Source organism: Halomonas sp. E14, from assembly GCF_052568415.1.
On the sequence record NZ_CP199423.1, the window covers coordinates 3595324 to 3649285 of the forward strand.

58 protein-coding genes (2 of these 58 running past the window's edge) are annotated in these 53962 nt (G+C 67.1%); 29 read left to right on the top strand and 29 right to left on the bottom strand.

Annotation, left to right across the window (positions count from 1 at the left end; genetic code table 11):
* The 3 genes in view from ACT7B3_RS16915 to ACT7B3_RS16925 are tightly spaced (each overlapping or abutting the next) and all read left to right on the top strand, a layout consistent with a single transcriptional unit that may run on beyond the window.
* Window positions 1-224: the end of a DUF484 family protein gene (locus ACT7B3_RS16915; protein WP_445158737.1), read on the top strand. The gene continues 496 nt to the left of window position 1, outside the view; only the last 224 of its 720 coding nucleotides appear in the window; the start codon falls outside the window, past its left edge; it ends in the stop codon at window positions 222-224.
* Entirely contained in the window at window positions 217-1137 is a 921-nt protein-coding gene (locus tag ACT7B3_RS16920; protein ID WP_445158738.1) for a tyrosine recombinase XerC, read from the top strand. The genes ACT7B3_RS16915 and ACT7B3_RS16920 overlap by 8 nt, the downstream gene beginning before the upstream one ends.
* On the top strand, window positions 1134-1907 hold the full coding sequence (locus ACT7B3_RS16925) for an HAD family hydrolase (RefSeq protein WP_445158739.1): 774 nt from the start codon (window positions 1134-1136) through the stop codon (window positions 1905-1907). The genes ACT7B3_RS16920 and ACT7B3_RS16925 overlap by 4 nt, the downstream gene beginning before the upstream one ends.
* A 52-nt stretch (window positions 1908-1959) precedes the next feature.
* Here ACT7B3_RS16925 and yihA read toward each other — a convergent pair whose 3' ends face one another.
* Window positions 1960-2580, bottom strand: coding sequence for a ribosome biogenesis GTP-binding protein YihA/YsxC (yihA, locus tag ACT7B3_RS16930; RefSeq protein WP_444678983.1), 621 nt, complete (start codon window positions 2578-2580; stop codon window positions 1960-1962).
* 258 nt (window positions 2581-2838) lie between these two features.
* Here yihA and ACT7B3_RS16935 point away from each other — a divergent pair, with 258 nt between their 5' ends.
* From ACT7B3_RS16935 to ACT7B3_RS16955, 5 genes are all read left to right on the top strand, one after another.
* Window positions 2839-3459 (top strand): c-type cytochrome, encoded by a 621-nt coding sequence (locus ACT7B3_RS16935; protein ID WP_444678982.1) that lies wholly within the window; start codon window positions 2839-2841, stop codon window positions 3457-3459.
* 171 nt (window positions 3460-3630) lie between these two features.
* Complete coding sequence (locus ACT7B3_RS16940; RefSeq protein ID WP_444678981.1) at window positions 3631-4278, top strand: thiol:disulfide interchange protein DsbA/DsbL; 648 nt, start codon at window positions 3631-3633, stop codon at window positions 4276-4278.
* Window positions 4279-4360: 82 nt separating this feature from the next.
* Window positions 4361-5116, top strand: a complete 756-nt coding sequence (locus tag ACT7B3_RS16945) for an endonuclease/exonuclease/phosphatase family protein (protein WP_445158897.1) — start codon at window positions 4361-4363, stop codon at window positions 5114-5116.
* Window positions 5117-5202: 86 nt separating this feature from the next.
* On the top strand, window positions 5203-5751 hold the full coding sequence (locus ACT7B3_RS16950; protein WP_445158740.1) for a TRAP transporter small permease subunit: 549 nt from the start codon (window positions 5203-5205) through the stop codon (window positions 5749-5751).
* A gap of 10 nt (window positions 5752-5761) precedes the next feature.
* On the top strand, window positions 5762-7165 hold the full coding sequence (locus ACT7B3_RS16955; protein WP_445158898.1) for a TRAP transporter large permease: 1404 nt from the start codon (window positions 5762-5764) through the stop codon (window positions 7163-7165).
* Between the two features lie 4 nt (window positions 7166-7169).
* Here the strand turns inward: ACT7B3_RS16955 and ACT7B3_RS16960 are convergent, their stop codons facing one another.
* Window positions 7170-7601 (bottom strand): YqaA family protein, encoded by a 432-nt coding sequence (locus tag ACT7B3_RS16960; RefSeq protein ID WP_445158741.1) that lies wholly within the window; start codon window positions 7599-7601, stop codon window positions 7170-7172.
* Window positions 7602-7639: 38 nt separating this feature from the next.
* Between ACT7B3_RS16960 and thiD the strand changes: the two genes are divergently transcribed.
* The 3 genes from thiD to dtd all read left to right on the top strand — a co-directional run bounded on the left by thiD (window position 7640) and on the right by dtd (window position 9915).
* Complete coding sequence (thiD, locus tag ACT7B3_RS16965) at window positions 7640-8452, top strand: bifunctional hydroxymethylpyrimidine kinase/phosphomethylpyrimidine kinase (protein WP_445158742.1); 813 nt, start codon at window positions 7640-7642, stop codon at window positions 8450-8452.
* 83 nt (window positions 8453-8535) lie between these two features.
* Window positions 8536-9381: a universal stress protein gene (locus ACT7B3_RS16970; RefSeq protein ID WP_445158743.1), complete on the top strand. Its 846-nt coding sequence runs from the start codon at window positions 8536-8538 to the stop codon at window positions 9379-9381.
* A 96-nt stretch (window positions 9382-9477) separates the two neighbouring features.
* Window positions 9478-9915 carry a D-aminoacyl-tRNA deacylase gene (dtd, locus tag ACT7B3_RS16975; RefSeq protein WP_444678978.1) on the top strand — a complete coding sequence of 146 codons (438 nt, stop codon included), beginning with the start codon at window positions 9478-9480 and terminating at the stop codon, window positions 9913-9915.
* Window positions 9916-9956: 41 nt separating this feature from the next.
* On the opposite strand, the gene ACT7B3_RS16980 is transcribed toward dtd, so the two are convergent.
* On the bottom strand, window positions 9957-11909 hold the full coding sequence (locus ACT7B3_RS16980) for an ATP-binding cassette domain-containing protein (RefSeq protein ID WP_445158744.1): 1953 nt from the start codon (window positions 11907-11909) through the stop codon (window positions 9957-9959).
* Between the two features lie 79 nt (window positions 11910-11988).
* Here ACT7B3_RS16980 and ACT7B3_RS16985 point away from each other — a divergent pair, with 79 nt between their 5' ends.
* The 7 genes from ACT7B3_RS16985 to ACT7B3_RS17015 all read left to right on the top strand — a co-directional run bounded on the left by ACT7B3_RS16985 (window position 11989) and on the right by ACT7B3_RS17015 (window position 18035).
* The gene (locus ACT7B3_RS16985; protein ID WP_444678977.1) at window positions 11989-12522 is read left to right on the top strand and encodes a TIGR02444 family protein; all 534 of its coding nucleotides are present in this window, start codon (window positions 11989-11991) and stop codon (window positions 12520-12522) included.
* Between the two features lie 89 nt (window positions 12523-12611).
* Window positions 12612-13631 (top strand): TRAP transporter substrate-binding protein, encoded by a 1020-nt coding sequence (locus ACT7B3_RS16990; protein ID WP_444678976.1) that lies wholly within the window; start codon window positions 12612-12614, stop codon window positions 13629-13631.
* A 197-nt stretch (window positions 13632-13828) separates the two neighbouring features.
* Window positions 13829-14407 (top strand): TRAP transporter small permease, encoded by a 579-nt coding sequence (locus tag ACT7B3_RS16995; RefSeq protein WP_444678975.1) that lies wholly within the window; start codon window positions 13829-13831, stop codon window positions 14405-14407.
* A gap of 22 nt (window positions 14408-14429) precedes the next feature.
* The gene (locus tag ACT7B3_RS17000) at window positions 14430-15713 is read left to right on the top strand and encodes a TRAP transporter large permease (protein ID WP_444678974.1); all 1284 of its coding nucleotides are present in this window, start codon (window positions 14430-14432) and stop codon (window positions 15711-15713) included.
* 33 nt (window positions 15714-15746) lie between these two features.
* Window positions 15747-16190, top strand: a complete 444-nt coding sequence (locus tag ACT7B3_RS17005) for a universal stress protein (RefSeq protein WP_444678973.1) — start codon at window positions 15747-15749, stop codon at window positions 16188-16190.
* Between the two features lie 108 nt (window positions 16191-16298).
* Entirely contained in the window at window positions 16299-16982 is a 684-nt protein-coding gene (locus ACT7B3_RS17010; protein WP_445158745.1) for an FKBP-type peptidyl-prolyl cis-trans isomerase, read from the top strand.
* A gap of 9 nt (window positions 16983-16991) precedes the next feature.
* Complete coding sequence (locus tag ACT7B3_RS17015; protein ID WP_445158746.1) at window positions 16992-18035, top strand: poly(3-hydroxybutyrate) depolymerase; 1044 nt, start codon at window positions 16992-16994, stop codon at window positions 18033-18035.
* 34 nt (window positions 18036-18069) lie between these two features.
* Here ACT7B3_RS17015 and ACT7B3_RS17020 read toward each other — a convergent pair whose 3' ends face one another.
* Together ACT7B3_RS17020 and ACT7B3_RS17025 are read right to left on the bottom strand one after the other, a co-directional pair.
* Window positions 18070-18663, bottom strand: coding sequence for an SCO family protein (locus ACT7B3_RS17020; protein ID WP_445158747.1), 594 nt, complete (start codon window positions 18661-18663; stop codon window positions 18070-18072).
* Window positions 18660-19172: a hypothetical protein gene (locus tag ACT7B3_RS17025; RefSeq protein WP_445158748.1), complete on the bottom strand. Its 513-nt coding sequence runs from the start codon at window positions 19170-19172 to the stop codon at window positions 18660-18662. The genes ACT7B3_RS17020 and ACT7B3_RS17025 overlap by 4 nt, the downstream gene beginning before the upstream one ends.
* A 130-nt stretch (window positions 19173-19302) precedes the next feature.
* Between ACT7B3_RS17025 and ACT7B3_RS17030 the strand changes: the two genes are divergently transcribed.
* Entirely contained in the window at window positions 19303-20220 is a 918-nt protein-coding gene (locus tag ACT7B3_RS17030) for an AEC family transporter (RefSeq protein ID WP_445158749.1), read from the top strand.
* A gap of 488 nt (window positions 20221-20708) precedes the next feature.
* On the opposite strand, the gene trmB is transcribed toward ACT7B3_RS17030, so the two are convergent.
* The 3 genes from trmB to thiS are packed head-to-tail and all read right to left on the bottom strand — an operon-like array spanning window position 20709 to window position 22532.
* Window positions 20709-21458, bottom strand: a complete 750-nt coding sequence (gene trmB / locus ACT7B3_RS17035) for a tRNA (guanosine(46)-N7)-methyltransferase TrmB (RefSeq protein WP_445158750.1) — start codon at window positions 21456-21458, stop codon at window positions 20709-20711.
* Between the two features lie 23 nt (window positions 21459-21481).
* Entirely contained in the window at window positions 21482-22276 is a 795-nt protein-coding gene (locus ACT7B3_RS17040) for a thiazole synthase (RefSeq protein ID WP_445158751.1), read from the bottom strand.
* A 55-nt stretch (window positions 22277-22331) separates the two neighbouring features.
* Window positions 22332-22532: a sulfur carrier protein ThiS gene (thiS, locus tag ACT7B3_RS17045; RefSeq protein ID WP_445158752.1), complete on the bottom strand. Its 201-nt coding sequence runs from the start codon at window positions 22530-22532 to the stop codon at window positions 22332-22334.
* A 104-nt stretch (window positions 22533-22636) separates the two neighbouring features.
* On the opposite strand from thiS, the gene ACT7B3_RS17050 reads away from it, so the two are divergent.
* Window positions 22637-23023 (top strand): DUF423 domain-containing protein, encoded by a 387-nt coding sequence (locus ACT7B3_RS17050; RefSeq protein WP_445158753.1) that lies wholly within the window; start codon window positions 22637-22639, stop codon window positions 23021-23023.
* Between the two features lie 14 nt (window positions 23024-23037).
* Here the strand turns inward: ACT7B3_RS17050 and ACT7B3_RS17055 are convergent, their stop codons facing one another.
* Together ACT7B3_RS17055 and ACT7B3_RS17060 are read right to left on the bottom strand one after the other, a co-directional pair.
* Complete coding sequence (locus ACT7B3_RS17055) at window positions 23038-23451, bottom strand: PaaI family thioesterase (protein WP_444678966.1); 414 nt, start codon at window positions 23449-23451, stop codon at window positions 23038-23040.
* Between the two features lie 141 nt (window positions 23452-23592).
* Window positions 23593-25779 (bottom strand): malate synthase G, encoded by a 2187-nt coding sequence (locus ACT7B3_RS17060; protein WP_445158754.1) that lies wholly within the window; start codon window positions 25777-25779, stop codon window positions 23593-23595.
* 285 nt (window positions 25780-26064) lie between these two features.
* On the opposite strand from ACT7B3_RS17060, the gene ACT7B3_RS17065 reads away from it, so the two are divergent.
* Window positions 26065-27042 (top strand): alpha/beta hydrolase, encoded by a 978-nt coding sequence (locus tag ACT7B3_RS17065; RefSeq protein WP_445158755.1) that lies wholly within the window; start codon window positions 26065-26067, stop codon window positions 27040-27042.
* A complete protein-coding gene (locus tag ACT7B3_RS17070) occupies window positions 27039-27515 on the top strand; it encodes a hypothetical protein (RefSeq protein ID WP_445158756.1) in 477 nt (158 codons plus the stop codon). Before ACT7B3_RS17065 ends, ACT7B3_RS17070 begins: the two co-directional genes overlap by 4 nt.
* Before the next feature lie 7 nt (window positions 27516-27522).
* Here ACT7B3_RS17070 and ACT7B3_RS17075 read toward each other — a convergent pair whose 3' ends face one another.
* The gene (locus ACT7B3_RS17075; RefSeq protein WP_445158757.1) at window positions 27523-29031 is read right to left on the bottom strand and encodes a YifB family Mg chelatase-like AAA ATPase; all 1509 of its coding nucleotides are present in this window, start codon (window positions 29029-29031) and stop codon (window positions 27523-27525) included.
* A gap of 71 nt (window positions 29032-29102) precedes the next feature.
* Window positions 29103-29489 carry an accessory factor UbiK family protein gene (locus tag ACT7B3_RS17080; protein ID WP_445158758.1) on the bottom strand — a complete coding sequence of 129 codons (387 nt, stop codon included), beginning with the start codon at window positions 29487-29489 and terminating at the stop codon, window positions 29103-29105.
* A 276-nt stretch (window positions 29490-29765) separates the two neighbouring features.
* Between ACT7B3_RS17080 and ACT7B3_RS17085 the strand changes: the two genes are divergently transcribed.
* The 3 genes from ACT7B3_RS17085 to glnK all read left to right on the top strand — a co-directional run bounded on the left by ACT7B3_RS17085 (window position 29766) and on the right by glnK (window position 31946).
* Window positions 29766-30104: a P-II family nitrogen regulator gene (locus ACT7B3_RS17085; protein ID WP_444678962.1), complete on the top strand. Its 339-nt coding sequence runs from the start codon at window positions 29766-29768 to the stop codon at window positions 30102-30104.
* A gap of 41 nt (window positions 30105-30145) precedes the next feature.
* Entirely contained in the window at window positions 30146-31471 is a 1326-nt protein-coding gene (locus ACT7B3_RS17090) for an ammonium transporter (RefSeq protein WP_445158759.1), read from the top strand.
* A 136-nt stretch (window positions 31472-31607) separates the two neighbouring features.
* Entirely contained in the window at window positions 31608-31946 is a 339-nt protein-coding gene (glnK, locus tag ACT7B3_RS17095; RefSeq protein ID WP_444678960.1) for a P-II family nitrogen regulator, read from the top strand.
* Between the two features lie 93 nt (window positions 31947-32039).
* On the opposite strand, the gene ACT7B3_RS17100 is transcribed toward glnK, so the two are convergent.
* Window positions 32040-32816: a ferredoxin--NADP reductase gene (locus ACT7B3_RS17100; RefSeq protein ID WP_444678959.1), complete on the bottom strand. Its 777-nt coding sequence runs from the start codon at window positions 32814-32816 to the stop codon at window positions 32040-32042.
* 146 nt (window positions 32817-32962) lie between these two features.
* On the opposite strand from ACT7B3_RS17100, the gene ACT7B3_RS17105 reads away from it, so the two are divergent.
* Window positions 32963-33889 (top strand): LysR family transcriptional regulator, encoded by a 927-nt coding sequence (locus ACT7B3_RS17105; protein ID WP_445158760.1) that lies wholly within the window; start codon window positions 32963-32965, stop codon window positions 33887-33889.
* A gap of 27 nt (window positions 33890-33916) precedes the next feature.
* On the opposite strand, the gene ACT7B3_RS17110 is transcribed toward ACT7B3_RS17105, so the two are convergent.
* From ACT7B3_RS17110 to phnD, 6 genes are all read right to left on the bottom strand, one after another.
* Window positions 33917-35980, bottom strand: coding sequence for a methyl-accepting chemotaxis protein (locus tag ACT7B3_RS17110; RefSeq protein ID WP_445158761.1), 2064 nt, complete (start codon window positions 35978-35980; stop codon window positions 33917-33919).
* Window positions 35981-36074: 94 nt separating this feature from the next.
* Window positions 36075-36503, bottom strand: coding sequence for a host attachment protein (locus tag ACT7B3_RS17115; RefSeq protein WP_444678956.1), 429 nt, complete (start codon window positions 36501-36503; stop codon window positions 36075-36077).
* Between the two features lie 108 nt (window positions 36504-36611).
* On the bottom strand, window positions 36612-37421 hold the full coding sequence (gene phnE / locus ACT7B3_RS17120; protein ID WP_445158762.1) for a phosphonate ABC transporter, permease protein PhnE: 810 nt from the start codon (window positions 37419-37421) through the stop codon (window positions 36612-36614).
* Window positions 37415-38233 carry a phosphonate ABC transporter, permease protein PhnE gene (gene phnE, locus ACT7B3_RS17125; protein WP_445158763.1) on the bottom strand — a complete coding sequence of 273 codons (819 nt, stop codon included), beginning with the start codon at window positions 38231-38233 and terminating at the stop codon, window positions 37415-37417. The genes phnE (ACT7B3_RS17120) and phnE (ACT7B3_RS17125) overlap by 7 nt, the downstream gene beginning before the upstream one ends.
* Window positions 38220-39026 carry a phosphonate ABC transporter ATP-binding protein gene (gene phnC / locus ACT7B3_RS17130; RefSeq protein ID WP_445158764.1) on the bottom strand — a complete coding sequence of 269 codons (807 nt, stop codon included), beginning with the start codon at window positions 39024-39026 and terminating at the stop codon, window positions 38220-38222. The genes phnE (ACT7B3_RS17125) and phnC overlap by 14 nt, the downstream gene beginning before the upstream one ends.
* A 70-nt stretch (window positions 39027-39096) precedes the next feature.
* Window positions 39097-40116 (bottom strand): phosphate/phosphite/phosphonate ABC transporter substrate-binding protein, encoded by a 1020-nt coding sequence (gene phnD / locus ACT7B3_RS17135; protein WP_445158765.1) that lies wholly within the window; start codon window positions 40114-40116, stop codon window positions 39097-39099.
* A gap of 159 nt (window positions 40117-40275) precedes the next feature.
* Here phnD and ACT7B3_RS17140 point away from each other — a divergent pair, with 159 nt between their 5' ends.
* Window positions 40276-40860 carry a histidine phosphatase family protein gene (locus tag ACT7B3_RS17140; protein ID WP_445158766.1) on the top strand — a complete coding sequence of 195 codons (585 nt, stop codon included), beginning with the start codon at window positions 40276-40278 and terminating at the stop codon, window positions 40858-40860.
* 154 nt (window positions 40861-41014) lie between these two features.
* Window positions 41015-41443 (top strand): hypothetical protein, encoded by a 429-nt coding sequence (locus tag ACT7B3_RS17145; protein ID WP_444678953.1) that lies wholly within the window; start codon window positions 41015-41017, stop codon window positions 41441-41443.
* An 86-nt stretch (window positions 41444-41529) separates the two neighbouring features.
* Here the strand turns inward: ACT7B3_RS17145 and ACT7B3_RS17150 are convergent, their stop codons facing one another.
* The 10 genes from ACT7B3_RS17150 to ACT7B3_RS17195 form a co-directional block, all read right to left on the bottom strand.
* Complete coding sequence (locus ACT7B3_RS17150; protein WP_444679421.1) at window positions 41530-42258, bottom strand: amino acid ABC transporter ATP-binding protein; 729 nt, start codon at window positions 42256-42258, stop codon at window positions 41530-41532.
* A gap of 79 nt (window positions 42259-42337) precedes the next feature.
* Complete coding sequence (locus ACT7B3_RS17155) at window positions 42338-43438, bottom strand: amino acid ABC transporter permease (protein ID WP_445158767.1); 1101 nt, start codon at window positions 43436-43438, stop codon at window positions 42338-42340.
* A 10-nt stretch (window positions 43439-43448) separates the two neighbouring features.
* On the bottom strand, window positions 43449-44639 hold the full coding sequence (locus ACT7B3_RS17160) for an amino acid ABC transporter permease (RefSeq protein WP_444678952.1): 1191 nt from the start codon (window positions 44637-44639) through the stop codon (window positions 43449-43451).
* A gap of 112 nt (window positions 44640-44751) precedes the next feature.
* Window positions 44752-45777 carry an amino acid ABC transporter substrate-binding protein gene (locus ACT7B3_RS17165; protein ID WP_445158768.1) on the bottom strand — a complete coding sequence of 342 codons (1026 nt, stop codon included), beginning with the start codon at window positions 45775-45777 and terminating at the stop codon, window positions 44752-44754.
* 343 nt (window positions 45778-46120) lie between these two features.
* Entirely contained in the window at window positions 46121-47677 is a 1557-nt protein-coding gene (ahpF, locus tag ACT7B3_RS17170; protein ID WP_444678950.1) for an alkyl hydroperoxide reductase subunit F, read from the bottom strand.
* A gap of 166 nt (window positions 47678-47843) precedes the next feature.
* Window positions 47844-48407, bottom strand: a complete 564-nt coding sequence (gene ahpC, locus ACT7B3_RS17175) for an alkyl hydroperoxide reductase subunit C (RefSeq protein ID WP_444678949.1) — start codon at window positions 48405-48407, stop codon at window positions 47844-47846.
* A gap of 127 nt (window positions 48408-48534) precedes the next feature.
* Window positions 48535-48939 (bottom strand): ribonucleotide reductase subunit alpha, encoded by a 405-nt coding sequence (locus tag ACT7B3_RS17180; RefSeq protein ID WP_444678948.1) that lies wholly within the window; start codon window positions 48937-48939, stop codon window positions 48535-48537.
* Between the two features lie 108 nt (window positions 48940-49047).
* Window positions 49048-51021 carry a M1 family metallopeptidase gene (locus tag ACT7B3_RS17185; protein ID WP_445158769.1) on the bottom strand — a complete coding sequence of 658 codons (1974 nt, stop codon included), beginning with the start codon at window positions 51019-51021 and terminating at the stop codon, window positions 49048-49050.
* 1 nt (window position 51022) lies between these two features.
* Window positions 51023-52180, bottom strand: coding sequence for a ChaN family lipoprotein (locus ACT7B3_RS17190; protein ID WP_445158770.1), 1158 nt, complete (start codon window positions 52178-52180; stop codon window positions 51023-51025).
* 47 nt (window positions 52181-52227) lie between these two features.
* On the bottom strand, window positions 52228-53529 hold the full coding sequence (locus tag ACT7B3_RS17195; RefSeq protein ID WP_444678944.1) for an MFS transporter: 1302 nt from the start codon (window positions 53527-53529) through the stop codon (window positions 52228-52230).
* Between the two features lie 191 nt (window positions 53530-53720).
* Between ACT7B3_RS17195 and ACT7B3_RS17200 the strand changes: the two genes are divergently transcribed.
* A protein-coding gene (locus ACT7B3_RS17200) for a hypothetical protein (RefSeq protein ID WP_444678943.1) crosses the window boundary here: on the top strand, window positions 53721-53962 show its 5' portion. The gene runs 184 nt beyond the window's last position; only the first 242 of its 426 coding nucleotides appear in the window; its start codon is at window positions 53721-53723; the stop codon falls past the right edge of the window.

Consider the following 53962-nt stretch of genomic DNA (forward strand, 5'->3'; position numbering starts at 1 on the left):
CCCCCACCGATTGGGCGCGCCTGCTGCCCCACGCCACCCCGCCGCGTCAGGCCGGCTCCTGCGCCTTGGCACGCCTGAGCATGGGCGAGCCCATGGGCTACCTGCTGCTGGCCAGCCCCGACCCCGATCACTTCCGCGCCAGCATGGACACCCTGTTCACCGAGTACCTCGGCGACGTGCTGGCCCGGCTGCTGTTGCGCCACCTTGCCGCGCGCCATGGCTGACACGCCGCTGCGCCGCCAGCTCGACGCCTGCCTCGACGCGCTGGCGCGCAGCGCCAGCCCGGCCACCGTAGCGGCGTATCGGCACGATCTTGAGGCCCTGGCGGCCTTTCTCGAGGCGCTCGACGTCACGGACGCCACCGCGCTGGACGCCACCCTGCTGCGCCGTTTCCTCGGCGCCGAGCGCAGCCGCGGACTGGCGCCACGCAGCCTGGCCCGGCGTCGTGCTGCGGTAGCGCACCTGGGCGATCACCTGGTCACGCAGGGGCAGCTGGCGCACAATCCCGCGCGACTGGTGCCAACGCCGCGCCAGCCCTCGCACCTGCCCAAGCCGCTGGACGTCGACCAGCTGGCCCGGCTGCTTGACACGCCCCATGACGATACGCCGCTGGCACTGCGCGACCAGGCCATGCTTGAGCTGTTCTACTCCAGCGGGCTGCGCCTGGCGGAGCTGGCCGGGCTTGATCTCGGCGACCTGGACAACCGCCGCGTGCGGGTGCTGGGCAAGGGCGGCAAGCCGCGCCAGGTGCCGGTGGGGCATCGCGCCCGGCAGGCGCTGGACGCCTGGCTCGCAAGCCGGCCGGCGCTGGCCGCTCCCGGCGAAACTGCGCTGTTCGTCGGCCAGCGCGGCGGGCGCCTGGGCCACCGCGCCATCCAGAAGCGGCTTGGCGAGGTGGCCCGCCGCCGCGGTCTGCCCGAGCACCTGCACCCCCATCGCCTGCGCCACTCCTTCGCCAGCCACCTGCTGGAATCGAGCCAGGACCTGCGTGCAGTACAGGAGCTGCTGGGGCACGCCAACCTGTCCACCACCCAGGTCTATACCCAGCTCGACTGGCAGCACCTGGCAGCGAGCTACGACGCCGCCCATCCCCGCGCACGCCGGCGCCAGGATTCATCGACACCGGGTGACGCATGAACACACCGCTGCTGGCGATCACCTTCGACCTCGACGACACCCTGTGGGACAACCACGGTGTCATGGTGGCTACCGAAACCGGCCACTACGCCTGGCTCGACCGCGAGCTGGCCGCCTGGCTGACGATGCGCGGCCAGCCCGCCACGCCGAGCTTCCGGCAGCGCTTTCCGCTGGAGGCCTTCGAGCTGCGCCGGCGGGCGCTGGCGCGCGCCTACCCCCTGCGCCGCGGCGACTTCACCTGGCTGCGCGAAAGGGCACTGCGGGAGATGCTCGGCGAGTACGGGCTCGACCCGGCCGCGGCCGAGACCTGGGCGGCCGCGGCCATGGCGCGCTTCATGACGCTGCGCCATCGGGTCGCGCCGCACCCGGAGGTGGAGCCGCTGCTGGCGGCGCTGGCCGAGCGCTATCGGCTGGCGAGCATCACCAACGGCAATGTCGACGTGCACCGCCTGGCGCTGGGGCGCTTCTTCCCGGTGGCCATTGCCGCCGGCGAGATGCTCGCCCCCAAGCCCGACCCGCGACCATTCCTGGCAGCCCTGGGGCGCCTGGGCGCCAGCCCTGCCCAGGCGCTGCACGTGGGAGATTCCTGGCGCGAGGACGTGGAGCCGGCCCTGCGACTGGGCATGCAGGTGGCGTGGATCTCGCCCCACCGCGACGATGAGCCGCCCTTGCCGCAGCGGGTGCACCATCTGGCCCACGTACGCGAGCTGCCCACGCTGCTTACCCACCTCACCGGCCGGCCGCACCCGCCCGCCGAAGCCGGCGCATAGCCGGCTCCGGCCAGGGCGCTTAGCCAGTCTTGCCAGGAGGGCTTGGTCAGCCTCAGGGGGCTTGGTCAGCCTCGCCCAGCCAGCCGTCGAGCCGTGCGCAGGCCTCGTCGACGCCCTCGCGCTTGAGCGACGAGAACAGCTGCACCGTCACCAAGTCCTCCCACTCGCGCAGGCGGCTGCGCACCTGCTGCAGGGCGTTCTTGGCCGCGCCGGATTTCAGCTTGTCGGACTTGGTCAGCAGGATATGCACCGGCATCTCCTGGTCGTCGGCCCAGCCCAGCAGGGTCTGGTCGAACTCGGTGAGCGGGTGGCGCACGTCCATCACCAGCACCAGGCCGCGCAGCGAGCGACGGCCGCGCAGGTAGTCGGCGAGATGCTGCTGCCATTCGCGCTTCACCGCCTCGGGCACCTTGGCGTAACCGTAGCCAGGCAGGTCGACCAGGCGCCGCTGGGTGTCGTCACCCAGCGTAAAGAAGTTGATCAACTGGGTACGCCCCGGGGTGCGCGAGGTACGCGCCAGCGCCTTCTGCCGGGTCAAGGTGTTGATGGCGCTGGACTTGCCGGCGTTGGAACGCCCGGCAAACGCCACCTCGGCGCCCTCGTCCGGCGGGCACTTGGCCAGCGTCGGCGCACTGGTGAGGAAGCGTGCGATCTGATAGTTGAGTGATGCCATGGCATCCTTTCCCTCGCAATAGACGAAAGGCCCTGGTCGCCAACCTATTGACCTGCATTCCCGAGGCGGGCTTGTTTCGTTATAATGCCGTGTCTTTTGTCTGCGACCTGGGCGCGCTAGTGTACCACCGTGCTCCTGCCGGCAGCGACCGACCCTCGGCGCTACGGGCAGCAGGGCGACCCGGCCTGGAACCTGCGAGGCCTGGGCGGCACCCAGGATGCGTACCGGTAAACAACATAACGGCATAGTGAAACAGCGATGAGAAAGTTACTGGCAAGCCTGGCATTTACCATGGGCGCCGTCGGCGCCGCCCACGCTGACCTGCAAGCGGACGCAGACGCTGCCGCTGGTCGGGAGAGAGCCCAGAGCTGTGCGGCCTGCCATGGCCAGAACGGCATCAGCTCCATGGCCGCCTTCCCGCACCTGGCCGGGCAGCAGATGTCCTACACGGCCAAGCAGATCATGGATATTCGCGATGGCCGCCGGCTGGTGCCGGAGATGGCCGGCCAGGTCGACGACTTCTCCGACCAGGACGCCTGGGACGTGGCTGCCTACTATGCCCAGCAGGACGCCAACATCGGCCAGGCCAACCCCGACGAGGAGCTGCTGGCCCGCGGCGAGGAACTCTACCGTGCCGGCGACATGGCCAAGGGCATTCCCGCCTGCGCGGCCTGCCACACGCCCACCGGCCAGGGTATCGACACCGCCATCTATCCGGCGCTTTCCGGCCAGTTCGCCGAATACACCATCGCTACGCTGCAGGACTTCGCCTCCGGCGAGCGCAGCAACGATCCGAACAACATGATGGGCGATATCGCCTCCAAGATGAGCGATGCCGACATGACCGCCGTGGCCAACTACATTCACGGCCTGCACTGACCCACCGCCATCGCAGCGCGCGGCCGCGGCCGCCGACAAGGGCGGCCCTAGGGCCGCCCTTGCCATATCGGTCCGGCGCGTCGGGAACCAGACCCCCGCCGCGCACTCCAATGGCTCGATGTCGATCTTGTCGCGCCCGCCAAGCGCCGTTTCTCAAGGAGTCCAGCCGCAATGCTCAACCCCTCCCGCCTGCTTCAATCCGCCCTGCTCGCCGTGGTGGGCCTAGGCCTGTCGACCCTGGCCAGCGCCAACCTGGTCGAGGGCCAGCACTACGAAGTACTGCCGCAGCCCGTCGAGACCCGCGTCGAGGAGGGCCAGATCGAGGTCACCGAAGCGTTCTGGTACGGCTGCCCGCATTGCTACAACCTGCAGGAGAGCGTGACCGCCTGGTACGAGACCCTTGACGATGACGTCAGCGTGGTGCACCTGCCCGCCACCATGGGCGGCGACTGGAACACCCATGCGGTGATGTTCTATGCAGCCGAGTCGCTGGGCATTCTCGAGGAGGCCCATGCCGATATCTTTGCTGCCATCCACGAAGAGGGCCAGCGCCTCAACAGCACCGACGGCATCGCCCGCTTCCTCAGCCAGTACGGCGTGAGCGAGGAGGAGGCCCGCCAGGCACTCGACGCCTTCGCAGTGAAGGCCCAGGTCAACCAGGCCCATGCCCGCATGCGCGCCATGCGCCTGATGGGCGTGCCGGCGCTGATCATCGACGGCCGCTACCTGGTGACGCCGAGCAGCGCCGGCAGCCTGGCCAACATGCCGCAGATCGCCGATGCCCTCATCGAACGCGTACGGCAAGAGCGTGAAGACTGATCCCCAGCTCGAGCTTTCGCACCTGGCCGATGCCAAGACGCCGCCCCTCGAGGGCGGCCATCTCAAGCTGCTCACCTTCAACATGCAGGTGGGCATCCAGACGTCGGCCTACCATCACTACCTGACCCGCAGCTGGCAGCACCTGCTGCCGCACCCGCACCGCCAGCGCCGCCTGGACATGGTCAGCGACGTGCTCAAGCGCTTCGACATCGTCGGGCTGCAGGAGGTGGACGGCGGCAGCTTTCGCTCCAACCACATCAACCAGGTGGAATACCTGGCGATGCGCGGGGGCTTTCCGCACCATTTCCAGCAGCTCAACCGCAACTTGGGCCGCTTTGCCCAGCATAGCAACGGCCTGCTCTCGCGCCTGGCTCCGAGCGGCATCGAGGAGCACCGCCTGCCCGGCACCCTGCCCGGGCGGGGCGCCATCCACGCCCGCTACGGCGAAGGCCCCGATGCCCTGCATCTGTTCGTCGCCCACCTGGCCCTGAGCCACCGCGGGCGGGTTCGCCAGCTCGACTACCTCAGCGAGATCATCCAGCCGCTGCGCCACGTGGTGGTGATGGGCGACCTCAACTGCACGCCGGATCAGCTGCACACGCATTCACGCTTCTGCGCCTCGCTGCCGCTGCACCCGGTGCGCCCGCTGCTCAGCTACCCTTCATGGCAGCCGCGCCGCGCGCTGGACCACATCCTGCTCTCCGACTCGCTGGAGGCGCAGGACGTACGCGTGCTCGATCACCTGTTCTCCGATCACCTGCCGATTGCCGTGGACGTGGCGCTGCCGCCCGCCTGCCTCGAGGTGCTCGCCGAGCTGCGCAGGCAGCAGACTCGCTGAGGGCACTCCCTCCGGCCCGGGGATGACGCCTGGCATGGAATCGGCGATGATGCGTTCCCTAATTGTGTCGACACGGGACAGTACCCATGCAAACCGCGAACCGAGACCCGGTCCTGCTGGCATGGCTTGACGGCTTTACCGAGGTCGTGGGCCGCTCCATCGCCTGGCTGGTGGTCATCATGATGGTAGTGCAGTTCGCCATCGTGGTGATGCGCTACGTCTTCAGCATCCACAGCATCGTGATGCAGGAGTCGGTGATGTACATGCACGCCATGGTCTTCATGCTGGGTGCCGCCTGGACGCTGCGTCACGATGGCCACGTTCGCGTCGACATCTTCTATCGCCGCCTCTCCGCCAAGGGCCGGGCCTGGGTCGACCTGCTGGGCACCCTGTTCCTGCTGTTCCCGGTGGTACTGTTCATCGCCTGGTCGAGCTACGGCTACGTGCGCAGCAGTTGGGCGATCCTCGAACGCTCGCCCGACGGCGGCATCCCCGGGGTCTACCTGCTCAAGACACTGATCCTAGTGATGATGGCGCTGCTCCTGCTGCAGGGCGTGGCTCAGGTGATTCGCCAGCTGCTGATCCTGCGCGGCAAGGCGCCGGGCAATACAATCGATCACGATGAGGTGGTGTGACGTGGAAGCATTGCTCGAGTTCATGCCACTGTTCCTGTTCTTCAGCGTCTGCGTGGTGCTGATGCTGGGCTACCCGGTTGCGCTGGCGCTGGCCGGCACGGCGCTTATCTTCGCCGGCCTCGGCCACTTGCTGCTGCAGATGGGCGTGCCGGTGCCCTTCGAGGCACGCATGATGGGCGCCATGCCCAACCGCCTCTACGGCATCATGACCAACCAGACGCTGCTGGCCGTGCCGCTGTTCGTGCTGATGGGGGTGCTGCTGGAGAAGTCGCGGGTGGCAGAAACCCTGCTTGACGCCATGGCCATGCTGTTCGGTAACTTGCGCGGCGGGCTTGGCATCTCGGTGATCCTGGTCGGCATGCTGCTGGCCGCGTCCACCGGCATCGTCGGCGCCACCGTGGTGACCATGGGCCTGCTGTCGCTGCCAACCATGCTCAAGCGCGGCTACTCGCCGGCGCTGGCCACCGGCACCATCTGTGCCACCGGCACCCTGGGGCAGATCATCCCGCCCTCCATCGCCCTGGTGCTGCTGGGCGACGTGCTCTCCAACGCCTACCAGCGGGCGCAGCTGGCCATGGGCGTATGGAGCCCGAAGACGGTGTCGGTGGGCGATCTGTTCGTCGGCGCCCTGATCCCTGGCCTGCTGCTGGTGGTGGCCTATATCGTCTACGTGACCGCAATGGCCTGGCTGAAGCCGGAAAGCGCCCCGGCCGCCGACCGCGAGGCGCTCAAGCAGGAGCTCGGGCACACCGGCAGCCTGTGGCCGCTGCTGATCAAGGGGCTGATACCCCCGGTGCTGCTGATCGTGGCAGTACTCGGCTCGATCCTGGGCGGCTTCGCCACCCCCACCGAGGCCTCTGCGGTGGGCGCCACCGGCGCCTTCCTGCTGGCGCTGCTCAATCGTCGCCTCAACCTGGTGATGCTGCGCGAAGTGGTGCAGACCACCGCCAAGGTCACCAGCATGGTGTTCCTGATCCTGATTGGCGCCGCGCTGTTCTCGCTGGTGTTCCGCGCCTACGGCGGCGAGGAGCTGGTCAAGGCGATGTTCGAGGCGCTGCCCGGCGGGGTCTTCGGCGCCACCCTGGTGGTGATGCTGGTGATCTTCCTGCTCGGCTTCATTCTCGACTTCATCGAGATCACCTTCGTGGTGGTGCCGATCGTCGGCCCGGTACTGCTGATGATGGGGCTCGACCCGATCTGGCTCGGCATCATGATCGCGGTGAACCTGCAGACCTCGTTCCTGACCCCGCCGTTCGGCTTCGCGCTGTTCTACCTGCGCGGCGTTACCCCGGACTCGGTGCCGACCTCAGCCATCTACCGCGGAGTGACGCCCTTCATCCTGCTGCAGCTCGGCATGCTGGTGGCGCTGGCCCTGTTCCCGGGGCTGGCCACCTGGCTGCCCTCGGTGCTGTAGCGGGCTACTGGCAGAGCGGGGCCAGCCACGCCTGAGCGAGCACCAGCACCACGGCGTAGCGCGCCCCCTTGGCCACGCTGATCAGCAGGATGGCCCGCCACCAGGGCAAGCGGAAGACGCCGGCCAGCACGGTGAGCGGGTCGCCGATCACCGGCGCCCACGACAGCAGCAGGCTCCACTCGCCGAAGCGGTGGTACCAGCGCTCGGCGCGTACCAGCCCCTGGGGCGAGGCGGGAAACCAGCGGCGGTCCTGGAAACGCCGCGCATAGCGACCCATCCAGACATTGATCAGGCTGCCCAGGGTATTGCCACTGGTGGCCACCAGCCACAGCATGAAGGCCGGCTCGCCCAGGCACCAGAGCCTGGCCAGCCACACCTCGGAGCCCCCCGGCAGCAGGGTGGCGCTCACCAGCGCCACCAGGAACAGGCTCAGCATCCGCGCCTCCTCTAGGTATCCATTTGCGAGACGACGCCATGACGCACCACCGCCCCATTCCCAACGTGCTCACCATCGCCGGCTCCGACCCCAGCGGCGGTGCCGGCATCCAGGCCGACCTCAAGACTTTCTCGGCGCTGGGCGCCTATGGTACCAGCGTCGTCACCGCCTTGACCGCGCAGAACACCCGCGGCGTGCGCGGCGTGCATCCGGTACCGGTGGAGTTCATCCGCCTGCAGCTCGACACGCTGCTCGATGACGTGGCGCTCGATGCGGTGAAGATCGGCATGGTCGCCAGCCGCGAGGTCGCCGAGACCATCCGCGACGCGCTCGGGGCCAGGCGCCCCCGCTGGGTGGTGCTGGATCCGGTGATGGTAGCCAAGAGCGGTGACGTCCTGGTCGAGCGCGTTGGCATCGCCGCCGTACGCGAGGTGCTGGTGCCACTGGCCGACCTGATCACCCCCAACCTGCCGGAAGCTGCCGTGCTGCTGGATGCGGCAGCTCCCACCTCGCGGCAGGCGATGGCGGAGCTGGCACCGCGCCTGGCGGCGCTGGGCACCGGCGCCGTGCTGCTCAAGGGCGGGCACCTGGCCGGCCCTTCCTGCCCCGACCTGCTGATGACCGAGAACGGCACCCACTGGCTGGAAGGCAGCCGGATCTCCACCTCGAATCTCCACGGCACCGGCTGCTCGCTCTCCTCGGCCATCGCTGCCCGGCTGGCGCTCGGCGACGCCTTGCCCGAGGCGGTCACGGCCGCCAAGCAATGGCTGGAAACAGCGCTGGTCGAGAGCAGGCGGCTGGATGTGGGTCGAGGCCACGGACCGGTGCACCACTTCCATCAGTGGTGGTAGCACCTCACCCCTTGCACCCGACCCAAGCGACGCCCATGCTGAAGTCTGTCCCCGTCAGGCCATCTGTCACGGAGAGAGACCTCATGACCCAGACCCTGCTGTTCGCCAGCGATCTCTCTGCCGAGAACCGCGCCGCCTTCGCCCGGGCCATACGCCTGGCCAACGAAGGCGGCGCGCGTCTCGACATACTCCACGTGCTCGACCCCTATCTGCCCCGCCGGGTGCTGCACGACCTGGAGGAGGCCGTGGTGGCCGACCTGCACAGGACCCTGACGGATATTCGCGAAGACTACGCCCAGCCGGAGCCCCGCACCCTGGTGCAGACGGTGGCCGGCGCCCCCTATGCCGAGATCATCCGCGAGGCCCACGACCGCCAGGTCGACATGATCATCCTCGGTGCCCACCGCAAGCGCGGCCAGCCCGACCTGGTGGCCGGCACCACCCTGGCCCGGGTGCTGCGCAGCGCGCCCTGCCCGGTGCTGTCGGTGACCCAGCCGGCCAACCGCGACTGGCAGGAGATCCTGGTGCCGGTGGACTTCTCGCTGGCCAGTCGGCACACCCTGCGCGAGGCGCTCAAGCGCTTCCCCGAGGCACACCTGACCCTGCTGCACGCCTGGGACATTCCCGGCGAGCGCGAGCTGGGCTCGGACAGCGAATACGCGCGCTGGCGCGACCGCGAAGTGGAGCGCCTGCGCTGCCTGCTCGAACGTGAAACGGACCAGCTGATGAGCGAGCTCGACAGCGTGCCCGACGTGGAGCTGGTGCTGGAGCGCGGCGATCCGCTGGAGGTGCTGATGACTCGCCTGCGGCGCCAGCCGCCCGACCTGCTGGCACTGAGCAGCCGCGGCCAGCTGGGGCGCCACAGCCCCATCACCGAGGCGCTGCTTGCCGAGCCGCACTGCGACATCATGCTGTGCCGCGCCTGGTGAAAGAGAGGCTACGAGCGACGGTGCCAGGCGTGTCAACAGCCTCTGCCAGGCGTGATACTCTTTCGGCCAACTTGAGTTAGAAAGGAAGCTCGCCGGATGAAGGCCCTGATACAGCGCGTGCGCCGCGCCAGTGTCACCGTGGATGAGCGCAGGGTGGGCGCCATCGAGCACGGCCTGCTGGCGCTGGTGGGGGTGGAAAAAGGCGACGACGAGGCCGCCGCCGACCGGCTGCTGCACAAACTGCTGCGCTACCGGGTGTTCAGCGACGCGGCGGGCAAGATGAACCTCGACCTGCAGCAGGTCGACGGCGGGCTGCTGCTGGTCTCGCAGTTCACCCTGGCCGCCGATACCCGCAAGGGGCTGCGGCCGAGCTTCTCCAGCGCCGCGCCGCCGGCCGACGGCGAGCGGCTGTTCCACTACCTGCTCGACCGCGCCCGGGCGGCCTGGCCCCGGGTCGAGAGCGGCGAGTTCGCCGCCGACATGCAGGTCGAGTTGATCAACGACGGGCCGGTGACGTTTCTGCTGGAGAGCTGAAGGCACCAGGCTGGCCGCATTCCGCGGCTGATCCGGGCATGTCAGGCCCCGCTTTCGAGCAGCTCCGCTTCCATCGCCTCGAGCGCCTCTTCGGCGGCCAACCACTCGGCTTCCAGCGTCTCCAGCCGTGACTTGAGCTCGCCCTGGCGGGCCAGCCGCTCGGTGAGCTCGGCCTTGCGCGCCGGGTCGGTGTAGAGCTCGGCCTCGCCCAGCGCCTCCTCCACCGCGGCGAGCTCCGCCTGGGCCTGCTCCAGCGCCTGCTCGGCGCGGTCGCGCACCTTCTTCAGCGGACGCAGCTTCTCGCGCAGCTCGGCGGCGGCACGGCGGCTCGCCTTGCGGTCCTCCTTGGGCGCAGCACCCTCCGCCTGACGCTCGACCTTGTCGGCCCGTGCCTCGCGCCGCTCGCCCTCCAGCCGCGCCTTGAGCCAGGCGCGGTAGTCCTCCAGGTCGCCGTCGAAGGGCTCGACGCGATGGTCGGCGACCTTCCAGAACTCGTCGACGGTGGCGCGCAGCAGGTGGCGGTCGTGGGAAACCAGGATCACCGTGCCCTCGAAGCTGGCCAGCGCCTCGGTCAGCGCCTCGCGCATCTCCAGGTCGAGGTGGTTGGTAGGCTCGTCGAGCAGCAGCAGGTTGGGCTTGCGCCACGCCACCAGCGCCAGCGCCAGGCGCGCCTTCTCGCCGCCGGAGAAGCGCCCCACTTCGCCGAAGGCGTCGTCGCCCTGGAAGCCGAAGCCGCCGAGGAAGGTGCGGATCGCCTGGTCGCTGGCGGTAGGCGAGAGCCGCTGCACGTGCAGGAAGGGGGTAGCGCTCATGTCGAGCCCTTCGAGCTGATGCTGGGCGAAGTAGCCGATGGCCAGGTGCTCGCCGGGGATTCGCTTGCCCGCCAGCAGCGGCAGCTCGCCGGTCAGCGTCTTGATCAGGGTCGACTTGCCCGCCCCGTTGGGGCCCAGCAGGCCGATGCGCTGCCCCGGCAGCAGGGTCAGCTTGACCTCGTCGAGCTGGACCTTCTCCACTCCCGCGGCGTCGCGGTAGCCGAGTCGCGCCTGGTCCAGCACCAGCAGCGGCCGGGAGCTCTTGTCGGCGGCCGGAATGGTGAAGTGGAACGGCGAATCGGCATGGGCCATGGCGATGTCGCCCATGCGCTCGAGCATCTTCATGCGGCTCTGGGCCTGGCGCGCCTTGCTCGCCTTGGCCTTGAAGCGCGCCACGAAGCGTTCGATCTCCTCGCGCCGGGCCTGCTGCTTGGCTGCCTCGGCCTGCTGCAGGGCCAGTTTCTCGGCACGGGTGCGCTCGAAGATGGAGTAGTTGCCACGGTAGAGCACCAGCCGGCGCCGGTCGAAGTGAACGATGTGGTCGCACACCGCGTCGAGGAAGTCGCGGTCGTGGGAGATCAGCAGCAACGTGCCGGGGTAGCGCGTCAGCCACTGCTCGAGCCACAGCAGGGCGTCGAGGTCGAGGTGGTTGGTGGGCTCGTCGAGCAGCAGCAGATCCGACGGCATGAATAGGGTGCGCGCCAGGTTGGCGCGCATGCGCCAGCCGCCGGAGAAGGCCGACAGCGGGCGGCTCAGATCGGCCTGGCTGAAGCCCAGCCCGATCAGCAGCTGGGCGGCGCGAGCCGGGGCGCTGTAGCCATCCAGCGCCTCGATGTGGCCATGCAGCTCGGCTTCCCGGTGGGCGTCGCCGCGCTCGCGAGCCGCTGCCAGGTCCGCCTCGGTCTGGCGCAGCTCGCGGTCGCCGTCGAGCACATAGTCGACGATGGCACGGTCCAGCGCGTCGACCTCCTGGGCCATGTGGGCGATGCGCTGCCCCCCGCTCATCTCGATCTCGCCGCGGTCGGGGGCAAACTGACCGAGCAGCAGGCCGAACAGGCTGGACTTGCCGGCGCCGTTGGAACCGACGATGCCGGCCTTGTGGCCGGCATGCAGGGTCAGCTCGGCGTCCTCGAGCAGGGTCTGGGTGCCGCGTTGCAGGGCAACCTGGCGCAGTGCAATCATGCAGGCTCCAACTGGCGATAAAAGGGTACGGTCGCGGCGCGAGACTCGCTATCGAGACAGCGGCGGCGACATCCGGAACATGAGCGACGATTCTACCGCAACCCTGGCGTCTCTGCGGGCCGGGCTTGCCGCCGACCCGCTGTGGGACTTCGCCCTCTCCTTGTATGCCCGCCCCGGCGTGGAGGCGGCCTGCCTGCTGCTGCAGGACGAGGCGGGCCTCGATGTCTGCGAGCTGCTGTGGCACGCCTGGCTCTATCGGCACGGGCTGAGCCTGGCCGAAGCGCCCGTGGCGCTGGACGAAGTACACCGCTGGCAGCGCCAGGTCACCCTACCGCTGCGTGAGCTGCGTCGCCGGTTGAAGCCCGATGCCCGCGCCCGTCCCGGTGTGGCCAAGGTGCGTGGCGAGGTTCAGCGGGCCGAGCTGGCCGCCGAGCGCGAGGCCCTGCTGCGCCTGCAGCAAATGGCGCTCGAACCCACCACCCGGCTGGATTTTCTCCCTCATGCAAGGTTGGCGAATTTCCTCGCAGATCGCTATCAACTACAGAAAAAATCACAACTTTTGGCGCTTGAAACGCTGGAATGCCAGCTTGACCACCTGAGGCCTGCGCGCTAGCCTGAAAAAAGACTTACAGTCCAAAGTGGCTGATTAACGCCTGCTGATGGGAGCATTTCACAGGCCAAACCGGTAAGGAGATCATAATAATGAAGGCAACCCAGTTGTTGACCACTGCCAGTATCGGCGCTCTGCTGTTCGGCATGTCGGCTGCCGCACACTCTGCGAACTGGCGTTACGCGCATGAGGAATTCGAGGGTGATGTTCAGGACGTTTTCGCCGTCGCCTTCAAGGAGTACATCGAGGAAAACTCCGATAATACCGTTCAGATTTACCGTTTCGGCGAGCTGGGTGAATCGGACGATATCATGGAGCAGACCCAGGCCGGCATCCTCCAGTTCGTCAACCAGTCGCCCGGCTTCACCGGCGCGCTGATCCCCGAAGCCCAGATCTTCTTCATCCCCTACCTGCTGCCCACCGACGAAGAAACCGTGCTGCAGTTCTTCGACGAGAGCCAGGCCATCAACGAGATGTTCCCCGAGCTCTACGCCGAGCAGGGGCTCGAACTGCTCAAGATGTACCCGGAAGGCGAGATGGTCATCACCGTGGATGAGCCGATCCGCCGCCCCGAAGACCTGCGCGGCAAGAACATCCGCACCATGACCAACCCGCTGCTGGCGGAAACCTACCGCGCCTTCGGCGCCACCCCGACGCCGCTGCCCTGGGGCGAGGTCTATGGCGGCCTGCAGACCGGCATCATCCAGGGCCAGGAGAACCCGATCTTCTGGATCGAGTCGGGTGGCTTGTACGAGGTGTCACCGCACCTGGTCTTCACCGGCCATGGCTGGTTCACGACCGCGATGATGGCCAACCAGGACTTCTTCGACGGCCTCTCCGAGGAGGAGCAGCAGCTGGTGCGTGATGCGGCCCAGGCCGCCTACGATCACACCATGGAGCATATCTCCGGGCTGGCCGACGAGTCGCTGCAGAAGATCCAGGAGTCGTCGGATCGGGTCACCGTTACCCGCCTCGACGAGGATGAGATCCAGGCCTTCCGCGAGCGTGCCCCGCAGGTCGAGCAGCGCTTCGTCGAGATGACCGGCGATCGCGGCCGTGAACTGCTCGAGCAGTTCAAGGCCGACCTGGAAGCCGTGTCCGGCGGCGAGTAAGCCTCGAGCGGCTTGTTGCATGCGCATGCAAGGGGGGTGGCCACCGGCTGCCCCCCTGCCGTTTGCGCCGACCTTCGAAGCTGCGGCCATTCAACGTTGAAGCCCGTTGCACGACAGCCCGCTTCAGTTGCGTACCCTTTCAGCAGGAAACAACCGCTACCCATCCTTCAGGGCAGCCACCCCAGGAGACCGGTCGCATGACGGAAGAAGAATCGGAAAAGAACTACCGCTCCACGCTACCCGGCCCGCTCGGTATCGCCGACACCTGGATCAGCAAGACAGAAGCCGCCATCCTGGCGCTCGGCGTGATCCTGATGGCCGTGAATACCGTCTCCAACGTGATCAGCCGTTTCGTGTTCGGCGAAAGCCTGCATTTCGCCGAGGAGGTCAACCGCATCCTCATCGTGATGATCACCTTTGCCGGGATCGGCTATGCGGCGCGGCACGGGCGACATATCCGCATGTCGGCCTTCTACGACGCCCTGCCCACCGGCGGCCGGCGCGCCCTGATGATTCTGATCTGCCTGTTCACCGCGCTGGTGATGTTCGTGCTCTGCTACTACTCCATCGGCTATATCCAGACCCTGTATAGCCGCGGGCGCGTGCTGCCTTCACTGAGCATCCCGGTGTGGATGATCTATCTATGGGTTCCCATCGGCTTCGCCATCACCGGCATTCAGTACCTGCTCACTGCCTTCAAGAACCTGACGTCGCGTGACGTCTACCTGTCGACCCATGTGGTCGATGGCTACAAGGACACCGAGACGGAAGTCTGACGCCGGGAAAGGAATAACAACCATGACAGCCATCATCATCACCATCATGATCGTGCTCCTGCTGCTGGGGTTTCCGATGATGATTCCCCTGGCCACGGCGGCCTTCGTCGGCTTCTACATGACCTTCGGCGGCCTGGGGCAGATGGAAACCCTCATCCAGCAGATGATGGGCGGCATCCGGCCCACGGCGCTGATCGCCGTGCCGATGTTCATCCTCGCCGCCGACATCATGACCCGCGGCCAGTCGGCCCACCGCCTGATCGACATGGTCATGAGTTTCGTCGGCCACATCAAGGGCGGGCTGGCGGTGAGCACCGCCGCCTCCTGCACCCTGTTCGGCGCCGTTTCCGGCTCTACCCAGGCCACCGTGGTGGCGGTGGGTTCGCCGCTGCGCCCGCGCATGCTCAAGGCCGGCTACAAGGATCCCTTCACCCTGGCGCTGATCATCAACTCTAGCGACATCGCCTTCCTGATTCCGCCGAGTATCGGCATGATCATCTACGGGGTCATCTCGGGCACCTCCATCGGCGAGCTGTTCATCGCCGGTATCGGCCCCGGCCTGCTGATCCTGCTGATGTTCTCTGCCTACTGCGTGGCCTACGCCGTGATCAAGGATGTGCCCACCGAGCCCAAATCGACCTGGCGCGAGCGCCTCACCGCGGTGCAGAAGGCACTCTGGCCGCTGGGCTTTCCGGTGCTCATCGTCGGCGGCATCTACGGCGGCATCTTCAGCCCCACCGAGGCCGCCGCGGCCTGCGTGCTGTATGCCGTGCTGCTCGAGTTCGTGATCTTCCGTTCGCTGAAGCTGCCGGACATCTATACCATCGCCAAGTCCACCGGCTTGATCACCGCCGTGGTGTTCATCCTGGTGGCGGTGGGCAACGGCTTCTCGTGGATCATCTCCTTCGCCCAGATCCCCCAGACCCTGCTCGAGGCATTCGGCATCAACGAGGCCGGGCCGGTGGGCGTGCTGATCGCCATCTGCGTGGCCTTCTTCATCGCCTGCATGTTCGTCGATCCCATCGTGGTGATCCTGGTGCTCACACCGATCTTCGCCCCGGCCATCGCCGCCTCCGGGCTCGACCCGGTGCTGGTCGGCGTGCTGATCACGCTGCAGGTGGCGATAGGCTCGGCAACGCCACCCTTCGGCTGCGACATCTTCACCGCCATCGCGATCTTCAAGCGACCCTACTGGGAGGTCATTCGCGGCACACCGCCCTTCGTCTTCATGCTGATCCTGGCGGCCGCCCTGATCATCATGTTCCCGCAGATCGCGCTGTTCCTGCGCGACATGGCCTTCCGCTGATGAGCACCACCACCCGCTGAGGAGAGAATCGCCATGTTCAATCGGATGCTGGTCCCGGTGGACGGTTCGAAAGGCGCCCTGAAGGCGCTGGAAAAGGCGGTCGGGCTGCACCTGCTGACCGGCGCCGAGATCTACATCCTGTGCGTGTTCAAGCACCACAGCCTGCTGGAGGCCTCGCTTTCCATGGTGCGGCCCAACAAGCTCGACATTCCGGACGACGCCCTCAAGGAGTACGCCACCGAGATCGCCGTGCATGCCAAGGGCGAGGCCGTGGCGCTGGGCGCCGATCCGGCCCGGCTGCGCGCCTTCGTCAAGGGTGGGCGCCCGTCGCGCACCATCGTGCGCTTCGCACTCAAGCGCGAGTGCGACCTGATCGTGATCGGCGCCCAGGGCACCAACGGTGAAAAGAGCCTGCTGCTGGGCAGCGTGGCGCAACGGGTGGCCGGCTCGGCCTACTGCCCCACCCTGGTGGTGTAGCCGAGGGGCTGCGGCAATCGCTCGGATGCGGAACCGGTTGGGCCCTGATAGAGTCCGAGTACTGCCTGTAAGCTAGCAAGGCCCAACGCCTCACCAATAGGACTCCGCATGAAGACACTGCTGACTTCCGCTTCCCTGGTCGCGCTGATGGCAGCGGCGCCGCTGGCGCTGGCCGCGCCGGAAAGCGAGAACGAGCGCCTCAGTTACAGCCTCGGCATCGCCTACGGGCAGAGCATCGCCCAGGAGTACCCCGAGCTGGATGTCGACGCCTTCGCCGCGGCGATTCGCGACATCATCGAAGACAACGAGCTGGCCATGGACACCGAGGAGATGGCCGACACGCTCAGCCGCTTCCAGCAAGCGACGATAGCCGCACGCCAGGCCGAGATGCAGGAGATGGCCGAGGCCAACCTGGCCGAGGGCAAGGCGTTCCTGGAAGAAAACCAAGCACGTGACGAGGTCACCACCACCGGCTCGGGGCTGCAGTACGAAGTGCTGGAGAGCGGCGACGGCGAACAGCCCGGGCCCTCCTCCCACGTGGCGGTGCACTACGAGGGCACCCTGGTCGACGGCACGGTCTTCGACAGCTCCTTCGAGCGTGGCCAGCCGGTCAGCTTCCGCGTGGATCAGGTGATCGAAGGCTGGCAGGAAGCACTGCAGCTGATGAGCGTGGGCGACACCTGGATGCTCTTCATTCCGCCCGAGCTTGGCTACGGCGCCCAGGGCCAGGGTCCGATCGGCCCCAACGAGACGCTGGTGTTCCGCGTCGAGCTGCTCGACGTGATGGACTGAGCGCCGGCCATGCACGCTTCTGTCGCGCTTGCTACCGCCGCCCTGCTGCTGCCCACCGCCGCCCAGGCCGACGCCACCCCCGCGGACCTGCCACGCCTGGGAACCTCCAATGAGGCCATCAGCGTGATCGGCGTCTCGTCCGGAGGCTACATGGCCACCCAGCTGGCGGTGGCCTGGCCCGACCGCTTCGAAGGGCTGGCCGTGCTGGCGGCCGGACCCTGGAGCTGCGCCCAGGGCGGCCTGGGGCGCGCCCTGGCCCAGTGCATGGGCACCCGACGCGGCCCGCCGGAGCTCGACGTCCTCAACCGTCGCCTGCGCGACTACCAGGCACGGGGCCTGGTGGGCGAAGCCATGGATCTGGCCGAGCTGCGCGCCTACGTGTGGCATGGCGATGACGACGGTGTCGTGGCGCCGGCCCTAGGCAGGGCGCTGGCCGAACAGCTGGCCGACTGGTTGACCAACCCCGCCGACCAGCTCGAATTCGTGCTGGCGCCCGATATCGGTCACGGCTGGCCCGTGCGCACCGACGAGCGCATCCCGCCGACCTGGCTTGCCCAGTGTCGTACCGGCGGCGGCACCCACCTGCTGGCGTGTGGGCAGGACATCGCCGGCGAGGCGCTGCAGTGGCTGCATGGCGGGCTGACGCCGCCCAGCACGGGCGCGGCAAGCGAAGGCAGCCTGCTGGCCTTCGATCAGTCCGATTTTCCCGCACGGGGGCTCGGGCCGGTCGGCTATGTATGGATTCCCGAAGCGTGCGAGGCGGGCGGCTGTGATCTCACTGTCGCCCTGCACGGCTGCGGCATGGCCCACGAGCAGATCGACGAAGCTTTCGTGCGGCATAGCGGGCTGAACGAGTGGGCGAGCGCCAACCACCGCGTGGTGCTCTACCCGCAGGCCGGCACCAGCCTGGCCAACCCCCAGGGCTGCTGGGACTGGTGGGGGTTTGCCGAAAGCACCTGGCAGCTCGACCCCCTGCACGACACCCGCGAAGGGGTGCAGGTGCGCGCCCTGATGGCGATGATCGAGCGCCTGGAGGCGCCGGCCGCGCCCTGAGGGAGTTCGTGACCCGACTCGACTGGCCCGCGGTTCAACCGCGGGCCAGTTCGTTTTCCAGCGCCGACTGCAGGGGGAAGGGGGTGGGCGAGTAGAGCACGCGCTGGCGTATGCGCCCGTGCCGGTCGACCAGATAGAGCGAAGAGCTGTGATCGACCGTGTAGGGCATGGCCGATTCCGGCGTCTCCACCCGGCGATAGACCACGCCGTAGCGCGCCGCCAGCTCCGCCAGCTGTGCCTCGGTGCCGGTAGCGCCGATGAAGTCCTCGCCGAAGAAGCCCACATACTGGGTCAGGCGCTCCACGGTGTCACGCGCCGGATCGACCGTGATCATCACCGGCACCACGCGGCGGCGCTGCGCCTCGTCGAGCTCCTGCATGACCTGACGTATCACCGCCATGCTCATCGGGCATACGTCGGGACAGTAGGTGTAGCCGAAAAAGAGCACCGCCAGCTGGTCCTCGTCGAGCTGGTCGAGCGAGAACGGCCCAGCGGTCGAATCCAGTTCCACCGGCCCGCCGCGTGGCCCCTCGGGCTCGCCCGTGAGCTGCTGGTACCAGGCCAGGCCACCGGCGACCACCAGCAGCACCAAGGCACCGAATACCCAGCAGATTGCCTGTCGCTTCATGGCATGCTCCGTTCCACGAGAAAATCGAACCGGCTCCCCAGCCGCCCCCGCTCGGTATCCACCACCACCTGCGCCTGCCAGGGCATGGTGGTGTTCGTGCAGATGGGCACCTGAGCGAGCCCCTGGAAGAGATCGTCGCTCTGTGCGTCGAGGCGGAAGCGATGCAGCCCCATGTTCATGTCGCGCCCGACGAAGTCGACATGCGCAGCCTCGGCGTCAGCACCTTCCAATCGAACGCTCAACGTTAGCGGTTCCAGGGCGGCAATGCCAGCCGCCGCCTCGATGCTGAAGTGTAGCCGCACTCCATCGCCCAGTTCGGCCATGCAGGGCCCCTGGCGCAGGTCGCAAGGCGCCTCGGCAGGCGCCCAGGTGACCGCCTGCTCGTCGCGCAGCAGGTGCGAGGCCAGGTACCAGAAAGCGACCCCCAGGGCCAGCAGGGTCGCCAGTTTCATCAAGGCCATCCCCGGGAAGCGGGACACATGGGGGTCGAAACGGGAAGTCGGGCTCATCGCCGCAGCGCTACTCCAGTACGGTGAATTAACGGGTAAGCTTACCGCATTTGCCTGGCGTCAACCGAGGAAGGAATGTCGCAGGCATCGCCAGGCAACTTGCCGCCAGTCACCGACTTGAGGAGGAATGATGGAAGGGGTATCCGCTGCGCTGGGGCCACTGTTCTTGCTGATTCTGCTCGGGGTGGCCCTGGGCCGCCTGCGCGAGCCGGACGCCACCTTCTGGGCCCAGCTCGAGCGCCTGATCTATTTCGTGCTGTTTCCCGCCATGCTGGTCGCCACGCTGGCCACCGCCGACATGGCCGGGGTGCCGGTGGTGCGCCTGGCCGTAGCCCTACTCGGGAGTCTGGTGATCTTCGCCGCCCTACTGTGGTCGGTGCAGCGGCGGCTGGGCCTCGAGGGTGCCGCGTTCACCTCCGTATTTCAGGGCGCACTGCGCTTCAACACCTACGTCGGCGTGGCAGGCGCCGCCGCCCTGCACGGCACCGCCGGCGCCACCGTGGCCGCCGTGGCGGTGGCGCTGATGGTGCCGGTGGTGAACGTGCTGTGCGTGGCCAGCTTCATCGGCGCCGGCACGCTCGGCCCTTCAAGCCTGGGCAGGAGCCTGGCGGCACTGGTGCGCAATCCCTTGATCCTTGCCTGCCTGATCGGCATCGGCCTGAACCTGGCCGACATCGGCCTACCCGGCTGGAGCGGCTCCGCCGTGGAGCTGCTGGGGCGCGCCGCGCTGCCGCTGGGGCTGGTAGCAGTGGGGGTGGCGCTGCGCCCCCAGGCGCTGCTGCGGCTCGATCGTGCGGTGTGGACGGCCAACCTGCTCAAGCTGGGGCTGATGCCCGCGCTGGTGGTGGCGATCGCCCTGCTGCTGAGGCTCGACCCGGTGAGCCGGGACGTGGCGCTGCTGTTCGCCGCCCTGCCCACTGCCACCTCCGCCTATATCCTGGCGCGCCAGCTGGGCGGCGATGCCGAGCTGATGGCTGCACTGATCACCGGCCAGACCCTGCTCGCCATGGCCACCCTGCCGCTGTGGCTGCATTTCGCTGGAAACTGAAATAAAAAACGTTCGCATTCGTGTTGACGATCTAATGAGAATGACTTACATTGAAAGCGTGGCGTTGATGAGCCGCCACCCCATAGGGGAACGTGCCAGCGTCCCTATATGGTTTCTCCCCCTCATTGCTAGTCACGGTCTTGCCTGCGCCCTCCACGAGGGCGTTTTTTTTGTTTCTTCACTTCGCCCCTCATTGCTGCTCTTTCCCGGGCAGGGTCTTGCCTGCGCCCTCCACGAGGGCGTTTTTTGTTTCTTCACTTCGCCCCCTCATTGCTGCTCTTTCCCGGGCAGGGTCTTGCCTGCACCCTCCACGAGGGCGTTTTTTGTTTCTTCACTTCGCCCCCTCATTGCTGCTCTTTCCCGGGCAGGGTCTTGCCTGCACCCTCCACGAGGGCGTTTTTTTGTTTCTTCACTTCGCCCCCTCATTGCTGCCCCGCTTGCCCCCTAATGACGACACGGCCCGCCGAAGCGGGCCGTGGCAAGCGAGTCTAGCCGCACGACTCGGTGCGCCGGTAGATCAGGTCCCACACGCCGTGACCAAGACGCTCGCCGCGCGCCTCGAACTTGGTCAGCGGTCGGAAGTCCGGGCGCGGCACATAGGGGCTCGTCTCGGCCGTGGCGGTATTGGCGTAGCCTGGCGCGGCCTCCATCACCTCGGCCATCCACTCCGCGTAGGCCTGCCAGTCGGTAGCCATGTGCAGCGTGCCGCCGGGCTTGAGCCGCGTACGAATCAGCGCGACGAAGGCGGGCTGGACGATGCGCCGCTTGTGGTGCTTCTTCTTCGGCCAGGGGTCGGGGAAGAACAGCTGCAGGGTATCGATGGTGGCCTCCGGCAGGCACTGCTCGAGCACCGCCAGGGCGTCCTCGCGATAGACCCGCAGGTTGGTCAAGCCGCGCTTGTCGGCCTCGTCGAGCAGCTTGCCGACGCCCGGGGCGTGCACCTCGATGCCGATGAAGTCGGTGTCGGGGTGGGTCTCAGCCTGCTCGATCAGCGAGCTCCCCATGCCGAAGCCCACCTCCACCACCCGCGGCGCCCGGCGCCCGAACAGCGCGTCGAGATCCTGGCGGCCTTCGGCCAGGGTCAGACCCAGCCGCGGCCAGACCTCGTCCAGGCCGCGGGTCTGGGCCTGGGTCATGCGCCCGGCGCGCAGCACGTAGCTCTTGATGCCGCGGCGATGCAGCGGGGCATCCGGCCCTTCCGGGCCGGTGGTGGGGGTATCGCGTTGCGGGTCACTCATGGATTGGTTGCGACTCCGGTGGTTCAGCCGTTGATGCGGCCGGCAAAGGGAGAGGAAGGATCGGCGCTCTGACGGCGCGGCATGCGCCCGGCGAGGAACGCCTCACGCCCGGCCTCGACGGCCTTCTTCATGGCGCTGGCCATCAGCAGCGGCTGGCGCGCATGGGCGATGGCGGAGTTCATCAGCACGCCGTCGCAGCCCAGCTCCATGGCCATGGCGGCGTCGGAGGCGGTGCCGATGCCGGCATCCACCAGCACCGGCACGCCCGCCTGCTCGATGATCAGGCGAATGTTGTGCGGGTTCTGGATGCCGTGGCCGGAGCCGATCAGCGAGCCCAGCGGCATGATCGCGCAGCAGCCCAGACGTTCCAGCTCCTGAGCCACGATGGGATCGTCACTGGTGTAGACCATCACGTCGAAACCGTCGCGGATCAGCTCCTCCGCCGCCTTGAGCGTCTCGACCACGTTGGGGTAGAGGGTCGAGTCGTCGCCGAGCACCTCGAGCTTGACCAGCTTGTGACCGTCGAGCAGTTCACGCGCCAGCTTGCAGGTGCGCACGGCGTCCTTGGCGGTGTAGCAGCCGGCGGTGTTGGGCAGCAGGGTGAAACGCTCCGGCGGCACCACGTCGAGCAGGTTGGGGCCGTCTTCCTGGCCCAGATTGGTGCGGCGCACGGCGAAGGTGACGACCTCGGCGCCCGAGGCGGCGATGGCGTCGGCGGTCTCGTCGAAGTCCTTGTACTTACCGGTACCCACCAGCAGGCGAGAGGTGAAGGTATGGCCGGCAATCCGCAGCGGCTGGTCCTGGAAGTAATCTGTCATCGCTAGGGCCTTTGTTCTGGGTCGGGAAAGGGTCGGGCTGCGTTGGCACGCGCGGTCAGCCGCCCCCGATGGCGTGCACAATCTCGATGCGGTCACCGTCGGCCAAGCAGGTGGTGGCGTGCTCGCTTCTGGGCACGATCTCCTCGTTGCGCTCGACCGCGATACGCCGCCCGGCCAGACCAAGGGTGTCGATCAACTGCGCCACGGTGAGGCCAGGGGCAAGGTCGCGGGCCTCGCCGTTGAGCTGGATCTGCATGGCGTCTTCTCCAGGTTGACGAGTGTCGCGGGCCCATATTGTAGCCCCTTAACGCCTCCCGGGGTACGGTAGGCGGCAATCCCAATCCCCCGAAGGAGAAAGAGATGCGCGATCGCGGATGGTGGTGCCTGGCAGCGCTGTCGGGCGGAGTGGCGGTCATGGCCGGCGCCTTTGCCGCCCATGCCCTGCAGGGCCAATTGCCCGAGCGGCTGCTGGCCGCCTTCGAGACCGGCGTGCGCTATCAGATGTGGCACACCCTGGCGATGCTCGGCGTGCTGGCCTGGCGCAGCGTGCGGCCCCGGCGAGGCCAGGTCCTGGTGCTGGTGCTGGGGCTGTGGACGGCCGGGATCGTGCTGTTCTCCGGCTCGCTCTACGCCATGGCGCTGAGCGGCGCACGCGGCCTGGGCATGATCACCCCGCTCGGCGGGGTGCTGTTGATCGGCGGCTGGCTGGCGCTTGCCCTCTGCGCCCTGCGCGACCGGCCTGAGTGACGCACCAGACGGGGCTAGTCGGCGTCGGGAATGGCGTAGGTGGCGGTGACATGGGCCACCGGGCGCTCGTCACCGGAGGAGAACAGCTGCACCTCGCCCACCGCCAGGCGGCGGCCCAGCTTGATGATGCGTGCATTGGCAATCAGGTCGCGATCGCCGCGGGCGCGGCGCAAAAAGTGGCAGTTGAGGTCGGTGGTCACGGCCATCGGCTCGGGACCGATCTGCGCCAGGATGGCCACGTAGAGGCAGACATCGGCCAGGCCCATCATGGTGGGGCCGGAGACGCTGGAGCCGGGCCGCAGGTGCTCGTCCTCGATGGCCAGGCTCATGGTTGCCCGCATGTGATCGACCGCCTCGATGGTGCCTGCACGCTGGGGAAAGACTTCGTCGAGAAATTCCTCGATGGCGGCAGCGGTCATCACGGTCATCGGCGGGCTCCTTGTGGATGCGGTTGGAGGGTGACTGTCAGGGTGGCATCAACATAACCCAAAGCGCCCCGGGCGGATACCCGGGGCGCTACGACGCCTAGGAGTGACGTGAGGGCCTGTCTCGACGCCTTTTACGACGTCTTACTTGGCCTTGTGCACGGCACGCCAGTGGTGCAACAGCGGCTCGGTGTAGCCGGAGGGCTGCACGCGGCCCTTGAAGATCAGGTCGCTGGCGGCTTTGAACGCGGTGGAGGCGGCGAAGTCGGCGCTCATGGCGGTATAGGTCGGGTCGCCGGCGTTCTGCTCGTCGACCACCTTGGCCATGCGTTCCAGGGTCTTCTGCACGCGCTCGGCGTCGACCACGCCGTGATGCAGCCAGTTAGCGATGTGCTGGCTGGAGATGCGCAGCGTGGCGCGGTCTTCCATCAGGCCCACGTCGTGAATGTCCGGTACCTTGGAGCAGCCCACGCCGTGCTCGACCCAGCGCACCACGTAGCCGAGGATGCCCTGGCAGTTGTTGTCCAGCTCCTGCTGGATCGCTTCGTCGCTCCACTCCACCTTCTCGGCCACCGGCACGGTGAGCAGGCCGTCGAGGAGTTCTTCCAACAGGCCGGGCTCACTCTGGGCTTCCAGCTCGCGCTGGAGGGCGGCGACGTCGACCTGGTGGTAGTGCAGTGCATGCAGCGTGGCGGCAGTGGGCGACGGCACCCAGGCGGTATTGGCGCCGGCCTTGGGGTGGCCGATCTTCTGCTCGAGCATGGCCGCCATCAGGTCCGGCATGGCCCACATGCCCTTGCCGATCTGGGCGCGGCCGCGCAGGCCGCAGGCCAGGCCGACCAGCACGTTGTTGCGCTCGTAGGCGCCGATCCAGGCGGCATTCTTCATGTCGCCCTTGCGGATCATCGGGCCCGCCTCCATGGCGGTATGCATCTCGTCGCCGGTGCGGTCGAGGAAGCCGGTGTTGATGAACACCACGCGCGAGGAGGCCTCGGCGATACACGCCTTGAGGTTGACCGAAGTGCGCCGCTCCTCGTCCATGATGCCCATCTTGAGCGTGTCACGGGCCAGGCCCAGCAGGTCCTCGACGCGACCGAACAGCTCGTTGGCGAAGGCGACTTCCTTCGGCCCGTGCATTTTCGGCTTGACGATGTAGACCGAGCCGCTGCGCGAGTTGCGCGGGTCGTTCTCGCTCTTGTTCAGGTCGTGCAGCGCCAGCAGGCTGGTGACGATGCCGTCGAGGATGCCCTCGGGCAGCTCGTTGCCGTCGGCGTCGAGCACCGCCGGGGTGGTCATCAGGTGGCCGACGTTGCGCACGAACATCAGCGAGCGGCCCGGCAGGGTCAGGCTGCCGCCGTCCAGCGTGGTGTAGCTGCGGTCGCCATGCAGACGACGGGTAAAGGTCTTGCCGCCTTTCGCGACTTCCTCGGCCAGGTCGCCTTTCATCAGGCCCAGCCAGTTGCGATAGACGCCGACCTTGTCCTCGGCGTCGACCGCCGCCACGGAGTCCTCGCAGTCCATGATCGCGGTCAGCGCGGCCTCGACCAGCAGGTCCTTGACGCCGGCCGGATCGGTCTTGCCGATCGGGTGGCTGGGATCAAGCTGGATCTCCAGGTGCAGGCCGTTGTTGCAGAGCAGGAGGGACTCGGGGCTGGCCACGTCACCGATGAAGCCGACCAGCTGGCCCGGCGCCTTGAGCTCGCTCTCGCTGCCGTCGGCCAGGGTAACCGCGAGGCGACCATCGCGCAGCGCGTACTTGACGGCATCGCGGTGAGAGCCGCTGGCCAGCGGTGCCGCCTGATCGAGCACGTCACGGGCGTAGGCGATGACTTTCTCGCCGCGCTTGGGGTTGTAGCCGGCGCCCTTTTCGGCGCCGTCCGCCTCGGAGATGGCGTCGGTGCCGTAGAGCGCATCGTAGAGGCTGCCCCAGCGTGCGTTGGCGGCGTTCAGCGCATAGCGGGCGTTGCTGACCGGCACCACCAGCTGCGGGCCGGCCTGGATGGCCACTTCGCGGTCGACGTTGGCGGTTGAAACGGTGACCTGCGCCGGTGCCTCGACCAGATAGCCGATTTCCTTCAGGAAGCCGCGGTAGGCGCTCATATCGCGCACCGGACCGGGGTTCTCGCGGTGCCAGCCGTCCAGCTGTTCCTGCAGGCGGTCGCGCTCGGCGAGCAATTCCCGATTCTTTGGTGTCAGATCATGGAAGATGGCGTCGACGCCGGCCCAGAAGCTCTCGGCATCGAGGCCGGTGCCCGGCAGGGCCTGGTCGTTGAGGAAGCGGTCCAGCTCGGCGGCCACCTGAAGGCGATGGCGGGTCACGCGTTGGGACATGGAAACTCTCCTGATGCGGGAAGACGGATAGCGGCTATCCATCCACCGCCATTCTTCGGGTCGTGGGGATGAAACCACTGCGATATGGAGCAATTTTGTGGAAAACTGTTCCATATGTAAACCCAGCACACGTCTCCCCATACTAGACAAAGGGTTTAGATATTGCCTGTCCCTCAGCCAGGCACCCAGGATCGCTTCGACAAGGAACAGGACACGCATGGCTGCCCGCTATACTGCCTTCATGCTCCGGGTCGCCGGGCGTCGACCACGCCGCTGGAGGATGTCATGACCGACTTCACCGCCCTGCAGGCGCTAGGGCCGATCGCCCCCTTCGGCACGGCCGAGCCCCCGCTCTCCGACTACCTGCAGCACTACGGGCTGGCACCGCTGCTCTCCGAGCATGTCGGGCTCTACGTGGGCTACCTCGACACTCCGCGCTATCAGCTCTGGACCCAGATCTGGAGCCCGGCCCAGGCCATCGGCACCGCCTTCGTGGTGCACGGCTACTATGATCACCTGGGGCTCTACGGCCACCTGCTGCAGCTGCTGCTGGAGCGCGGTTGGCGGGTGGTGCTATGGGACTTGCCCGGCCACGGCCTGTCCAGCGGCCGGCGGGCCTGCATCGACGACTTCGCCGAGTACGGCGAGTGCCTGCATGCGCTGCAGCGCCACCTGCTGGCCCACGACCTGGCGCCGCAGCCCTGGCTCGGCATCGGCCAGAGCACCGGGGCGGCCATCCTGGCCACCGATGCGCTGAGCCGCCCGGATGCCAATCACTGGGCCGGTCTGGCGCTGCTGGCCCCGCTGGTCAGGCCGACCAACTGGCCGCAGTCGAGCCTGCTGCATTTGCTGGTGGAGCCATTCGTCAGCAGCCTGCCCAGGCGTTTTCGACCCAACTCCAACGACGCCGACTTCGCCGCCTTCCTGCGCGAGCACGACCCGCTGCAGCCCGAGCACTTGTCGCTGGGCTGGGTCAGCGCCATGCGCCGCTGGATGCCTCAACTGCTGGCCCTGCCGCCCTGCGACGTGCCCACGCTGATCCTGCAGGGCGAGCAGGACCTGACCGTGGACTGGGAGTGGAACCTCGGCGTACTGGAACGCAAGTTTCCCAAGGCGCATATCCATCGCCACCCGGAGGCCCGCCATCACCTGGTCAACGAGGCCGCGCCGATTCGCGCGGCCCTGTTCACGGCCCTGGACGACTTCATTGCCGAGCTGGAGCTCGGCATGGCTCCCACTACGCCGAGCGAACCCTGCCAATGAGGAAGCCTGCCACCCTGCTGCTGGCGCTGGTGCTGGCCGGCTGCGCCGCCCAGCCGCCCGAACCCGACCCGATTCGCCGCGCGCTGCACAACCTCAGCCAGCGTGCCGCCGAGCATGTAGTGAACGTGGAAGCCCTGCAACCGCCCGACGGCCAGGTGCTGCTGCTGGCCTACCCGCAGGTCGACCAGACGCTCGAGATCGACAGCGGTCGGTTCCTGGAATCCTTGACGCGCAGCCTGCTGAGCGTATCGCCCGGCCCCCAGGTGCTCGACTGGCGCCCCGCCATGGCCGGGCAGAGCGGCGGTCACCAGTGGCGGCTGGAAAGCCGGCTGGACGCCACCGCCCCGCGCCTGGTGCTCTCCGATCGCGACCTGCTGCCCTACCGCCTGACGCTCGCCCTCCATCGGCCCGATGCCGACGAGGCCGTGTGGCAGACCGAGATCGAGGGCGCCTTCGACGCCACCGCACTGTAGCGGCGGCTCAGCCCTGGCGCAGCTGGCGATCCAACTGCCGGTAGCCGATCGCCTCCATTAGCTCGCCGCGCTCCGGATGGGGCTTGGCCGCCAGGTCGGCCACGGTCAGCGCCACCCGCAGCACGCGATGATAGGCGCGCGCCGAGAGGCGCAGGCGTTCTAGCACGCCGGCCAGCCAGGCGCGATCGGCCGACGACAGGGCACAGGCCGTCTCCAGCTCGCGCCCGCCCAGGTGAGCATTGAGCGCCCCGCGCGCATACTGGCGCTCGCGCGCCGCCAGCACCCGGGTACGCACCTCGGCCGAACTCTCACCGGCCTGCTGCGAGGTGAGCTGCTCCGGCGGCAGCGCCGGTACCTCCACCTGCAGGTCGATGCGGTCGAGCAGCGGCCCGGAAAGGCGCGACTGGTAGCGCTGGATCTGGGCCGCGGTGCACTGGCAGGCCTGGCGCGGATCGCCCAGGTGCCCGCAGGGGCAGGGATTCATGGCCGCGACCAGCTGGAAGCGAGCCGGGAATCGCCGCTCGTGATTGGCCCGCGAGATGAAAATCTGACCTGACTCCATGGGCTCCCTCATGACCTCCAGCACATGACGGCTGAACTCGGGCAACTCGTCGAGGAACAGCACGCCATGGTGGGCCAGGGAGATCTCGCCGGGGCGCGGCCAGGAGCCGCCGCCTACCAGCGCCACGGCGCTGGCGGTATGGTGCGGCGTGCGGAAGGGGCGCTGGCCCCACTGCTCGGCCAGCGGCAGCCCGCACACCGAGCGCACGGCGGCTACCTCCAGCGCCTCGTCGTCGGTCAAGCGAGGCAGGATGCCAGGCAGACGGCTCGCCAGCATGGTCTTGCCGGTGCCGGGCGGCCCGGCGAATAGCAGGTTGTGCGAGCCGGCGGCGGCAATTTCCAGCGCGCGGCGCGCCTGGTGCTGGCCGCGCACCTCGGCCAGATCGCCCAGGCAGGCAGCAGGCGCCGGCGGCGCCGCAAGGCGATGCGCGGCAATCGGCGTCTGTCCCAGCAGGTGAGCGACCACCTCCAGCAAATGGCCGGCCGGCAGCACCTGGAGGTCGCCGGCCAGGGCCGCCTCGTCGGCGTTCTCACGCGGCACGATCAGCTTGCGCCCGGCCTTGCGCGCCGCCAGCGCCAGCGGCAGCACGCCCGTGACCGGTCGCAGGCGCCCATCCAGCGCCAGTTCGCCGACGCTTTCGATCCCTTCCAGCGCCTCGGCCGGCACCTGCCCCGAAGCGGTCAGGATGCCCAGGGCAATCGGCAGGTCGAAGCGCCCGCCGACCTTGGGCAGGTCGGCGGGCGCCAGGTTGAGCACGATACGGCGGGTGTTGGGGAAGTCGAAGCCGGCATTGGAGAGGGCGCTGCGCACCCGTTCGCGGCTCTCCTTGACGGCGGCTTCGGGCAAGCCGACCAGGGTCATGCCCGGCAGGCCGTTGGCCAGATGGACCTCGACCTGGACTTCAGGGGCATCGAGCCCCAGGGCGGCCCGAGTGGTGACGATGGCCAACATCATGCGCTCCCTCGCAGCGGCATGCATTAGGCCTCGATGATATCACCTCCCGGGGCGGTGCTCTCCACGCTGGCTCAGCGGTTCTGGTCGCCCGTGGCGCCGCCCGGCGCGGGGTCCACCACGCCTGTCGGCTCGCCGCCGCTGAGCGGCGGCGGAGCGGCATCGTGGCCTGCCGCAGGGGGAGTGGCCTGGCTCGTGGCAGGCGCGGCATCGTGGCGTGTCGCCAGCGCCGCTTCCAGCGCGGCCACCTGCTGTTCCAGCGCCTCGACCCGAATGCGCGTGCGCTGCAGCACCTCCATCAGAATGTCGAAATCCTCCCGCGACACCAGCTCGAGGCGATCGAAGGCGCCGCGTACGATCTGCTGGACTCCCTTCTGGATCTCCTCCGGTGCCTGCGAGGCTCCCTGAAGCCGCTCGCCGAGCTGCTGTGCCAACCGGCTGATAGGGTCTTGACCCGCCATAGTGCACCTCTCCTTCTCAAGAACGTGTGCCTACAGGATACGCAAGCCCCACCCCAGGCGCATGCACTTCAACTGCCCCGCGCTGGAGCGCCTGCACCCCGAGACAGCACCATGCTGGTGCACGGCTCGTCGAGGCCAGCACCAAGTTGGCCCACCCATGCCAGGCAATACCCTGTCTTGAATAAAGTTTTTCTGATCATGGCATGGCATTCGCACAGCCAGGGTACACCGTACCCAGGCGGCATCCACGCCGCACGTTCCGCAGGGAGAAACGCGATGAAGCTCATCACTGCCATTATCAAGCCCTTCAAGCTCGACGACGTTCGTGAGGCGTTGGCCGACACCGGCGTACAGGGCATTACCGTCACCGAGGTGAAAGGCTTCGGACGCCAGAAAGGCCACACCGAGCTCTACCGTGGCGCCGAGTATGTGGTCGATTTCCTGCCCAAGGTGAAGGTCGAGGTAGCCGTGGATGACTCGCGTCTGGAGAGCGTGCTGGACGCGATCTGCAGCGCGGCCAACAGCGGCAAGATCGGCGACGGCAAGGTCTTCGTGACCCCGCTGGAAGACGTGATCCGCATTCGTACCGGCGAACGCGGCGCCGAGGCCGTGTAACAGTCCCCAGAAAAGCGCAATGACAAGAGTGGAGACCTGCCATGAATGAACTTGCCGAGTTGAGCTATGCGCTCGATACCTTCTATTTCCTGATGTGCGGCGTGCTGGTGATGTGGATGGCGGCCGGTTTCTCGATGCTCGAGGCCGGCCTGGTGCGTGCCAAGAACACCGCCGAGATTCTGACCAAGAACATCGCCCTGTTCGCCATCGCCTGCACCATGTACCTGCTGGTGGGCTATTACCTCATGTACTCCAGCAGCGAAGGCGGCCTGCTGCCGAGCCTCGGCTTCCTGATCGGCGGAGAGAACAGCGTGGCGGCGGTCACCGCCGGCGGTGAGGATGCGCCCTACTACTCCATGCGCGCCGACTACTTCTTCCAGGTGGTGTTCGTGGCCACCGCCATGTCGATCGTGTCCGGCGCCGTGGCCGAGCGCATGAAGCTGTGGGCCTTCCTCGCCTTCGCCGTCGTGATGACCGGTTTCATCTACCCGGTGTCAGGCTACTGGACCTGGGGTGAAGGCTGGCTGGATGCCATGGGCTTCTCCGACTTTGCCGGCTCCGGCATTGTGCACATGGCCGGCGCTTCAGCTGCCCTCGCCGGGGTGCTGGTGCTGGGTGCGCGCAAGGGCAAGTACGGCAAAGACGGCAGCATCCACGCCATTCCGGGCGCCAACCTGCCGCTGGCCACCCTGGGCACCTTCATCCTGTGGATGGGCTGGTTCGGCTTCAACGGTGGCTCGGAGCTGAAGGTATCCGACGTGGATTCCGCCAACAACGTGGCCCAGGTGCTGGTCAACACCAACGCCGCGGCGGCCGGCGGCGTGATCGCCGCGCTGATCCTGGCCAAGCTGTGGTTCCGCAAGGCCGACCTGACCATGTCCCTGAACGGCGCCCTGGCCGGCCTGGTCGCTATCACCGCCGAACCGCTGGCACCCACGGCGCTGGGCGCCACCCTGATCGGCGCCGTGGGCGGGGCCATCGTGGTGGTCTCCATCGTAGCGCTGGACAAGCTGAGAATCGACGACCCGGTCGGGGCCATCTCGGTGCACGGTGTCGTGGGACTGTGGGGGCTGCTGGCCGTGCCGCTGACCAACGCAGACGCCACCTTCGGTGCTCAGCTCATCGGCGCAGCGGCCATCTTCGCCTGGGTGTTCCTGGCCAGTCTCGCGGTATGGCTGATCCTCAAGGCGACCATGGGCGTACGGGTCAGCGCAGAGGAAGAGTACGAAGGGGTCGACCTCACCGAGTGCGGCATGGAAGCCTATCCCGAGTTCAGCATTTCCAAGGTCTATGGCGGCAGCGGCGGTCGTCCGCAGCCCGGCGGCTACGCCACCGCGGCACCGATCGGCCAGCCACGCCCCGAGTAACCGAAGGCAACCTATCAGGCTCCCTGCGGGGAGCCTTTTTTCTTCCTGCCATGGGCGGTGTATGCTTGAGACCAACCGATACCGAATGACCGGGGTGGCTGCCCCGCACCCGGCTCGACCATAAGGAAGACAAGCCATGAAACTGGTGACCGCCATCATCAAGCCGTTCAAGCTCGACGACGTTCGGGAATCGCTCTCGGAAATCGGCGTACAGGGCATCACCGTGACCGAGGTGAAGGGATTCGGCCGCCAGAAGGGCCATACCGAGCTCTACCGCGGCGCCGAATACGTGGTCGACTTCCTGCCCAAGGTGAAGGTGGAGATCGCCATCGACGACGACATGGCCGAACAGGTGATCGACGCCATTACCCAGGTCGCGAACACCGGAAAGATCGGCGACGGCAAGATCTTCATCACCCCGCTGGAGCAGGTCATCCGCATCCGCACCGGTGAAACCGGCAAGGATGCGGTGTAACCGCTAGTCAGGCAGGAGGAAAAAAACCACGACCGAGAGGCCGTGGTTTTTTTTAAGTTCGGCAAGCACCGAAACGTGAGCGAGCGTCCCTTATTACTTCTCGACGAAGGCCCGCTCGATGACGTAATCGCCGGGCTCGCCCATGCGCGGCGAGATGTTGAAGCCCAGGTCGTCCAGCAGGGCGCTGGTCTCGTCGAGCATCGCCGGGCTGCCGCAGATCATGGCGCGGTCCTGCTTGGGGTCCATCGGTGCGATGCCGGTGTCCTCGAACAGCTTGCCACTGCGAATGTGATCGGTGAGACGGCCCATGGTGTGGAACGCCTCGCGGGTCACGGTGGGGTAGTAGACCAGCTTCTCGCGGATCTCGTCGCCCAGGTATTCGTGAGCCGGCAGCTCCTGCTGGATGAAGTCGGCATAGGCCAGCTCGCTGACGCTGCGCACGCCGTGCACCAGGATCACCTTCTCGTAGCGCTCGTACACCTCCGGGTCCTGGATCAGGCTCATGAACGGTGCCAGGCCGGTGCCGGTGGAGAGGAAGTAGAGGTTGCGCCCCGGCAGCAGGTCGTCGGTGACCAGGGTGCCGGTGGGCTTGCGGCTGACCATGATCTGATCGCCCACCTTGAGGTGCTGCAGGCGCGAGGTCAGCGGACCGTCGGGCACCTTGATGCTGAAGAACTCGAGGTGATCCTCGTAGTTGGGACTGGCAATGGAGTAGGCCCGCATCAGCGGCTTGCCGTTCACTTCGAGGCCGATCATCACGAACTGGCCGTTCTTGAAGCGCAGGCTGCGCTCACGGGTGGTACGAAAGCTGAAGAGGGTATCGTTCCAGTGGTGGACGCTGAGAACTTCCTCTAATGCAAACTTGCTCATGCCGGCTCCTGTCTATTCCAATTTCGAATAACGCAAAGGGCAAATCGATTTGCTTGCATTATAAGAGCACAGGGTTTATCTGTTAATTGGATTGTATGGATGACCTTTATCCAGTCTACTGATATAGATCAACAACGAGCCGTTTGATGCACTTCACCCTGCGCCAACTCGAGGTTTTCGTCGCGGTCGCCCAGCATGAAAGCGTCTCGCGTGCCGCTCGGGCACTCTCGCTCTCCCAGTCGGCGACTAGCACCGCCCTGGCCGAACTGGAACGCCAGTTCGACTGCCAGCTGCTCGACCGCGTGGGCAAGCGGCTGCGGCTCAACGCGCTGGGCTTTCAGCTGCTGCCGAAGGCCGTGGCGTTGCTCGACCGGGCCGAGGAGATCGAGGAGCTGTTGCACGGCCAGCAGGGCATCGGCTCGCTCGACGTGGGCGCCACCCTGACCATCGGCAACTACCTGGCCACCCTACTGATCAGCGACTTCATGCAGCGCCACCCCGGCAGCCGGGTACGCCTCTCGGTGCGCAACACGCGGGAGATCGTCGAGCGCGTGCGACACCATGAGCTCGACCTGGGGCTGATCGAAGGGCACTGCGAGGAGGAGGACGTGATCACCCAGCCGTGGGTGGAGGACGAGCTGGCGGTATTCTGCTCGCCGCGCCACCCCCTGGCCGGCCAGGGTCCGGTGGAGCTCGAGCGCCTGCTGCGCGAGGCGTGGATCATGCGCGAACGGGGCTCGGGCACGCGCCTGACGCTCGAGCAGGCCGCCCGCCACCGCCGTGGCCGCTTCAACACCCTGCTGGAGCTGGAGCACACGGAGGGCATCAAGCGGGCGGTGGAGTCGGGGCTGGGCATCGGCTGCGTGTCGAAGCTGGCGCTGCGCGACGCCTTCCGCCGCGGCAGCCTGGTGCCGATTCCCACGCCGGAGCTTGATCTGAGCCGCCAGTTCGCCTTCATCTGGCACCGCCACAAGTACCTGGCCACCGGCATGCGCGAGTTCCTGCGCCTGTGCCGACAGATGACCGAGGGCGTGCGGCGCAGCGACCAGATCGACCTGCCGCCGGTGTCCTGACCCTCTCGTCTCCAGGGCCGGCTCACGTCAGCGATCGCGCAGGCGGAAGCCGCCGACGACCCGGGCCAGGCGGTCGGCCTGCTCGCTGAGCTGCTCGGCGGCGGTGGTCGACTCCTCGACCAGCGCAGCATTCTGCTGGATGGTGCGGTCGAGGTCGGCCACCGCCACGCTGACCTGGCCGATGCCGTCGCTCTGCTCGCCCGCGGCCATGCTGATCTCGCCGAGCATGCTGGCCACTCGGTTCACGCTGACCACCAGCTCCTCCATGCTGGCGCCTGCCCGGCTCACCAGTTCGGCACCAGCCGCGACCCGCTGGGTCGAGGCATCGATCAGGCTGCGTATATCGCGCGAGGCCTCGGCGCTGCGGGTGGCCAGCTGGCGCACCTCGCCGGCGACCACGGCAAAGCCGCGGCCGTGCTCGCCGGCCCGCGCCGCCTCGACGGAGGCGTTGAGCGCCAGCAGGTTGGTCTGGAAGGCGATGCCGTCGATGACCTTGACGATCTCACCGATCTTCTCTGAGGAGCGACTGATTTCGTCCATGGTCGCCACCACCTGGCCGACCGTGTCGCCGGAGCGCTGGGCGACCTCGGCGGCCGACTTCGACAGGCCATTGGCCTCCCGCGAGGAGGCCGAGGTGTGCTCCACGGTGGCCGAGATCTGCTCCATGGAGGCGGAGGTCTGCTGCAGGCTGGCGGCCGACTGCTCGGTGCGCCGCGACAGGTCCTCGCCGCCGCTGGCGATCTCGCTGGCCGCTATACGTACCGATTCGCTGCTGGCGCGCACGTCGAGCAGCACGTCGTGGATCTTGTCGACGAAGGCATTGAACTGGATGGCAAGCTCGGCGCTCTCGTCGCGCCCACGTACCGGCAGGCGCTGGGTCAGGTCACCGTCGCCGGAGGCGATGTCACGCATGCGGTCGGCCAACAGCCGCAGCGGGCGCGACACGCGGGTGCCGACCCACCACAGGGCGGCGAGCCCCAACGCCGTCAACAGCAGGCCGACCAGGGTCATGCCTAGGGTATCGGCCCGGCGCTGCTCGTTCATCATTGTCTGCAGCGCCGTGAGCTCTGCCATCACTGCCGCTTCAGGCAGCCGGATTATCAGCGTCCAGGGCTGCTCGCTGGCACCAATGGTGAACGGCTGGTAGCGCTCCAGCATGCCGTCCCGGGTCAGGCTCACGCTGCTGCCCTCGCGGCGTGCCCGCTCGGTGGCCTGCAGCACCTCACTGCCGAAGGCCTCGCCCGCCGCGGTACCGAGCCGCTCGGCATCGGCGGTGTGCGCGACCAGGCCGCCGCCACCCGCCACCAGGGCCATCTCGCCCGCGCCGTCGTAGAGGGCGGCGTTGGCCTGCAGCAGCAGTTCCTGGATGAAGCCGACGGCAAGGTCGACCCCAGCCACGCCGCGAAACGCACCCTCGACCAGGATCGGCACGTTGAACGAGGTCACCATCAAGGTCTCGCCGCCGAAGTCGTAGGGCGCGGGGTCGATGACGCAGGGCGCGAGCGTCTCGCGCGGACACAGGTAGTACTCGCCTTGGCGCACGCCGCTGCCGATCAGCGCCGTGCTTTCCATGTCATCGCCCAGCGGCAGCACTTCGACGCTGCCCGCCTCGGTGCGATACCACCAGGGCATGAAGCGCCCCGTACCGTCGTACCCGTCGGCCTCGCCGAGATCGGCATACAGGGCGTCTTGGCCGAAGGCATCGGGCTCCCAGCCGATGTAGGCATCCAGCAGCGAGGGGTGCTGTACTACCATGTCACGCACCAGGTTGGAGAGTTCGCGCCGACTCAGGCTGAGCGCGCTGCGGCCGCTGGCATCCTGCCGGCCCATCAGCGCATTGGTATGGGCCAGCTGGGTCGCCAGGGCCAGCGCATGTTCGAGCTCATTGCGGATACGCCCGGCTTCAGCATCCGCCAGCACCGCCAGGCGCTCGTCGATGGCGCGCTCCGCCAAGTCGTGGGTATGAGTCTCAACGGCCTGCTGGGTCCGCGCCGAAGAGAAAAGGCCGTAGGCAACCAGAGTGACGACCACCGCCAGCAGGCAGGGTCCTGCCAGCAGGATGACGAACTGGCGGATCGAGGTAAGGGACATGAGGCGCTCTCGCTGATGGGGGCATGGCAGCGAAAAGAGTTCCGCTTGCTTGCCTGGTTTATCGGCAAGAGCGCCTGGCGCTTGAGACGGCGCCTCAGCGCATGTCGCTGATCGCCTCCTGGATAGTATCCACCGGCGCCTTTGACAGGTCCTTGTCCAGGGTATGGATGATCAGCTTGCTGGTCGGCCCGTCGATCTTGTCGCGCAGTACGCCCAGGAAGCGGGGCGCCGCGACCAGAATGAGCTTGTCCATGCGGTTGTCGACCCGGGCCTTGTAGATGCGTTCGGCGATCTGCTTGGCGAAAATCTCCGCCTCGCGGTCCAGTGCGACGCTGTCGCCCCGACTCGCACGCCGCGTGTGCGAAGTCGATTCGTCGACCGCCCCCGTCTCGCCGGTGACCAGATCTCCCTCGTGCAGGCGCCCTTCGGCGTGAATCAGGCTCTCCTTCTCCTCCAGCTTGAGCGCATCCCGGGTGAAGATCCGCGCCCGCGCCGCATCGGCCACCACGATATAGGTTGTCATAGCCTCTCCTTAGTGTCGCTTTCTGGGGTCGGTTGAAGCAAAAGCCCGCCATCCGGTTGCAGGCTTTCTGCCTTCAACATGGCAATCAGACCCTTCAGGGTCAACCGACTAAAGCACCTTGCTGCGCAGCAGGCTGGTGAGCGCCTCGCCGATCAGCACCAGCACAACGATGGCGATCAGGATGGTGGCCACGGTAGGCCAGGCGAAGGTGTCAATCGCCCCTTGCAGGATCACCCCGATGCCGCCGGCGCCGACCAGGCCGAGCACCGTCGACTCGCGGATGTTGATGTCCCAGCGCAGGATGACGATGGCGAAGAAGGCCGGCATCACCTGAGGCACGATAGCGTAGGCGATCACCTTGGCCTTGGAGGCACCGGTGGCCTCCATGGCTTCCACCGGGCGGCGGTCGATCTCCTCGATCGCCTCGCCCATCAGCTTGCCGATGAAACCGATGGAGCGGAACATGATGGCAAGTATCCCGGCCAGCACGCCGGGACCGAAGATCGCCACGAACAGCAGCGCCCAGATGATGGTATTGACCGAGCGGCTGGCGACCAGGATAAAGCGCCCCAGCCACAGGCAGGCGCGGTTGGGGGTGGTGTTCTGCGCGGCGATGTAGGAAACCGGCAGGGCGATGAAGATCGTCAGCAGCGTGGCGAGCGTCGCGATGTGCACCGTCTCGATCAGCGCATTGGTGATACGCGCCAGCCCAGTGGGGTCGGGGGGCCACATGCGTGCGCCCAGGCTCGAGATCTGGTTGGGCGCATCCCACACCCAGGGCCAGAAGATATCGATGTCGCTGACCGCCCAGTACACCACCATCACGCTGAACAGCAGCACGGCGAAGCGGATCAGGCGCTGCTTGCGGTCGTAGCGCTGCCAGACGCGGCCGGCGATCAGGCTGGCTTGGTCTACCATATCTTCTTCCTCACCCAGCCGCTGATGCCTTCGCTGATCAGGATCACCGCGATGATGATCAACAGGATGGCGAAGGCGAAATCGTAGTCGTAGCGGCCGAAGGCGTTCATCAGCGTGCCGCCGATGCCGCCGGCGCCCACGATGCCCACCACCGCCGAGGCGCGCAGGTTGCTGTCGAGCTGGTACATCGAGAGCCCTACCTGGCGCGGCAGGATCTGCGGAAAGACGGCGTAGAACAGCGTGGCCAGGTAGCCGGCCCCGGCCGCCTTCATCGCCTCGACCTGCCCCCAGTCGATCTCCTCGATCTCCTCCGCCAGCAGCTTGCCGACGAAGCCGATCGAATAGAGCGTCAGGGTGAGGATGCCGGCCAGCGGGCCGAAGCCCACCGCCGCGACGAACAGGATGGCGACAATCACTGGGTGGAAGCTGCGCGAGACGATGATCACCGCCCGCCCGAGCAGATAGATGGGCTTGGGCGCGACGTTCTTGGCCGCCATCACGGCGAAGGGGATCGACAGCGCCACTCCCAGCAGGGTGGCCAGGATGGCGATCTGGAAGCTCTCCTTGAAACCGGTGAAGAGCAGCCCCCAGCGCTCGAAGCTGGGCGGAAAGCCACCGCCGAAGATACGTGCGGCGCGCGGCAGGCCCTCGCTGATGCGCGCCCAGTTGAACGGCAGCGAGCCGAAGGCCCACACCAGATAGGCGATGACCAGGATCCACAGCCCGTAGCGCAGCACCGGGTTGGCAATGAAGGGCGGCTTGCGCCAGGTCCGGGGCACCGGAACGCTGCCGGGAGTGTCAGGTCGAGTCATGGGCTACCCCACGCGCTTCCTGCCCCGGCTCCACGCCGATCTCGTCGTCAGCCGCCTCGATACCGCCATAGATGGCGTCGAGCGCCTGCTTGTCGAATTCCGCCGGCGTCCCGTCGAAGATCATCCGGCCGTGGCGCAGCCCGACAATGCGTTCGGTGTAGGTCTTGGCCTGGGCCACGTTGTGGATATTGATCAACACCGGCAGCGACAGCTCGCTGGCCAGGCTCTGCAGCAGCTTCATGATCTGCTCGGAAGTGCGCGGATCGAGCGACGCCGTGGGCTCGTCGGCGAGCAGGATCTCCGGCTCCTGCATCAGCGCTCGCACCACGCCGACGCGCTGGCGCTCGCCGCCAGAGAGCGCATCGGCACGCTTGTTGGCATAGTGGGCAATGCCCACCCGCTCCATCAGGGAGAAGGCGCGCTCGATGTCGGCCTGCGGATAGCGCCGGGTGATCGCCTGGTATAGGTTGACGTAGCCGAGCCTTCCGGCCAGCACGTTTTCCATCACCGTCAGCCGGTCGATCAGGTTGAAGCCCTGGAAGACCATGCCGATCTTGCGCCGGGCGCGGCGCAACTCGCGCCCTTTCAGGTTGACCAGTTCGATGCCATTGAGCTTGATCGAGCCCGAGGTCGGCTCCACCAGGCGGTTGATACAGCGCAGCATGGTGCTCTTGCCGGCCCCCGAGGCACCGACGATGGAGACCACGCTGCTGCCTTCCACCACCAGGTTCAGCTCCTTCAGCACCGGCTCATCCCGGCCGTAGCGCTTGACCAGCTTCGAAATTTCGAGCATCCCTCCACCTCACTCAGCACGAGACAGGAGCGCCCCCGGCGTGGCCGGGGGCGCCGGCGGATTCGCCAGGTTATTCCTGCTCCAGGTCCTCGCGGGTGTAGCGCACGTTGTTGGCGGCCTGGATGGTGCGGATGACTTCCCAGTGTTCCTGGTAGTTGATGGGAATGAACTTCTCGACGCCCTCGAACTCCTCGCCCAGCGCCGTGCCCGCAAAGTCGAAGCTGAAGAAGGCCTCCTCGATCTTCTCGACCAGATCCGGATGCAGGTTGTGGGCATAGTTGTAGGAGGTCGTGGGGAAGCGGTCCGACTCATAGATCAAGCGCACCTCCTCCTCGTCGTAGAGGCCGCGGGCAGCCATGCGCTCAACCACCTCGGAGGCCACCGGCGCAGCGTCGTAGTCGCGTGCCACCACGCCCAGCATCGACTGGTCATGGCTGCCGGAGTAGACCACCTCGTAGTCTTCATCGGGCACGATGCCAAGCTCCGGGAACAGCGCCCGCGGCGCCAGGTTGCCCGAATTGGAGGTGGGCGAGGTGTGGGCGACGCGCTTGCCGCGCAGGTCGTCCATCTCTTCAATGTCGGAGTCGACGTGGGTGAAGACCTGCAGGGTGTAACCGAACTGGCCGTCGTCGGAGCCCATCAGCGCAAACGGCACGGCGCCCGCCAGGTTGACGGCGAACGGCGTCGGCCCGGTGGAGAAACCCGCAATGTGCAGCCTGCCGCTGCGCATGGCCTCGACCTGGGCCGAGTTGGACTGCACGGCAAAGAAGCGCACGTTGCGGCCGGTCACCTCTTCAAGGTGGTCGATGAACGGCTGCCAGATATCGGAGTAGATCGCCGGATCCTCGACCGGGGTATAGGCGAAGATCAGGGTGTTGGGGTTGGCCCACTGGGACTCGTCGGCAGGGCGGTCGGCGACCATGTCGCCATCCTCGTCGCAGTAGAGCGTATCCAGGTCCCCCCGCGGGCAGTCGGCCTGGGCCAGCGCAGGCAACGCCAGGGCCAGCGGCAGCAGGGTAGCAAAGGCCAGGGTGGAAAGCGGGTTTTTGGAGCACGGGCGGAAAGCGGAGGAGCAGGTGTGCACGGTCATGGCGTCTCTCACTTACGTTGTTGTTTTATAGGGTATTGCTGGGCCCAGGACAGGCGGCCATCTATCGAGAACGCTGTAGAAACGATCGAATACGAACTCCTTGTCGTATCGATGCTCACAAACGAAACTAAAGCTCACTCTAGGTAGTAGGGCGAGAGCATGTCAAACCCCATTCACACCGCCCCGGTGTACCACAATCGCTATCTGCTGATGCGGCACGGCCACAGCGAGGCCAATGCCCGGCACCTCATCATCAGCACGCCGGCCAACGGCTTGGCGGGCTTCGGGCTTTCGCCCCTGGGTCACGGGCAGCTCGACGCCCTGCTCGACAACTGGCGCTGGCCCACGCCCACCCGCATCCTCCACTCCGATTTCCTGCGCACCACCGAGACCGCAGCACGCATCGCCGATGGCTTCCAGCTCGCCTTGCAGCCCGAGCCCAGGTTACGCGAACGCCACTTCGGTGAACTAGAGGGCCAGGCCGACGACAACTATCCACGCGTCTGGGCCCATGACGCCGACAGCGCCGAACACGGCGCCTATGGCGTGGAGAGCGTCGCCAGCGTGGCGGCCCGCATGCAGGGAGTCATCGCTTCGCTGGAAAACGCGCTGCATGGCGAGACCATCCTGCTGGTGAGTCACGGCGACCCCCTGCAGATACTGCTGACCGCCCTGGAGGGCCGGCTGCTGACCCAGCATCGTGCCCGTGAACCGCTGTTGCCGGCAAGCATCACCGCGCTGTAACCGCTCAGCACGGCAGGAATCTCGTCAGGCGCCTGGCAGCGATAGGCACTGTGCAGCGAATGAAAATACGTTACTATTCAGCAGGTACTGACGAACACTTTTGCCATGGAGGCAAGCGCATTCCAGCTTCTGCTGTGTTCAGGGAGGATTGACGATGCCACGATTCCTGATGTCCCAGCGTTCACCCGGCGTACGACGGGCCGTTCATCTGGCGTTACAGCTCGGCCTGCTGGCGGCTGCCGCTTCCTGGGGGCTTCCCCGGTCGCCCTGGCTGGGCGGCAGCGGCTGGGCCACCGCCTGGCCAAGCGCCGCCTTGTCGTTGGCCGTTTGGCTGGCGCTGGCCATGTGCCTCTACGCACTTGTCGAGTTCTGCCTTTCTCCCCGAGAACGCCCCGAGCAACGCGCGGGCTTCACACCTGAAGAGATGATCACGCGCTCCTTCGAACGGCGCCCCGCCGTTCACAGTGAAGAGGACGCCTGGACCAGCACAGCGCGCGAAGTGGAAACGGAACCCAGCGTGCTGGGCAAGGCGCGAGTCATGCGCCCGGCAAAGCCGCTGCGCCCTCAAAACAGTTCGGCTTGAACGCGCAGCGCCCTCACCCGTCTCCCGACCATCCCCCGCTGCCCGCCGCTTCGCTAACGCGAGGAGGCGGGCGCTGACGGCATCGCTCAATGACCGAGGATCTGGCTCAGGAAGAGCTGGGTGCGCTCGGACTGTGGGTTGTTGAAGAAGGGTTCCGGCGCGTTCTCCTCGATGATCTGGCCCTGGTCCATGAAGATCACCCGGTCGGCCACGGTCTTGGCGAAGCCCATCTCGTGGGTCACGCAGAGCATGGTCATCCCCTCGCGGGCCAGCTCGATCATGACGTCGAGCACCTCCTTGATCATCTCGGGGTCCAGCGCCGAGGTCGGCTCGTCGAACAGCATCACCTCAGGATGCATGCACAGCGAGCGGGCAATGGCCACCCGCTGCTGCTGGCCGCCGGAGAGCTGCCCCGGATACTTGCGCGCCTGTTCGGCGATGCGCACCCGCTCCAGGTACTTCATGGCCTGGGCCTCGGCCTCGCGGCGCGGCTTCTTCTGCACCCACATCGGCGCCAGGCAGCAGTTTTCCAACACCGTCAGGTGCGGGAAAAGGTTGAAGTGCTGGAACACCATGCCCACGCTGCGGCGGATCTGCTCGATGCGCTTGACGTCCTGGGTCAGCGGTATGCCGCCGACCACGATCTGCCCCTGTTGATGCTCCTCGAGATGGTTGATGCAGCGGATCAGCGTCGACTTGCCGGAGCCCGACGGGCCGCAGATCACGATCCGCTCGCCGCGCCGCACTTCCAGGTCGATGTCGCGCAGCACGTGGAACTCACCGTACCACTTGTTGACGCCGCGCATCTCGACCATCAGGGTCTCGGTGCCGGCCTTGGCTTGGGTTGCCTGGTCATTCATTGTCGTCTTTCCTCGATTCGGTTGGCGCCGCTGGCTACCGCTTGTGGCCGGTGTTCAGTTTCTTCTCCAGATACTGGCTATAGCGCGACATGCTGAAGCAAAAGATCCAGAACATGAACGCGGCGAAGACATAGCCTTCCAGGGCGAACCCGAGCCAGCGCGAATCCGACAGCGCAGCCTGCACGATGCCCAGCAGGTCGAATAGCCCGATGATCATCACCAGGGTGGTGTCCTTGAACAGCGAGATGAAGGTGTTGACGATGCCGGGGATCATCATCTTCAGGGCCTGGGGCATCACGATCAGCCCCATACGCATCCAGTAGCTCATGCCGAGTGCCGCGGCAGCCTCCTCCTGGCCCTTCGGGATCGCCTGCAGGCCACCGCGTATGACCTCGGCCATGTAGGCGCTCTGGAACAGCGTGATGCCGATCAGCGCCCGCACCAGGCGGTCGACGCTCACCCCGGTCGGCAGGAACAGCGGCAGCATGACCGAGGCCATGAACAGGATCGTGATCAGCGGTACGCCGCGCCAGAACTCGATGAACACCACGCAGAAGCTCTTGACGATGGGCATCTGCGAGCGCCTCCCCAGGGCCAGCAGGATACCCAGCGGCAGTGCCGCCACCATGCCCACCACCGCCAGGATCAGGGTCAGCATCAGCCCGCCCCAGCGGTGAGTTTCCACCACCCGCAGGCCGAAATAGCCGCCGTAGAGCATGACGTAGGCGAACACCGGGAACACCAGCAGCGTGGCGATGGCCACCCAGCGCTTGAAGGGCAGCCGGGGGATGGCCAGCCAGGCGATCAGCACCGCGAAGGACGCGAATACGGTGTCGACGCGCCACAGCTCGGTGCGCGGGTAGAGTCCGTAGATGAACTGGGTCAGGCGGGCGTTGACGAACACCCAGCAGGCCCCCTCCCGCGAGCAGTCGTCGCGGCTGGTGCCCACCCAGTCGGCGTTGATGAAGGCCCACTGGATCGTCGGGGTCAGCAGCACATACAGCAGGTAGAGCCCCAGCAGGGTGAAGACCGTGTTGATCGGCCCGCTGAACAGGTTGGCCCGCAGCCAGGCCAGCGGCCCCACCGTGTTCTTCGGTGCCGGGCGCGCCTCGATCATCTTGGGTTGGATTGTCATGGCGCTTCTCCTAGCGTTCCACCAGCGCCACGCGGGCGTTGAACCAGTTCATGAACATCGACACCAGCAGGCTGATGGTCAGGTAGACCGCCATGGTCATGGCGATCACCTCGATCGCCTGCCCGGTCTGGTTGAGCGTGGTGCCGGCGAACACCGAGACCAGGTCGGGATAGCCGATGGCCGTGGCCAGCGAGGAGTTCTTGATCAGGTTGAGGTACTGGCTGGTCAGCGGCGGGATGATCACGCGCAGCGCCTGGGGAATCACCACCAGCCGCAGTACCAGACCTTGGGGCAGGCTCAGCGCCTGGGCCGCCTCGGTCTGCCCATGGGGAATGGCCTGGATGCCTGAGCGCACGATCTCGGCGATGAACGACGCCGTGTAAATCGACAGCGCCAGCCATAGCGCCAGGAACTCGGGGATGACGGTGATCCCGCCGCGGAAGTTGAAGCCACGCAGCTCCGGCACGTCCCAGGTGATCGGCACCCCGGTGGCCAGCAGCACCAGCAGCGGCAGGCCCAGGATCAGGCCCAGCGAGATCCAGCCGGCCGGCAGCCGCTTGCCGGTGGCTTCATGGCGCCGCTTGTTCCAGATCGTCAGCACGATGCTGGCGACCACGGCCACCCCCAAGGCCAGCGGGATCATGCCGAAACCCGACTCGAATAGCGGCTCGGGCAGGTAGAGCCCGCGCACGTTGAGGAAGATCACCTCGCCCAGCGAGTAGCTGTCGCGTGCCGATGGCAGGGTGCGCAGCACGGCGAAGTACCAGAAGAAGATCTGCAGCAGCAGCGGTATGTTGCGGAAGATCTCGATGTAGCCGCTGGCCAGCCGGGCGATCAGCCAGTTGGGCGAGAGCCGGGCGATGCCCACGGTGAAGCCGATAACGGTGGCGGCCACCACGCCGAGAGCGGAGACAAGCAGCGTGTTGAGCAGGCCCACCACGAAGGTACGCCCGTAGGTGCTCTGCGACGAGTAGTCGATTAGGCTCTGGACGATGCCGAAGCCAGCAGTATTATTCAAGAAGCCGAAGCCGGTGGTGATGCCTCGGGCGGCCAGGTTGGCCTGGGTGTTGCCGATGATGTACACCAGGAAGGCGGCCACCGCGAGGATCAGCAACACCTGGAAAATCAGCGCACGTTTGGCACGATCACGCCAGAACGGCGGCTTGGGGCCGATGGAGTGGGCCTTGGGTCGAACGGACATGGACAAGCTCTCCGCCTGGATCCGTCAAGCAGGTGATCAGGCACCCGGCCCGGGGTTGCCGGGCCGGGGCACTAACGGTTCAGGGCGCCGACGTGGCGCCCTGGCGGTAGGCTCAGCGGATCGGCGGAGCGTACTGAATGCCGCCTTCGGTCCACAGGGCGTTGATGCCGCGTTCGATTTCAAGCGGCGACCCCATGCCGACGTTGCGCTCGAAGCTCTCGCCGTAGTTACCGACCTGGCTGATGATGTTGTAGGCCCAGTCGGCGGAGAGGCCCATACCTTCGCCGTAGTTGCCGTCACGTCCCAGCAGGCGGGCGATGTCCGGGTCATCAGACTCGAGCATCTCGTCGACGTTGTCCTGGGTGATGCCCATCTCCTCGGCGTTGAGCATGGCGAACAGCGACCACTTGACGATGTTGAACCACTGGTCGTCGCCCTGGCGTACCACCGGGCCCAGCGGCTCCTTGGAGATGACTTCCGGCAGGATCACGGACTGATCCGGATCGGAGAGCTGAATGCGCAGCGCCGCCAGCTGGGAGGTATCGGAGGTCAGCACGTCGCAGCGACCGGCCTCGTAGCCGCCCACAGTCTGCTCGGAGGTGTCGAAGACGATGGGGTCGAACGTCATGCCGTTGGCGCGGAAGTAGTCGGCCACGTTGAGTTCGGTGGTGGTGCCGGACTGTACGCAGATCGCCGCACCGTCGAGATCCTTGGCGCTGGAGACGCCGAGATCGCGGTTGATCATGAAGCCGATGCCGTCGTAGAAGGTCACGCCGGTGAAGTTCAGGCCCAGGGTGGTGTCACGCGTGGTGGTCCAGGTGGTATTGCGCGACAGCACGTCGACCTCGCCGGACTGCAGCGCGGTGAAGCGCTCTACCGCGTTCAACGAGATGTAGCGTACGGCCTCGGCATCGCCGAATACCGCTGCGGCCACGGCACGGCAGACGTCGACGTCCAGCCCCTGCCATTCGCCCTGATCATCGGGCGCGGAGAAGCCCGGCAGGCCGTCGCTGACACCGCACTGCACCGCGCCGCGATTGCGGGTTTCGTCGAGCGTAGAGGCCTGGGCGGTCGTGGCGGCGCCCAGCAACAGCGCACCGGTAGCAGCCAGCAGGACAACATTGTTCTTCTTCAGCATCAGGTTTTCCCTCGTTGACGAGTGTTTATTGTGACTTGTGGGGTCATGCAGGAGTCCGTGCCGCTTTTCCTGCGTACGTCCAGACACTAGCAAAGTTCGTTCCACTAGGGCGAGATGGCAGTGCCACACACTTTTTCAACGTAATTCGATAAGAAATCTTGCCGAAACGCGAAGAATTGAGCAAAACGCTCAGCGGGCGTGCCAAGCCCCATGCCCCGCCGGAGTGCAGTGCGCGCCACCCTTCCCCGGCATGGTGCAGGCTGCCCGACGACCCACACGCCGACGCCCCGGCAGGAAGCCTGCCGGGGCGTCGGGTACCAGGCCGGGCAACGCCGGCCAAGTATCAGCTGCGGATAAGGTAGTCGAACGCGCCCAGCGCCGCCTTCGAGCCTTCGCCCATGGCGATGATGATCTGCTTGTAGGGCACGGTGGTGACGTCGCCGGCGGCGAAGATACCGGGCACCGAAGTCATGCCGCGCGCGTCGGTGACAATCTCGCCACGCTCCGACAGCTCGATGGAAGAGTCGGTCAGCCACTCGGTGTTGGGCACCAGGCCGATCTGCACGAAGATGCCTTCCAGCTCGAGCCGCTTGATCTCGCCGCTGGCCCGCTCTTCGTAGCTCAAACCGTTGACCCGGGTGCCGTCGCCGTTCACCTCGGTGGTGCGGGCGCCGAGGATGATCTCGACGTTGGACAGGCTGCGCAACTTCTTCTGCAGCACGGCGTCGGCGCGCATCTCGTCCATGAACTCGATCAGCGTCACGTGGCCGACGATGCCGGCCAGGTCGATGGCCGCCTCGACGCCGGAGTTGCCGCCGCCGATCACCGCCACGCGCTTGCCCTTGAACAGCGGGCCGTCGCAGTGGGGGCAGTAGGCCACGCCCTTGTTGCGGTACTCGGCTTCGCCGGGCACGTTCATCTCGCGCCAGCGGGCGCCGGTAGAGAGAATCAGCGTCTTGCTCTTTAGGCGCGCGCCGGATTCGAACTCCACCTCGTGCTCGCCGCCCTGGTCGGCGGCCGGAATCAGCTTCACGGCGCGCTGCAGGTTCATGATGTCGGCTTCATATTCCGTGACGTGCTGCTCGAGCGCCGCGGCCAGCTTGGGGCCTTCGGTGTAGGGCACCGAGATAAAGTTCTCGATTGCCATGGTATCGAGCACCTGGCCGCCGAAGCGCTCGGCCGCCACGCCGGTGCGGATGCCCTTGCGCGCGGCGTAGATGGCCGCCGCAGCGCCGGCCGGGCCGCCGCCCACCACCAGCACGTCGAACGGGTCCTTCTCGTTGAGCTTGGCCGCCTCGCGCTGGGCAGCGCCGGTGTCGACCTTGGCCAGGATCTGCTCCAGGCTCATGCGCCCCTGGTCGAAGGGCTCGCCATTGAGGTAGATGCTCGGCACCGACATGATCTGGCGCGCTTCCACCTCATCCTGGAACAGCGCGCCGTCGATGGCGACGTGGCGCACGCCCGGGTTGAAGATGGCCATCAGGTTGAGCGCCTGCACCACGTCGGGGCAGTTCTGGCACGACAGCGAGTAGTAGGTCTCGAAATGGAACTCCCCGTCGAGCGCCTTGATTTGCGACAGGGTATCGTCGCTGACCTTGGGCGGGTGGCCGCCGACCTGCAGCAGCGCCAGCACCAGCGAGGTGAACTCGTGGCCCATGGGGATGCCGGCGAAGACCACGCCGGTCTCCTCACCGGGGCGATTGAGCGCGAACGAGGGCTTGCGCGCATCCTCGCCATCCAGGCGCAGGGTGATCCGCTCGCTGAGGCTGGCGATGTCCTTCAGCAGGCCGTGAAGTTCCTTGGATTTCGCGCCGTCATCGAGGGATGCGACGATCTCGAACGGCTGCGTGACCTTCTGCAGGTAAGCTTTGAGCTGATTTTTCAGATTGTCGTCCAACATGACGGCGGGTTCCTTTCATGTCTGGCAAGAACGATGGCAAGCGACCGCCTCGGCGCGAAGTCCGCACAGGCAGCGCTTGCACATTTCGAAAGAGGGCCCGGGCAGGAGCTGCCCGGGCGGGGACTCGCACGAGGTCAGGGGGTAGCCTCGTGGGTCGCAGGATCGCTTAGATCTTGCCGACCAGGTCCAGGGAAGGCGCGAGGGTCTGTTCGCCTTCCTTCCACTTGGCAGGGCAGACTTCGTTCGGGTTGTTGCGGACGTACTGGGCGGCCTTCAGCTTGCGCAGGGTCTCGGTGACGTCGCGGGCGATGGCGTTGTCATGGATCTCCAGGGTCTTGATCACGCCGTCCGGGTCGATCACGAAGGTGCCGCGCAGGGCCAGACCGGCTTCCTCGATGTGCACACCGAAGGCACGGGTCAGCTGGTGGGTCGGGTCGCCGACCAGCGGGAACTTGGCCTTACCCACTGCCGGTGAGGTCTCGTGCCACACCTTGTGCGAGAAGTGGGTGTCGGTGGTGACGATATAGACTTCGGCACCGGCCTTCTTGAACTCTTCGTAATGGTCAGCGGCGTCCTCGACTTCGGTCGGACAGTTGAAGGTGAACGCGGCCGGCATGAAGATCACCACGGACCACTGGCCCTTCATGTCTTCGTTGGAAACTTCGACGAACTCGCCGTTATGGAACGCAGTGGCCTTGAACGGCTGGACTTCGGTGTTGATCAGGGACATTCAGTAATGCTCCATGTCGAATGAGTGTTGATCCAGATAACGACGCCTATCCTATCCACCTTCGTCGATAGGCGAAAATTGAAAGCAGCCATGGTTTTGATAACCCTTGCCTATGGCTGCCACCTTCTCATTGGAAGGACACCGCCTCGCCCTGGCGGTCCAACGCCAGGAAGTTGGTGATGTTGCCCATCTGCAGCGATTCGACCATGCGCTGCAGCTGACGCTCCGTCTCGTTCTCATCGGGCGTCTGGCCGCCATGCCCCGAGAGAGCCGCCACGAAGACGATATCCCACTCGATGTCGGTGCGCCGCGACTCCTCCACCAGCGCCGCCATGTCGCTAAGTTCCTCGGGCACCTTGTCGACGCACAGCACCGGCGTCAGCACGCCGCCCTCGCCCTGCTCGAAACGCTGCCGCTGCGCCTCGGTGGGATTTTCCGGCAGCTCGGCGCGGGTGAAAACGAACAGCAGCCGCTGCGGCTCGGGCTGGCGCCGCGCCTCGTCAAGCAGATCGGCAAAACGGGAAATGGCCAAGACGTCCTCCAGAAATCGCTGCCCCTGCCTCGCAGGGCGAATGTTGCGCTGCCGGCCACGCCGGCGCTCCGGGTACGATAGCGCATCGCCGCCGCAGCGCCCACCCGCTCAGCGGGTGAAATCGACCCGCAGCGTCGGCTCCTCCGGCGGCCGGGTGCTGCTCTCCAGCCCCGCCTCGGCGGTCAGCACCACCTGGCTGGCGCCCAGGTGGTGACGCAGGCCGCCGGCCAGCTGCGCAAGGGCGTCATGCTCGTCGCCGCTCAGCGCCACCAGCGTGCCATCGCGCAGGGCCAAGGCCCGCGCCCGACCCGCCGCTGCAAGCGCCTCGGCGGCATCGCCCAGCCCTTGCGCCGTGAGCCACTCGCCGACCGCGCGAGTCTCGCCGATCACCACCAACGGCGACGACGCTTCAACGTGGGCGTCACCGTGGCTCGCCAGCGGGCGGGCGAAGGCCTGTTCGGCCAGCGGCGCCAGCGAGGGTTCCAGCGCCAGCAGACGGCTCGCGGGGTCGAGCGCTGCCCGGCGCAGGATGGCCGGCGCAGGCGACAGCGCGCGAAGCACATCGAAGTCGGGGTCCACGTCCAGTGCCAGGGGCTCATCGTCCAGCACCAGCTCGAAGGTGGCCGCCTCGCCCTCGAAGGCCAGCCTCTCGCGGTGCTCGCCGCCCGCGGTGGTGACCACCAGCGGCACCAGCAGCGGCCAGGGCGCCGCACCGCCGGACTGACGCAGCGTGCCGGACAGCCGCCAGCCAGCGTCAGTTGCCCGCCGCTCAGCCTGGACGGCCAGTACCGGTCGCCCGGGGCGCTGGGTCCAGGCCGCGACGATCTCCTCGAGCGGCGTCTCGGCAGCCTCGCCGAGCGCCGCAGCAAGGTCCTCCCAGCCGGCCGGATGGTGCATGTAGGCCTCGGCGAAGCGGCGCAGCCCGGCATCGAAGGCGTCGTCGCCAATGCGCTGACGCAGCATGTGCAGCAGCATGGCACCGTGCTGGTAGCCGAGCAGCCGCAGCGCCGGGTCGCGCTGGGCGCGAAAGTCGATCGGACGCCGGTCGAAGCCGTCGGGCAGCGCGGCGAGGTCGTTCAGCCAGCGCCGTCGGGTGTCGCGCGCTTCGCCGCGGGCCTCGTCGAGGGCGTAGTCGGCCAGGTAGGTGGTCAGCGCCTCGGACCAGTTGCCGCCGGCCCCGCTCTGGCCAGCGTCACGCTGGCGACCCGAGTAGTCGACCAGCACCCCGGCGCCCCACCAGGCGTGCATCAGTTCGTGGGCCAGCGAGGTGCGCGGGATGAACGGCAGCGGTATGACCTGCTCGCCGAGCAGGGTGAAGCCGGGAAACGCCAGCCCCACCGGGGCCGGCGAGGCGGCGATGGTGAAGCTGTCGAAGGGATAGGGACCGACCCGCCGGGCGAAGCGCGGCAGGTAGTCGGCGGCGTGGTCGAGGTAGGTCTCGGCGTGGCGCTCATCGAGCGCGTCGGGAAACAGCGTGCGCAGCTGCACCCCGTCCACCTCACGCCGGCGCTCCTGCCAGGGTCCCGTCGCCACTTCGATCCATTCGGTGCGCGGATGCACGTGGCGCACCGTATAGCCTGTCGCTTCGGCCTGGGGCTCGCCGACCAGCGAGCCGGTGCCCACCGCCCGCTGACCCGGCGGAACCAGGATCTGCAGTCCCAGCGAGAAGGGGCCCAGCTCGTCGAAGCGCGGATACCAGCCGCCGTGGGCCGGCAGCAAGCTACCCTGCGGGGAGACCATGCCGCTCTCCCGGTCAAGGCGCCCCTGCCAGTGCAGGGTCAGCGACTCACCCGCGGCCGCCCGGATCAGGCGATGGCGCCCATCGCCGGCGGCGCGCACCGGCAGCGCCTGGTTCCCGGAGCGCGCGCCCAGCAGCTCGAGGCCGGGCAGCAGCGAGAAGTGGCGCGAGCTCGGCGGTGGGGTAATGGTCATGCGACCTTCGAGCCGACCTTTGGCGGGGTCGAGGTAGAGCGCCAGCTCGACCTTGGGCAGCGATGGATCGGCCTGCGCCGCCAGCCCCGGCAGCGCCAGCAGGACGAGCAGCCCGGCCAGGCGGAGGCAGCGCCACGCGCGCCCGGCCATCTCAAGGGCTCTCGCTGCGTGCCGGGAAGCGCGCGAGGATTTCCCGCTCGCCGCCGTCACGCCTGACCAGCAGCGGCAGCAGGGTGCCGGCCGGCTGGCGCCGCACCAGGGCGGTGAGGTCGGCGGGTCTGGCCAGCGCCTCGCCGGCCGCCAGCAGGACCACGTCGCCCGCCATCAGGCCAGCGCGCTCGGCCACCGAGCCCGCCAGTACGCCGTGGATCTCGATCCCCTGGTCGTGAGGGATGACATACACCCCCAGCTGCATCGGCGGCAGCGCCTGGTCCGGGCTCTCTTCGACCAGGGCGAACACGGCCCGCGCCAGGCCCGCCGGAGGCGGCGCGCAGCCCTCGCCGTTCACCGTCCAGGGCAGCAGGGTAGCGGACTCGCTCACGCCCAGGTCCGCCAGCTGGTGCGGCACGCCATGCTCGAACTGCAGATGGCCCTGCCCGATCAGCCCCACCACCAGCCCGGCCTCGCCCAACGCCTCGGCCAGCCCGGCGGCCATGGCACGGTCCCACACCAGCTGGGCAGCGACGAAGCGCTCGAGGCTCTCCTCCTCGTCCCCGCGCGAGGGGTGCTGGGCGTGCACCACGGCCAGGCGCTCGCGGTAGGCGGGCAGCGCCTCCGCCGGTGCAGTGATGCCGAAGCGCTCGCCTTCCGGTACGCCCTCCCAACCCTCGACGGCCAGCCGGCCGCGCAGCTCGGGGGTGACATTGATGGCCTTAAGCGGCACCCGGTGCAGACGCGCGAAGTGCAGGATCGGCAGGTAGAGCTGCGGGTCGAAGCCCCAGGCGGTAGCCCACTGACTGGCCTGGAGGAAGGCCGCCTCGTCGAGCTCACCGGCCACCCAGGCATCCAGCGCCGGCTGCGCCTCACGGGGCAGCATCTCCAGGCCAATCGCCATGTCCGGGTTGCGCGCATGCAGCCCGGCCAGCACGTGGAGCTGCCAGCGGTGGTGATCCATGCGGTCGTGCTGCTCGCCGAGCAGCACCACGTCGCGCCGGGCCAGCTCGGTGAACAGCGCCGCCGAGTCGAGGCGCTCGCCGCCGGGCTGGTACCACTGGCCGGGTGCCGGGCACGTATCGGCCGCTGCCGGCAGGGCCGCGGCAAGGCTGGCCAGTAGCAGCAGCGTGCGGGGCAAGGGGGGCAGGTATCGCATCGGCGTCTCCCTATCAGGCTTGCCTCATCATGGCCCATTCACCGTCCTCAGGCAGCCCCCGGCTGTGCCGACGACGGCGCTTCGTCGAAATGAAACTCCAGCTGGGTCGGCTCCAGGCGCGGGTCGAGCTCGGTAAAGTGCGGCGTTTCAAGCGTAGGCACCGCCACGAAGGGCTCCTGCTCGACCGCCTCGATCGGCTCGCCGGCACGTCGACGCAGGCGCAGCGCCACGAACAGCGCCAGCGCCAGCGAGGCCGCGCCGAGGAACAGCCACAGCCCATCGGGGCCGATCGCCTGCATCACCAGCGACGCCGAGAACGGCCCGATGATCGAGCCGATGCCGTACCAGATCATCAGCTTGGCGTTGGCCGCAACGATCTCGCCCGGCGCCAGCCAGTCGTTGGTATGCGCCAGGCTCAAGGCGTAGAGGGTGTGCAGCATGGCGGTATGGAAACAGGCCACCACCACCAGCAGCCAGAAATCGATGTGCACCAGCATCGACACCAGGGCGCCTGAAATGGTCATCACCACGGCCATGCCGAGGATCACCTTGCGCCGGTCGATATAGTCGGAGAGCCGCCCCAGCCCCCACTGGGCGAACAGCGCCACCATGGTGGTGATGGCCATGAAGCGCGCCGTCTCACCGGTGGTCAGACCGATCTCCTGGCCATAGAAAGGCGTCATGGCGAAGAAGGACTGCACCATCAGGCCGGCGGTAAAAGCCCCCACCAGCCCTACCGGGGCGCGCTCGAACAGGGTCTTCAGACGGATCTTCTGCGGCTGGATGTCGTGGGTCTGGCGCGGGCCGTGGATGCGCACGATCGACAGCGGCACCAGCGCCAGGGCAAACAGCATGCCAACGATGGAGAACAGCGCCGGGCCGGCCGGATCGGCCAGGTTGAGCATCCACTGCCCGCCGGCCAGCGACAGGGTCGAGATGATCATGTAGATCGCCAGCACCCGGCCGCGATTCTCGTTGGTCGACTCGCCCGAGACCCACGACTCCATCACCATCAGCATACCCGCCGTGGCCACCCCGCCGAGCAGGCGCCAGGCCAGCCAGGCCCAGGGGTTGACCCACAGGCCGTGGAGCATGGCGGTGACGGCAAGGATCCCGGCGCAGGCGGCGAATACGCGGATATGCCCGACGCCGCGAATGCGTTTCTCCAGCAGGTAGCTGCCCAGCACGAAGCCGAGCGAGAAGCTTGACATCAGCAGGCCCGCCATATGCGAGGGGAAGCCCTCGATCGACATGCGCACGCCGAGCAGGGTCATGATCAGGCCGTGGCCGAGCAGGAAGCTGATTTCACAGACGAAAAGGATGGGAAGGGTTGCCGGTAGACTGCGCAAGAAGTCACTCCCTTGACGTGGCCGAACGCAAACGGGCGCAGCACCTCGCCTCTCGAGGCGCCTGGGGCAAGTGTAGAAAGGCCGCCGGGCTCCCTGCCAGTCGACCGGCAAGCCGCTGCGCCTCGCTGTCGGCTTCGCTCGCCAGGGGCTAGCCTGTAGAGACACCCGACACCGCATGCAAGGAGGCCGCCATGGCAGGCAGATTCCCCCGCGTTCTGATCGCCCTTTCGCTGAGCCTGGCCTGGGCGGCCCAGGCCCAAGACCAGGGCCCGAGCGCCACCCCCGCCGTTCCCGACGAGAGCGCTGCCGGCATGGACCCGGCGGAGATCACCGAGGCGCCGGATGTCACCACCGGCCGGGCCGGCACCACCAGCGGCATCACCGGCGCGGACATGGACGAGCAGGACCAGGGCAGCGGCAGCGGCCAGACTCA

What these genes read in the sequence shown, in the direction of transcription:
- ACT7B3_RS16935 (WP_444678982.1), top strand. Translation starts at nt 2,839, where the DNA reads ATGAGAAAGTTACTGGCAAGCCTGGCATTTACCATGGGCGCCGTCGGC.
- ahpF (WP_444678950.1), bottom strand. Translation starts at nt 47,677, where the DNA reads ATGTTGGACGACAATCTGAAAAATCAGCTCAAAGCTTACCTGCAGAAG.
- ACT7B3_RS17050 (WP_445158753.1), top strand. Translation starts at nt 22,637, where the DNA reads ATGCGCGATCGCGGATGGTGGTGCCTGGCAGCGCTGTCGGGCGGAGTG.
- phnE (WP_445158763.1), bottom strand. Translation starts at nt 38,233, where the DNA reads ATGACTCGACCTGACACTCCCGGCAGCGTTCCGGTGCCCCGGACCTGG.
- ACT7B3_RS17015 (WP_445158746.1), top strand. Translation starts at nt 16,992, where the DNA reads ATGCACGCTTCTGTCGCGCTTGCTACCGCCGCCCTGCTGCTGCCCACC.
- glnK (WP_444678960.1), top strand. Translation starts at nt 31,608, where the DNA reads ATGAAACTGGTGACCGCCATCATCAAGCCGTTCAAGCTCGACGACGTT.
- trmB (WP_445158750.1), bottom strand. Translation starts at nt 21,458, where the DNA reads ATGAGTGACCCGCAACGCGATACCCCCACCACCGGCCCGGAAGGGCCG.
- ACT7B3_RS17115 (WP_444678956.1), bottom strand. Translation starts at nt 36,503, where the DNA reads ATGACAACCTATATCGTGGTGGCCGATGCGGCGCGGGCGCGGATCTTC.
- ACT7B3_RS17080 (WP_445158758.1), bottom strand. Translation starts at nt 29,489, where the DNA reads ATGGCGGGTCAAGACCCTATCAGCCGGTTGGCACAGCAGCTCGGCGAG.
- ACT7B3_RS17165 (WP_445158768.1), bottom strand. Translation starts at nt 45,777, where the DNA reads ATGCTGAAGAAGAACAATGTTGTCCTGCTGGCTGCTACCGGTGCGCTG.
- dtd (WP_444678978.1), top strand. Translation starts at nt 9,478, where the DNA reads ATGAAGGCCCTGATACAGCGCGTGCGCCGCGCCAGTGTCACCGTGGAT.
- ACT7B3_RS17005 (WP_444678973.1), top strand. Translation starts at nt 15,747, where the DNA reads ATGTTCAATCGGATGCTGGTCCCGGTGGACGGTTCGAAAGGCGCCCTG.
- ACT7B3_RS16985 (WP_444678977.1), top strand. Translation starts at nt 11,989, where the DNA reads ATGAGCGACGATTCTACCGCAACCCTGGCGTCTCTGCGGGCCGGGCTT.
- ACT7B3_RS17185 (WP_445158769.1), bottom strand. Translation starts at nt 51,021, where the DNA reads ATGGCCGGGCGCGCGTGGCGCTGCCTCCGCCTGGCCGGGCTGCTCGTC.
- ACT7B3_RS17140 (WP_445158766.1), top strand. Translation starts at nt 40,276, where the DNA reads ATGTCAAACCCCATTCACACCGCCCCGGTGTACCACAATCGCTATCTG.
- ACT7B3_RS16960 (WP_445158741.1), bottom strand. Translation starts at nt 7,601, where the DNA reads ATGCTGAGCCTGTTCCTGGTGGCGCTGGTGAGCGCCACCCTGCTGCCG.
- ACT7B3_RS16995 (WP_444678975.1), top strand. Translation starts at nt 13,829, where the DNA reads ATGACGGAAGAAGAATCGGAAAAGAACTACCGCTCCACGCTACCCGGC.
- ACT7B3_RS17065 (WP_445158755.1), top strand. Translation starts at nt 26,065, where the DNA reads ATGACCGACTTCACCGCCCTGCAGGCGCTAGGGCCGATCGCCCCCTTC.
- ACT7B3_RS17190 (WP_445158770.1), bottom strand. Translation starts at nt 52,180, where the DNA reads ATGCGATACCTGCCCCCCTTGCCCCGCACGCTGCTGCTACTGGCCAGC.
- ACT7B3_RS16970 (WP_445158743.1), top strand. Translation starts at nt 8,536, where the DNA reads ATGACCCAGACCCTGCTGTTCGCCAGCGATCTCTCTGCCGAGAACCGC.
- ACT7B3_RS17160 (WP_444678952.1), bottom strand. Translation starts at nt 44,639, where the DNA reads ATGTCCGTTCGACCCAAGGCCCACTCCATCGGCCCCAAGCCGCCGTTC.
- ACT7B3_RS16980 (WP_445158744.1), bottom strand. Translation starts at nt 11,909, where the DNA reads ATGATTGCACTGCGCCAGGTTGCCCTGCAACGCGGCACCCAGACCCTG.
- ACT7B3_RS17055 (WP_444678966.1), bottom strand. Translation starts at nt 23,451, where the DNA reads ATGACCGTGATGACCGCTGCCGCCATCGAGGAATTTCTCGACGAAGTC.
- ACT7B3_RS17070 (WP_445158756.1), top strand. Translation starts at nt 27,039, where the DNA reads ATGAGGAAGCCTGCCACCCTGCTGCTGGCGCTGGTGCTGGCCGGCTGC.
- ACT7B3_RS17085 (WP_444678962.1), top strand. Translation starts at nt 29,766, where the DNA reads ATGAAGCTCATCACTGCCATTATCAAGCCCTTCAAGCTCGACGACGTT.
- ACT7B3_RS17000 (WP_444678974.1), top strand. Translation starts at nt 14,430, where the DNA reads ATGACAGCCATCATCATCACCATCATGATCGTGCTCCTGCTGCTGGGG.
- yihA (WP_444678983.1), bottom strand. Translation starts at nt 2,580, where the DNA reads ATGGCATCACTCAACTATCAGATCGCACGCTTCCTCACCAGTGCGCCG.
- ACT7B3_RS16925 (WP_445158739.1), top strand. Translation starts at nt 1,134, where the DNA reads ATGAACACACCGCTGCTGGCGATCACCTTCGACCTCGACGACACCCTG.
- ahpC (WP_444678949.1), bottom strand. Translation starts at nt 48,407, where the DNA reads ATGTCCCTGATCAACACCGAAGTCCAGCCGTTCAAGGCCACTGCGTTC.
- phnE (WP_445158762.1), bottom strand. Translation starts at nt 37,421, where the DNA reads ATGGTAGACCAAGCCAGCCTGATCGCCGGCCGCGTCTGGCAGCGCTAC.
- ACT7B3_RS17040 (WP_445158751.1), bottom strand. Translation starts at nt 22,276, where the DNA reads ATGACAGATTACTTCCAGGACCAGCCGCTGCGGATTGCCGGCCATACC.
- ACT7B3_RS17150 (WP_444679421.1), bottom strand. Translation starts at nt 42,258, where the DNA reads ATGGTCGAGATGCGCGGCGTCAACAAGTGGTACGGTGAGTTCCACGTG.
- ACT7B3_RS17010 (WP_445158745.1), top strand. Translation starts at nt 16,299, where the DNA reads ATGAAGACACTGCTGACTTCCGCTTCCCTGGTCGCGCTGATGGCAGCG.
- ACT7B3_RS17060 (WP_445158754.1), bottom strand. Translation starts at nt 25,779, where the DNA reads ATGTCCCAACGCGTGACCCGCCATCGCCTTCAGGTGGCCGCCGAGCTG.
- thiS (WP_445158752.1), bottom strand. Translation starts at nt 22,532, where the DNA reads ATGCAGATCCAGCTCAACGGCGAGGCCCGCGACCTTGCCCCTGGCCTC.
- ACT7B3_RS16945 (WP_445158897.1), top strand. Translation starts at nt 4,361, where the DNA reads ATGCAGGTGGGCATCCAGACGTCGGCCTACCATCACTACCTGACCCGC.
- ACT7B3_RS17030 (WP_445158749.1), top strand. Translation starts at nt 19,303, where the DNA reads ATGGAAGGGGTATCCGCTGCGCTGGGGCCACTGTTCTTGCTGATTCTG.
- phnC (WP_445158764.1), bottom strand. Translation starts at nt 39,026, where the DNA reads ATGCTCGAAATTTCGAAGCTGGTCAAGCGCTACGGCCGGGATGAGCCG.
- phnD (WP_445158765.1), bottom strand. Translation starts at nt 40,116, where the DNA reads ATGACCGTGCACACCTGCTCCTCCGCTTTCCGCCCGTGCTCCAAAAAC.
- ACT7B3_RS16950 (WP_445158740.1), top strand. Translation starts at nt 5,203, where the DNA reads ATGCAAACCGCGAACCGAGACCCGGTCCTGCTGGCATGGCTTGACGGC.
- ACT7B3_RS16990 (WP_444678976.1), top strand. Translation starts at nt 12,612, where the DNA reads ATGAAGGCAACCCAGTTGTTGACCACTGCCAGTATCGGCGCTCTGCTG.
- ACT7B3_RS17020 (WP_445158747.1), bottom strand. Translation starts at nt 18,663, where the DNA reads ATGAAGCGACAGGCAATCTGCTGGGTATTCGGTGCCTTGGTGCTGCTG.
- ACT7B3_RS17025 (WP_445158748.1), bottom strand. Translation starts at nt 19,172, where the DNA reads ATGAGCCCGACTTCCCGTTTCGACCCCCATGTGTCCCGCTTCCCGGGG.
- ACT7B3_RS17145 (WP_444678953.1), top strand. Translation starts at nt 41,015, where the DNA reads ATGCCACGATTCCTGATGTCCCAGCGTTCACCCGGCGTACGACGGGCC.
- ACT7B3_RS17110 (WP_445158761.1), bottom strand. Translation starts at nt 35,980, where the DNA reads ATGTCCCTTACCTCGATCCGCCAGTTCGTCATCCTGCTGGCAGGACCC.
- ACT7B3_RS16920 (WP_445158738.1), top strand. Translation starts at nt 217, where the DNA reads ATGGCTGACACGCCGCTGCGCCGCCAGCTCGACGCCTGCCTCGACGCG.
- ACT7B3_RS17105 (WP_445158760.1), top strand. Translation starts at nt 32,963, where the DNA reads ATGCACTTCACCCTGCGCCAACTCGAGGTTTTCGTCGCGGTCGCCCAG.
- ACT7B3_RS17155 (WP_445158767.1), bottom strand. Translation starts at nt 43,438, where the DNA reads ATGACAATCCAACCCAAGATGATCGAGGCGCGCCCGGCACCGAAGAAC.
- ACT7B3_RS17090 (WP_445158759.1), top strand. Translation starts at nt 30,146, where the DNA reads ATGAATGAACTTGCCGAGTTGAGCTATGCGCTCGATACCTTCTATTTC.
- ACT7B3_RS16940 (WP_444678981.1), top strand. Translation starts at nt 3,631, where the DNA reads ATGCTCAACCCCTCCCGCCTGCTTCAATCCGCCCTGCTCGCCGTGGTG.
- ACT7B3_RS17100 (WP_444678959.1), bottom strand. Translation starts at nt 32,816, where the DNA reads ATGAGCAAGTTTGCATTAGAGGAAGTTCTCAGCGTCCACCACTGGAAC.
- thiD (WP_445158742.1), top strand. Translation starts at nt 7,640, where the DNA reads ATGACGCACCACCGCCCCATTCCCAACGTGCTCACCATCGCCGGCTCC.
- ACT7B3_RS17075 (WP_445158757.1), bottom strand. Translation starts at nt 29,031, where the DNA reads ATGATGTTGGCCATCGTCACCACTCGGGCCGCCCTGGGGCTCGATGCC.